The following is a 44259-nucleotide window of genomic DNA, read 5'->3' on the forward strand; positions in this document are numbered from 1 at the left end:
CGCGGCTCACTGGGACCGCCGGCTTTCCAGCCGGCTCGGCGCTGGCGCTGACCGGGATCGCCGGCTTTCCAGCCGGCTCGGCGCCGACGCGGCTCGATGCCGCGTCGGCGGCGTCTGGGCCGATCAGAGAGCACATGCGCAGTCGTCCGCCCGGCGGCGCGGCATGGACAACCGCCCGGGGCCCGCGCCGCAGATCGCGCGCCGGGGGCATCGAGCCCCCGGCACGCGAAGCCGGCTGAAAGCCGGCGGTCCCAGTCCGAGCCGGCTCGGCGCTGGCGCTGGCCGGGACCGCCGGCTTTCCAGCCGGCTCGGCGCCGACGCTGACCGGGATCGCCGGCTTTCCAGCCGGCTCGCCGCCGACGCGGCTCGATGCCGCGTCGGCGGCGTCTGAGCCGATCAGAGGGCACATGCGCAGTCGTCCGCCCGGCGGCGCGGCATGGACAACCGCCCGGGGCCCGCGCCGCACATCGCGCGCCGGGGGCATCGAGCCCCCGGCACGCGAAGCCGGCTGAAAGCCGGCGGTCCCAGTCCGCGGCGTCGGCGCCGATCAGAGAGCACATGCGCAGTCGTCCGCCCGGCGGCGCGGCATGGACAACCGCCCAGCGCCCGCGCCGGCTCAATCCCGCCAGCGCCGCAGCAGATCGCCGTAGGCGTCGATGCGCCGGTCGCGGAAGAAGGGCCAGATGCGGCGCACGGTCTCGGCACGGGCGAGGTCGATGTCCACGATGAGCGTCTCGGGCGCTGTCTCTGATGCGCTGGCCAGGATCTCGCCCTGCGGCCCGCAGACGAAGCTGCTGCCCCAAAAGGCGATGCCGTCCGCGGGGCCGGTGGCGTCCGGCGCCGGCTCGAAGCCGACGCGGTTGCAGGCGAGTACGGGCAGGCCGTTGGCGACCGCGTGGCCGCGCTGCACGGTGCGCCAGGCGTCGAGCTGGCGGCGGCGCTCGTCGTCCGGATCATTCGGGTCCCAGCCGATGGCGGTGGGATAGAGCAGCAGCTCCGCGCCCGCCAGCGCCATGAGCCTGGCGGCCTCCGGAAACCACTGGTCCCAGCACACGAGCACGCCGAGGCGGCCGACGGCGGTGTCCACGGGTGTGAAGCCGAGGTCGCCCGGCGTGAAGTAGAACTTCTCGTAGTAGCCCGGATCATCCGGGATGTGCATCTTGCGATAGACGCCGGCGAGGCGCCCGTCGCTGTCGAGCACGACGGCGGTGTTGTGATACACGCCGGCGGCGCGCCGCTCGAACAGCGAGCCGACGATGACGAGCCCCGTCTCGCGCGCGAGCCTGCTCAGCCAAGCCGTGCCGGGCCCCGGCACGGGCTCGGCAAGATCGAAGGCGCCGGTCTGCTCGCGCTGACAGAAGTAGGGCCCGCCGTGCAGCTCCGGCAGCAGCGCGAGGCGGCAGCCGGCGGCGGCGGCGGCCTGGAGCCGTGCCTCGAGATCGGCGCGGATCGGCTCGCTACCGCCGCCGAAATCGGTTTGGATACACGCGGCGAGCAGGGTTTGGTGCCCCTCAATCGCCGATTTGTGACCGATCATCTCCGCTCCCCATGGTTCTGTGATTGCAATCACTGCCCCCCCGGCGGCCCGGGACTAGAGTCGAGACAGTGATTTCAATACACGGCGATCCAACACCACAATGCCCGCTTACCGCACCCGTCCGCTGCCCGGCCGAGCCGAGGGACGCCCGCCGCACCACCGGTGCGGCGGCGTCACCCTCGTCGAGCTAATGATCACGCTGAGCGTGCTCGTCATCATGACGACCATCGGCGTGCCGAGCATGACGTCGGTGATCCACAACAACCGCGTCGCCATCACCGCGAATGATCTCACGCTTGCGCTCACGCTGGCGCGCTCGGAGGCCATCCGCCGCGGGGCGACCATGCGGGTCTGTGCCAGCAGCGACGGCGTCGACTGCGACATCGTGAACCCCAACGACTGCCACGCGGACTGGAGCGTCGGCTGGCTCGTGCTGCCGGCGGCGACGGGCGATGTCGTGCGTGTGCAGAACGCCGTGGCCGGCGGCATCGGGCCCGCGGAGCAGAGTGGGGCGCCATGGGTGAGCTTCGATGCGCTCGGCGCCGCCGGGTTCCCGGCCTGCGTGTCGGCCACGAGCGTGGCCTTCAACATCGGCGACGCCGCCAACGCGGCGCTCCGGCAGCGCCGCCTGGAGCTGATGCCATCCGGGCGCGTATCGCTGGAGTCGCTGTAGCGAGGGCGGATGATGAACCCTGTCCAGCCGGTGCCCCACGGACCGCAGCGCGCACGACAGGGAGCCGTCCAGCCAGCAGCCGAACTGGGCGTGATGCGCCAGCGCGGCGCGACGCTCGTGGAGGTGCTGGTGGCCCTGGTGCTGCTGACCTTGGGCATCACGGCGATGACCGACCTGCAACTGACGGCACTGAAGCTCAACCACAGCGCCTATCTGCGCTCGCAGTCGGTGGCGCTGAGCTATCGGGTACTGGACGCGATGCGGGCCAACCGCGGCCAGGCGCTGGCCGGGGCCTACGATCGCTCGCTGGCGGACCCGATCCCGAGCGCAGCGCACGCCGCTAGCTCCGTTGCGGCGGCGGACCTGCGGGCTTGGCTCATCAGCACGGAGAACGCTATGCGCCCCTACGACGGGCAGGCGGGCATCCAACGCAGCGGCACACGCGTGACCGTGACGCTGCGCTGGCGCGACCGGCTGCGCGAGGAGCGCGAGGGCGCCCGCAGCAACCTCTATGAGACCTTCACCGTGGTCACGGAGCTATGACATGACCCGGCACCCCGAAACCCAGCCGCCCGCCCGCCGCCAGCGCGGCGTGACGCTGGTGGAGCTGCTCATTGCCATGGTCTTGGGGCTGTTGCTGATCTCGGCGACGCTCGCGATGGTGCAGGCGACCTCGCGCACCAGCGGCACCTTCGACGCCCTGTCGCGGGTGCAGGAGTCCGGTCGGCTCGCGCTGTTGATGCTGGAGCGCGACCTGCGCATGGCGGGCTACCGCGGCTGCGCCTTCGGCGCGATCAACAGCTTGCTCGATCGCAGCGGCAGCGGCTACAGCGATGCCGTCTACGACTTCAACCTGCCGTTCTTCGGCTGGAACGAGGCGGACGTGGCGAGCATCCCGCCCGGCACGCTGCCCGCCAGCTTTGCCACCCGCTACGCACGGGGCGATGTGCTGGTGGTGAAGAACGCGGCGACGCCGTTCGGGGCCCGGCTGGCCGCGAACGTGGAGGCCAACGAGACCTTCGCGCAGCTCACCACTGCCATGCACGTGCCGGTGGGCAGTCTGGTGCTGCTCAGCGACTGCACCGGCGGCGGCGACCTGTTCCAGGTGACCACGGACGACCTGCCGCCGACGGACCGCCTGGAGCGCAATGCCACCTTTGCCGGCGGCGGCCCGGGCAACCTCGACCCGGCGCTGCACTTTTTGAGCCGGCTCTATCCAGCCGCCGCCAGCGAGCTGATGCTGGCGCAGAGCAACGTGTATTACATCGGCTTCCGCGAGGACGCGGCCGGGAACGCCACCAACACCAGCAGCCTGCGGCGCATTCGCATGGGCGAGCGCGTGGCCGGGGCGCCGCCGGACGAGGAGCTGCTGGAGGGCGTCTACGACCTGCGCGTGCAGTACGGCCTGGACCGCAGCGGCAACGGCGGCGCCGATGAGTATCGCCGCGCGGCGGCGCTCGGCGCCGACGATTGGACCCAAATCGTGTCGGTTCGGCTCAGCGTCCTCGCCTACAGCGGCGAGGGCACCGCGGAGGCGCGCAATGACGAGGTCTACGCGGTGCCCTTCGACGAGACCATCTGGGACTTCACCGGCGCCGAGGTCGAGGCGGACCCGGACGGGGAGGCCGGCGAGCTGCGCTTCGTGCCGCCGGACCGGCGCGTGTATCGGTTCTTTTCCACCACCGTTGCCGCGCGCAATCGGGTGGGGTGATGAGCGCGCGCACCGACATCCTGGGCAAGGGACGTTGCTGCGTCCGCCGGCAGCGCGGTGCCGTGCTGGTCATCGGGCTGGTGCTGCTCATGGTCATCACGCTGCTCAGCGTCGGCGGGCTGCGCGGCACCGGCATGCAGGAGCGCATGGCCAGCAACCTGCGCGATCGCAACCTTGCGTTTCAGAGCGCGGAGTCGGCGCTCCGGGCGGCGGAGGCGATCCTCGTCGCCGGCACCAGCGCCGGTTCTTTGGCGGTGGCCGACCCCGGCGACCTCGGCTTTTGGGAGGACTGCTGGGCAGCCGACCCCACCGCCGGCACCGCGACGGGCTGCCCGCCGGCCGTCGAGCATGCGGTAGACACCGCCGCCTGGGGCATTGATGCGGTTCCCGAATACCGCATGGAGCGGCTGCGCGCCGGCAACTACGGCAGCCTCGCCGCCGACGAAGCCATGGCGAGCGCGCCGCTGTACCGCATCACCGTGCGCGCCGTGGGCGGCACGCAGGACTCGGTGGTGGTGCTGCAATCAACCTTTCGGCCATGAGCACGCAGCCGCAAGTCACGCGGCGCGGGCTCGGTGGTGCAGACTAGTGCAGACAGCAGGCAGGCGAGCATGAACGGACCGGCGTTCTCCAAGACCCTCAATGCAAGCGGGGCGTGCGCCCTGGTGTTCCTGCTGGCAGGTGGCGCCGATGCTGCCGTCAACATCGCTAGCGAGCCGCTCTATCTCGGCGGCTCGGCGGCGCCGCTCAACATGCTGGTGCTGGGCCGCGACCATCGGCTCTACTACGAGGCCTACAACGACGCCTCGGACCTCAACGGCGACGGCGTGCTGGATACCACGTACAAGCCGGACGAGATCGACTATTTTGGCTATTTCGACTCGCGCAAGTGCTACACGTACCGAGACGGCTTGGGCCGCTTCGAGCCCGTCGCCCGGACCTCGAACAAGAAATGCTCGGGCCAGTGGAGCGGCGATTTTCTGAATTACCTCACCACCTCGCGCATCGATGCGCTGCGCAAGGTGCTCTACGGCGGCACCCGTGTGGTGGACACCAACGACCTGGTCGTGCTGGAGCGCAGCTACATCCCGCAGGATGCCCATAGCTGGGGCAAGGAGTATCACGGCTTCGTCGAGGACGGCTACGACATCCGCGACTATGCGCCGCTGAATCTGCCCGTGGAGGGCACCCGGCACCTGTTCGCCAACACCACGCTGCTCAAGACCGGCAACATGGAGCCCAGGCTCCGGGTGCTGAGCCACTCCAGCTATCGGATCTGGGAGTGGGTTGCCATCGAGCGTCCGGTGGCCGGCAGCGAGTGCAAGGACAGCGGCGACAGGCGCAACTGCGAGGACGCCGGCAGCAGCACCTGCGAGATCGTCCCGGGCATGCAGCTCACGCAGGAGACCTACCGCATCACCCAAACTGGCTCCAAGTCCGGTGGCAACTATCCGCGCAACAAGACCGATTTCGACGTGCTGGAGGCGTGGAACGCCATTTCGTCGAACTTCTGCGGCTCCAAGCAGGTGACCGAGGTGGACGGGGGCGGCAATCCCTTCGCCGGCATCAACAACTGCAAGAACGATAAATACATTAACCTCTTCACGGGCACGCTGACGGTTGCCAACGCCGGTTACTACACCTTCGCAGTGGATGGCGACGATGCCGTCGAATTCAGCATCGGCGGCAACGTCGTGGCCGCTTGGTACGGCGGCCACGGCCCGTGCAGCAGCGACACTTGCCGCTGCAATTCCTACACCGGAGAGGTCTTTCTACTCCCGGGCACGCATCAGGTGCGGTTCCGCCATCAAGAGTGGGAAGGTGGAGATGTGTACTACCTGCGCTGGTGGAAGAACCGCCCGGCGTCGACGATGACGGACTACTTCGTCCGCGCCAAGGTCTGCGACCCGGCCGTCGGTCTGGAGTCCAACTGCCGCGTCTACCCCGCCGGCGGCTACAAGCCCACGGGGCTACTGCAGAAGCATGGCGAGGACGACCAGATGCTGTTCGGGCTCCTCTCCGGCTCCTACACGCACCCCTACAACATGCAGGGCGGCGTGGTGCGCAAGAACATGGGCAGCATCACGGACGAGGTCGACCTGCACAGCGGCGCCTGGACCGACGCCGTCGGCATCATCCGCAGCATCGACCGCATGCGCGTGGTGGACTTCGACCAGGGCCGCAACTTCGAGTACGCGGGCGGCTGGCTCACCACGGCGCCCATGTCCGCCAGCGCCGACAAGAAGTTTCCCGACTGGGGCAACCCCATCGGCGAGATGCTCTACGAGGGCGTGCGCTATTTCGCCGGCAAGCAGTCGCCGACGCCGGAGTTCATGCCCAGCCGAAGCAACGAAATGGAGTCCATCACACTGCGCGATTACATCGGCAGCAGCACGATGCAGCTGCCGCTGCCCGACTGGAAAGACCCGCTCGATGAGGCCGACTCGACCACGGCCTGGTGCTCCGCGGGTGCGCTCTTGGTCATCAGCGACCTCTACCCCTCGTACGACACGGACTCGGTCCCGGGCTCCGCATTCAGCGACTTCGCCGGCGATGTGACGGGTCTCAACTGCGCCGCCGAGGCAGACGCCATCTGGGTGGCCGAGCACGGCAGCGTGTCGCGCCAGCACTTCATCGGCCAAGTGGGCAGCGACTACGACGGTGCGCCAACCGAGAAGACGGTCTCGGGGCTCGGCGACGTGCGCGGCCTGGCCCCGGAGGAGCCCACGAAGGAGGGCGGCTATTACTCCGCCGCGGTGTCCAAGTTCGCGTTCGAGACCGATCTGCGCCCGGACCTGCGGGGCACGCAGAATCTCAATACCGTGGTGGTGGCGCTGGCTTCGCCGCTGCCGAAGATCGAGATCCCGGTGGGCGGCACCACCGTTACGGTCGTGCCTTTTGCGAAGTCGGTCGGCGGCAAAGATCGGAACATCGTCCTCGACCGCGGCGCCTTCCAGCCCACCAATACCATTGTCGACTTCTTTGTCGACACCTTCGCCAACATCGCCTCGAACGGCTTGGATGCGGACCCGAGCATCAACGACGGGCGTCCGTACGTGAAGTTCCGCATCAACTTCGAGGATGTGGAGCAGGGCGCAGATCACGACATGGACGCCATCATTGTCTACGAGCTGCGCGCCAACGCCGATGACACGCTCACCGTGAGCCTGCTGTCGGAGTACGCCTGGGGCGACATCGTCCATCACCTAGGCTACGTGATCTCCGGCACCACGGCCGATGGCGTGTATCTGGAAGTGATCGATAAAGACACGCCGAGTAAATACTCCATTTACGATGTTGCCTATTTTCTGGACACGCCACCAAATCTGCTACCCGGCGCCTGCTCGTCGAACTCGCCGCCCAGCGAGTGCGACCCGCACTTGCCCCTGCAAACTACGCGCGTCTTCACGCCGAGCGGCGCCGCCACCGGCGCAACGCTGCTGAACAGCCCGCTCTGGTACGCGGCGAAATACGGCACCGCCGACAGCGATCGGCTGGCGGAGGGGGAGGCATCCAACAACTACTTCCTGGTCACCAACGCCACCCACCTGGAGAAGCAGCTCGACAGCGCGTTCTACGAGATTCTGGGGCTTATCTCGTCCGCCTCGGCGGCGGCCACCAACTCGACGCTGTTGCGCGACGACACGCTGGTGTATCAGGCGCGCTTCGACCCGGACGACTGGAGTGGCGAGATCCGCGCCATGGAGGTCAACGGCGACGGCTCCCTTGGCGGCATGAAATGGAATACGAACGCGCCTGGCCAGTTCGCGAGCGCCGATGCGCGGCGCATCTACACCTATAACGGCGAAGCCGGCGTGGAGCTGCTGACGGCGAATTGGGACGAGCTGTCGCTGACCCAATGCGGCGGGCTCCTCGGCATGGACCTGCCCGCCGTGCTGACCGCGCTCGGCGCCAATGCGGCAAATGGCACCTGCGCCGACCTGGATGCCGTGGCGACCCTGAATACGGACCTTGCCCGCAAGCGGCTCGAGTGGCTGCGCGGCGACGATGCCGAGGAGATCACCGGCGTGCTGCGCGACCGCCACCGGCTGCTCGGCGACATCGTGCATTCGAACCCGTTCCTCGTGGACATGAAGGACTATGCGTTCGAGTCCCTGGCGTTAGCCGGCCCCGAGGCCAGCTACGACGCCTTCCGTGCGACGCTCGTGGCGGCGAACGATGGCGCCGGCCGCCGTCCGGTGCTCTATGTCGGCGCCAACGACGGCCTGCTGCACGCGTTCGACGGCAATACCGGCCTTGAGCTGTTTGCCTACATGCCGCACGAGGCCTTCCATCACATCGCCGAGCTCACCGCCCTCGACTACGAGCATCGCTACTACGTGGACGGCTCGCCCTGGGCCGTGGATGCGTTCATCGAGGTGAACGATCAAAGCGTCTGGCGTACGGTGCTGGTGGGCACCACCGGCGCCGGCGGGCGGGCCGTTTTCGCGCTCGACGTGACCGACCCGGAAACCTTCGGGCCGGAGCAGGTGCTGTGGGAGGTCACCGACGACGAGCTCGGCGTGACCATTGGCCAGGCCACCATCGCCAGAATCGCCGCCGACGACCGTTGGGTCGCGCTGGTGGGCAACGGCTACAACAGCGCCTCGGCAAGGGCGCAGCTCTTCGTCATCGACCTCGCCAGCGGCGCGATCCTCAAGCGCCTGGACACCGGGGTCGGCGATGGCGCGCATCCTAATGGCTTGGCGAGCCCGACACCGGTGGACATCGACTTCGACCGTATTACCGACTACGTCTATGCAGGGGATCTGCAAGGCAATCTGTGGAAGTTCGACCTCACCGGCGCGAGCCCAGACGATTGGAGCGTTGCCTATGAGAATAAGCCGCTGTTCACGGCCACGGACAAGTCCCTGACCGGGCAGCCCATCACGCACCGCCCGGCGGTGGCGCGGCACCCGAACGGCGGTGTACTGGTGCTGTTCGGCACCGGTAAGTTCTTCTCGGCGGAGGATAACGTCGTGGACGCGAGCACCCAGGTGCAGAGCTTCTACGGCATCTGGGACCATGGCGCGCCCGTGGGTCCGCGGGCAACGGCGCTACGGGAGCAGTCGATCATGTATCAGGGCGCCTCCGGCAACCCGGACATCCGCAACGACGTGCGCATCACGACCAACGAGCCGGTGGACTGGTCGCAGCAGGACGGCTGGTTCCTGGATTTCAGCTATGTAGGCGCCGTAGACGGGGAACGGGTCATCGACGCGCCCATCATGCGAACGGATCGCATCGTGTTCACGACGCTGATTCCGAACGACGATGAATGCTCCTCCGGCGGCAATAGCTGGCTGATGGAGCTTGATTTCACCACCGGCCAGCGGCTCGCGTACTCCGCCTTCGATCTCAATGACGACGAGTACTTTGGCCTCGACGACTTTATCAACATCAAGGTGACGCCGCCGACGAGCTCCGGCACCACCACCGATATGGCCGTCGCCGTCTCCGGCATCTTTATTCCGGCCATTGCGAAGGCGCCCGCGTTCATCACCGTCGGCTACAAGGACGTCAAGTACTCGAGCTTGTCGAGCGGTCTGCTGCTGGATGTGGACAACCGCGCGGATCTCGGCTCCGGCCGGCAGTCCTGGCGGCAACTGCGATGAGCATCCGCACGCCCCGGCGCCAGGGCGGCGTGACGCTGATCGAGCTGTTGGTGGTCGTCGCGATCGTGGGCATCCTCGCCAGCATCGCCTATCCGTCTTACCAGGTGCAGGTGGCGCGCAGTTGGCGGACCCAGGCGATCGCCTGTCTGGAGGAAATGGCCCAGGGCATGGAGCGGCGCTTCACGGGCGCCATGAGCTATGCCGGCACCGAGCCGCCAGGCAATAGCTGCGCCATCGACGCCAGCCCGAGCTGGGCCGTGCTGGATGCGGATCTTGCCGAGCGCTATGAGTTCGGATTCGTCGCCGATCCCGAGCAGACGACTTACACGCTGGAGGCGGTCCCCCTCGGTCAGCAGGCAGCAGCCGACGCTCGCTGCGGGACTTTGTCGCTGGACCAGGCGGGCCGGCGCGGCGCCAGCGGTGACGCCTCGGCGGAGGACTGCTGGTAGCCGGAGCTCCAGCCGCAACCCCCGTGGGAGCGGCTCCAGCCGCGAAGCCCGTGGGAGCGGCTTTAGCCGCGACGCCCGTGGGAGCGGCTTTAGCCGCGACGACCGCCGCATGGGCTTTCAGGGTGCAAGCACGCGAGCAAGTGAAGATGAAGAAGCTCGCGGAAAGACGCAGAGACGCAAAGGGAAGAAAGCGAACGATCGATTCACCAGCACTATGCCCATTGCACTGCTTGTACTCGCGTCGCTTCGCTCTTCGCTCGTCTTCTCTTTCTCTGCGTCTTTGCGTCTTTGCGTCTCTGCGCGAGATCTATTTTTCTTGTGTCGTCTGCGCGACATAGCACCATTGGATGGACATTATGCGGAGGCCGCACCCTCCAACTCGGGACATCAGTGCATCCCGGTCTGTTGCTGTATTGACCTGGAGGTCAACACTCCAGTCAACCGGCCAAAAAAAAGCGGCACCCGGGCCGGTAGGCCGCGGATGCCGCGAGAAACAGGGTCGCCGCGCAGCGGCGGCGACGTCCATGGGCTCGCTAGTCGGTCATCATCTGCTCGGACTCGGCCATCAGCACCGGCTCCTTCACATCGTCCGGCAGATGGCTGAACTTCTCCACCAGGCCCGGCCACAGCAGGTTGTAGAACAGCTCGCCGCGCACCAGGACCACGCCCTCGGCCGGGATCTCGTACTCCAGCACCCGCTCCTCATGGGGCTTGAGGCGCGTGTCGTTGCCCGCCTGCGTTGCCGTCGGCGGCGGGGCCGGCATGCCCTCGTCGTCTGCCAGCGCATAGGACATGTACGCCTGCGGGTCATCCTTCGACGGGTGGCCCTCGGCGTTCTGCCAGACCGGCTCGCCCGACTCGTCGTAGGCGGTGAGCTTGAGGTAGATATTGCGGAAGGGCGCGCCGGTGGGCAACGAGTGCGGCTGCTGGTTCCGGATCAGGACTTTGGCCTTTAGCACGTCCCCGTCCTTGACCGTGTCGACGTGGAACAGCACGGAGCGCTTGAGCATCGACTGGTCGTGGCCGCCGCCCATGCTGTGGTCCGCGAGACCGCCCGCCACCGGCATGTGGCAGGACAGGCAGTTCACTTTGGACTGGCTGTCGACGTATTCGTTGCCGGTCTGGCACAGCGGCACGCCGTGGGGGTTGTCGCGCTGGTCATGGCAGCCCATGCAGGCATCGGAGCTCTTCATCAGGAGCGGGTTGCCCTCCATCGGCAGGGCCGGGATCTCCTTGCCGTCGATCTCCACCGGCTCGCCCAAGTGCGGGTTCGGCTTCTGTGAGTCCGCGCCGCCGACACCGGCGCCGCCGAACAGGTCATCGCTGGCGGAGGCAAGCTGCGCCAGCGCGTTGTTGATGCCCTGCGGCGCCTGCAGCGTGTCTGCGACCTCGTAGGACATCAGGCCGAGCCGGAGCTTGCCGTCCTCGCCCTTGATGCCCTTGTACGTCTTGAGCGTGTGACAGGCGACGCAGTTGACGCCCTCGCTGTAGGCGGCCATGGCGTCGAGCTTGGTGGTCTTGTCCTTGGCCGCGTTGGGCGCGTGGCACTGCAGACAGATCGGATATTTGCCGGACTTCTTGTGGATCTGCCCTTCCTCCGTGGGCGGGCCGACCTCCATCTCGTAGAAGGTGCCGTGGATCGGGTCCTTCAGCGCCGTGCTGTTGGCGTGCATCGAGCCCTGCCACTGCTTGAAGATCTCTTCGTGGCAACTGGCGCAGACCTCCGAGGACACGTGGTGGATGGACTCTTCCGCCTGCGCTGTGGCGCCGAGCGCGGTCAGACCGACTAGGCCGACCAGGCCGAAGGTCGCGATGGCAGCCGAGGCGAGGCCGTGACGTGGTAAACGGGGCAATTTCACCTACTCCTCCTTTGGTTATTCGGTTGTGCAGGATGCAGCGACGCCATTGTTGATTCACAGCCGGCTGCTTCACATGCGCGCGGTCAATATCCTTACATTGCCGCCGGCCATCCTTCTTGCTGTAATTCCACCGATCCGGGCGCGGGACGGTGCAGGGACAGGCGCCCGGACCATAATCATTAAATAAGCAATAGCTGATATTCGCGCTTGCTGATCTATTCCAGCAGTGAAGCGCTCGGATGTTGCCTCGGCAGGCCATGACTGCACCTTTGTGGTCGGCGAGAGACTCACGACAAGCGGTATCGATCGCTTATTCGGACGGATGGGTGCAGTGCTTTGCACGGCCCTCGGCGATCATTCCACCAACCGCAGGCAGTAGGCAAAGACCCCATGACTTCATCGAGATACCCCTCGCCCGCGCGTGCGCGGCGCCGCGCGCCGATGCGCGCGCTGCTCGTCGGCGCAGCACTCACGCTGGCGCTGCCCGCCGCGGCAGACAAGGTCAAGCTGGACCCGAGCGAGTGGGGCCACGCGGCCGGCGAGAAGTGCGCGAGCTGTCACGAGAAGGCGTCCCCCGGCATCGCCGAGCAATGGCACCAAAGCGCACACAAGATCGCCGGGGTCAACTGCATGGACTGCCACCAGGCGGACGCGGCCGACGCCGATGCCATCGAGCACGAGGGCCAGGTCATCGCGACCATCGTCTCGCCGAAGGACTGCGGACGCTGTCATGAGAAGGAGTATCAGGAGCAGGCGGGCTCCGTGCACGCGGAGGCCTACGCCATCATCAAGGACCGGGTGCCGGCGCTCGCACACAATATGACGGGCGCCGAGATGCAGGCAGCGGGCTGCGATCAGTGCCACGGCTCCCAGGTCAAGGTGCGCGGCGACGGCACGCTGGACCCGGCCACCTGGCCCAACTCCGGCATCGGCCGCATCAACCCGGACGGCTCCAAGGGCAGTTGCTCCTCCTGCCACGGCCGCCATGCGTTCTCAAAGGCGCAGGCGCGCGAGCCCGAGGCCTGCGTGCGCTGCCATTCGGGGCCGGATTCGCCGGACAAGGAGGTCTTCGAGGCCTCCAAGCACGGCATGCTCTACGCTGCTCAGCGCGAGGCGATGAACCTCGACGCCGACACCTGGGTCGCCGGCAAGGACTACACCGCCGCCCCCACCTGCGTCACCTGCCACATGGGCGCCGCCGGCAAGGTGCCGGCGACCCACGACGTCGGCTTGCGCAACGCCTGGAATCTCAACACGCCGGTGTCGAAACAGCAGTACCTGGTGGTGCTGGAGGACGGCTCGAAGCTGGAGCTGCCCGCCGATGCGAAACCCCCGAAGCGCGGTGCCGAGCTCACCAAGGCCGATGGCACCGTCGGCAAGGTGAAGGTCGTCGCCGCACCGGAGCGGCGCCGGCAGGTGATGTCCACGGTCTGCCTGGAATGCCACGCCAAAAGCATGACCGATGGCTTTATGACCCAGTTCGACAACGTCGTGAAGCTCTACAACGAGAAGTTCGGCGAGCCCGCGGCGGCCATCATGGCCAGCCTCTACGACGCGGGTCTGCTGACGCCGCTGCCCTTCGATGAGCCCATCGAGTTCACCTACTGGGAGCTGTGGCACGACGAGGGCGCCCGTGCCCGTCACGGCGCCTCGATGATGAGCCCGAACCACGCCTGGTGGGAGGGCATGTACTTGGTGGGCCGCAACTTCTACAGCCGCTTCCTGCCGGAGGCCCGGGCCGCGGCTGGCGAGCGCGCGGCGGAGCTGGTGGACGTGCACATCGAGGGCGCCGCCGGGCATGCCTGGCTGGCCCGCACGGGTGAGGCCAGCTCGATTCTCGGCTGGATGCCGCCGGCGCCGCCGCCAGCGCCCGTCGCGGAGCCGGCGGCGGACGCGCCCCCGGAGATGGATGCAGCGCCGCCCACCGAGGCACCGGCCGCTGGTGAGGCCGCTGCACCGCCCGCTGCCGACGCGAGCGTCGCCGCGGCGAAGGAGGGCGGGCAATGATCAAGCTCGACCCGCCGGCCTTCATCACGCGTCATGTGCTGTTCGCGCTGGTGGTGGGCGGCCTCGGTGGCATCGCGTTCATGTTCTTCCTGCTGGAGTTCGACCACTACACCAGCTCCAACGAGTTCTGCACCACTTGCCACTCCATGACCTACGCGGAGGTGGAGTATCGCCAGTCCGCGCACTACAACTCCGCCTCCGGCGTGCGCGCGAGCTGCGGCGACTGCCACGTGTCCGAGGGGGTCATCATGGCCACCTACGACCACGCCATCGGCACCAAGGACCTGATCAAGCAGATGTTCGGTGCCGACTACGACGACCCGGTGGTGAACCTGCTGCACCTGCCGGAAGCCGCCTTCGCCGCGCGGGACTGGTTCCGCAAGCGCGATTCCGCCACCTGCCTGCGCTGCCACACCCTGGAGGCCATCCAGGGCACCCGTGCCCACACCGCCGCCATCCACCAGGAAGAGACCGAGGGCAAGAGCTGTATTGACTGCCACATGAACCTGGTGCACCGCAAGGTGCCGAGCGAGCAGACCTTCAAGCGCGAGGCCTGGAACGCGATGGTGGAGGAGGAGTTCGACCTTGCGCCGGGCACCGCGGCGCAACTGCTGGCCGGAGACAAGCCCGGCGGCGTCGCGGCGGCACCGGTCCCTGCCACGGCCGGTGATTGAGCGAGGGGGCCGCGCTGTCGGCCCACCTGCCACCTGGCGCTATGAAGCAAGGGCCGAGGGCCGAGGAGGTCTTCCTTGGCCCTTGGCCCTCGGCCCTCCGCGCTTGGCGCCTCAACCAGGCTAGGTCCAACCCCGCTGGGGAATTACCACAAGCGACGCGCGAAAAGCACCTTGCGCGGGCCCTCCATCACGCGCGTCGAAGGCGCGTCGCAGGTCCGGCGCCCGCGCGGGGCGGGGCGGAGCGCGTTGGCACATAGGCTGCAATCAACAGGCGACCGAGGCGCAATTCGCCCCGGCGTGTGATCAAGCAACCACATCGAGGAGATCTTCTATGAAGCATCCCATCGCCGCCGCCAGCGTCGTCGCTCTCGCCCTGGGTGTCGCCGGCCCCGCAGCCTTCGCCGAGCAGCAGGGCATGCAGCAGGGCACGCAGCAGGGCAGCCAGCAGCAGACCGGCCTGCGGGCCGGGCAGCAGGGCGAGAAGAAGGAGGTGAAAGTCTCCGACCTCACCGGCACGGATGTCGTCAACCGCCAGGGTGAGCAGATCGGCGATATCGACGAGATCGTCCGCAAGTCCGACGACGACGAGGCGAAGGCGCATGCCGTGATCTCGGTCGGCGGCTTCCTGGGCATGGGCGACAAGGACGTGCTGGTGCCGTTGGACCGTCTCAGCATGCAGGAGGACAAGATCGTGCTGCCACAGGACATGGCATCGAAGGACGCACTGGAGCGTCAGCCCGCGTGGAAGGACAAGGAGGACGACTACGAGAAGCTGTCGGACTCCGACAAGGTGGAGATCGAGCGCTCCGAGTTCGCCGCGTTCGAGCGCGGCCAGCAGGGCATGACCCCAGGCCAGCAGGGCACGACGGGTCGGCAGGGCACGATGCCCGGCCAGGATTATCAGCAGCGCAACCAGCAGGGCAGCGGCGCTGGCATGTAAGCCGGTGATGGCGCGGGACCCGTGAGGGTTACGCGCATTGTCAGGCTCGGCACCGGGAGGTGCTGGGCCTGTTTGGGGATCGGCACAATGATGGTCTCCAGGAAGGACGCAACGCCGATAAGCCACAGGCCGATGCGCGAGCCGGCCAGGTCCAGCGCCCACTGCTGCGGACGCCGCCAGGCGTCGCGGAGCTGTCGCTGATTGGGCTCGCGGGTGGCGGCCTCCTGCGGAGCGGCGCTGTGGTGGTCGCGGGCCACGGATTGCTTCTCCTGTCGTGCGGGTTGGCTGGGCGGTGCCGGCCGGTTGGCGCGGTAGTGCCGGATGGATCAAGGTGTCGTTGTCGTTGTCGTTGTCGTTGTGGACTCGATCGACAGTCCGACAACGACGACCGGCGCAGGGCTGCACTGCCGTCGCGCATCAGTCGGCGAGGGAGCCCTGAGCCTCCCGGCCGCGGCCGGGGGCAGGCGCCTCGCCGGGCAGGCGGTCGGCCACCTCCGCACCGCGCTGCCCACGCGGCCGTGCGGTGCCGATGGTGCTGTCGCGCGCCGTCTGGCGCTCCGTCTCGGCGTTGATGCCGGCGCCGATGATCACGGACGCCGCCGACAGGTAGAGCCAGAGCAGCAGCACGATCACGGCACCGAGGGAACCGTAGGTCGCGTTGTAGGCGCCGAAGTTGGCCACGTAGAACGAGAACAGCGCGGAGGCGACGAGCCACAGTACGCCCGCCACGACGGAGCCGAGCGGCAGCCAGCGCCAGCGCGCCTCGCGCCGCGACGGGCCATAGCGGTAAAAGATGGCGAGCGCGAGCAGGGCCACCAGCGCGAGCACCGGCCAGCGCAGCCAGTTGGCGAGCGTCGCCGACGGGCCGCCCAGGTTGAGCACGTTCAGCACGATGGGCACGGCGACGGTGGCGACGATGCCCGCCATTAGCACCAGCACCAGGAACAGCGTGAGACCGAAGGCGACCAGATTGAGCGTGAAGAAGCCGCGCTTCTCGCGCTCGTCGTAGGCGATGTTGAGCGCGATGATGAGCGCCCGGGTGCCGCGGGTCGCGCCCCATAGGGCCAGGATCACGGCGCCGGCAAGGCCTAGGCCCAGCGCGGGGTCCGCGCCGGCGCCGGCGCTTTCGAGCTGGTTCGAGATCAGCTCATGCACCTGCGCCGGCATGATGCCGCGCAGCTCGTTGAACTGCTGCTGGATCTGGGCCGGGTCGAACAACAGACCGTAGGTCGTCACCAGCGCGGCGATGGCCGGAAACAGGCCGAGCAGGGCGTAGAAGCCGACGCCCGCGGCGACCAGGCTCAGGTTCTCGCCCATGAAGCGCTGCGTGACCCGCTGCAGGATGTTCCACCAGCCGCGCCGTGGGATCTGCAGCGGCGACTGGGCGTCGCGCCCGAGATCGGCGGGGGTGAGGCGACTGCTGCGGCGGCTTTTGCGTCTAGTCATGGTTCGGGTCTCCATGGGATGAGTGGGGCAGCCGGCCGCGCGCCCGGGCGAGGTGTCCAATCACGTCGCTACGCGAGATTTGTCGGCGCTGGTTCAGTTCCACAGCAGGGGATCGGTCGCTGCGGCTGCCGGGCCGCGCGTCGGGCTTGCGGCGCCGGCGACGCCGCGCCTGGCTGCGCGCGTTCCTGCCGGTGCTCAGCAAAAAATGGTCCGCAACCCAGCACGGGCAGTGCGGCGCGTCGATCGGCGTGAGCGCACGCTCGGCCGGTGCAGATCCGCCGCTGGCAGGGGGCTTTGCCCCACGGGGCGGTGGGCTTGGATCGGTGCGCGCGCCCTGATGCGAGGTCAGCGCTCGGTTTCGGCAGGCTGCCCGGTGCCCGGCGCTCGCGCTTGGCGACGCGGTCGTGCTCGGCCTTGGCCTGGCGGTGGCTGGTTTCATCGCCGGCGCGGCGCTGGGTCAGCTCGCGGAAACGGCGGCGATGCGGGTGACCAGGATCGAAAGGCTCACCACCAGCAGCAGGGACAGGATTGCGGTCATCGGGCGGCGGTGGGCGTGGCTCGGTCCCGACCGACGGCAGCCGTCGGAAGGATGGTCGTCGTAAGGATGGTCGTCGGAAGGATGGTCGTCGCAAGGATGGTCGTCGTAAGGATGGTCGTCGTAAGGATGGTCAAAGCATCAAAGGGGGTCGGCATCCTTGCCGAGACGATGGCGCGGAGCCCGCGCATGCACGCCGGCCGTTACTGCGACGCCTGGTCTACTTGGACGCCTGGTCCTCCCGGCGCTACTGCGACTCCTGCTCCTGCGACTCCTGCTCCTGCGACTCCTGCTCCTGCGACTCCTGCTCCTGCGACTCCTGCTCCTGCGACTCCTGCTCTCGGCGCGGGTTGCGCTCGCCCTGTTGGCCGGTCATGCCGCTGTCGTCCTGGATCTCGAAGGCGGCAAACTCGGAGCGCGTGATGCGCTCGTTGCCGTAGCTGTCCACCTCCTCGAAGCGTTGCTCCAGCTCATCGTGCTGCTGGGCCTCCTCGCGGCTGATGACGCCGTCGTTGTTCCGGTCCAGACGCTCGAACAGCCGGGTCTTCTCGGGCGGCAGGTAGACCATATCGCGGTTCGGGTCGAACATGCCCGTGCCTGCCTGCTGCCCTTGCGGCCCGGCCTGCTGCTGCGCCTGCTGGGCGCCCTGCTGCTGGGCTTGCGGGTCCTGCTGCTGACCCTGTTCATCGGCCTGTGCCTGCTGCCGGACATCCTCGGGCAACCAGTAGGCGATGATGATGCGGCTCACCTGCGGTTGGCCCATGTTCGGCGCGCCGCCGGTGGCACCGAAGGCCGGGGCCTTTTGCACCTGATCGGGCGACACATCGAACACCAGGTGCTCCTCGCGCGCTAGCGGGTAGACGAAATGACCCACCGGCACGGCCACCTGGTCCCCCGCCTTGTTGTCGGCGAGCAGTTGGCTCTGCAGGATCACGAAGCGCAGCCGGCCCATATCGTCCATCACCAGCTCCTTGACGGAACCGAGCTCCTTGCCGTCGCGGTTTTGTACCGACTTGTCCAGCCAGTTGCTGACCTGATAGCGGCCCGGGAGCTGCTTGGTCAGCGGCTGGTCCGTTCCGCCGCCCTGCTGGCCTTGCTGAGCCGCCATCGGCTGCCTCTGCTGCTGGCCGGTCGGGGCGCCGGCCCCGGTCTGCGCGACCGTGACGCCGGTCCACAGGCAGGCGGCACCAAGCGCGGCGGCGGCCGCAACGGCGGACATCCGGGACAGGGCGGCGGCATGCTTCGATTGCTCGTTGATCATGATTGTGCTCCTCGTGGTTGTTGCGTGGCAGGGAGGCCGCAGCACGCGGCCACAACTCGCCCAACTGGTTTGCAAGCACGGGGCCAGGGCGCGGCGGTTGCTGCCGACGCCGCCTGGCTCAGGACCGGGATGGGCGAATGCGCCCGGAGCCGGTGCCGCCGCCGGGTAGCGGCCAACTGAGCGCGAGATTGTCTTGTTTGGCAGCGAAACCCGACCTTAAGGGCATCGAATTCGATCCCGACGAACGGCGGGCCGGTCCATGGCCGATTTGGATGATCCGCCCACCCCGGCGAGCGCGAGGCGTTCTGCTACCTGCTTGCATGTGCGCGGTTCGGGCGCGGAGCGCCCGCAGACGCACGGGCTCTGCAAGCAACCCGGGCTTGCGCCTCGCTACTAACGTTTGGCAGCTATGCCTTCGGCGCCGGGAGCGTGCGGCGGAGCCGCGGAGACGGCGTGCCGAGGCGGACGCCTGGGCACGCGCACACATGAAAACGCCCCCGGTCGGGGGCGTTCTTGCGGTTGGGCCAGGGGCCGGCGGTGCCGGCCCCTGAGGCGGGCAGGGGGCTAGGCCTGCTCGGCGACGGCGGCCTTCTCCTTCGGCCTGCCGATGGCGGAGATGGGCACGGCGACCTCGCCCGGGCCGTTGTACTGGGCGATCTGTTCGTCGGTCATCTGCTGGTTGCCGCCGCCGCAGGCCATGGCGGCATGGGCCGGCTCGGCACCGCCGCAGGCCTTGATGGAGGCCATGACGCCGCTGGGCTGGATCATTGCAGCCGGCCGTCTCACGACCTCGGGCTTGACCGTGCCTTCCAGTGGGCGTTTGGCCGCCGGTGCCTGCTTCCAGGCGTTGTGATCTGGTTCCTCGATCTTGGACGCGGACTTGTCGTAGTCGAAGCGGATCAGCTTCTTGAACATCGGCCCCCAGTAGTTCTGCTGGCCGAGCTGGTAGAACTTGCGCTGGAGGGCGCTCTGGAAGAAGGCCTTGATGCAGCCGATGAGATAGCGGCGGCGGAAGGGATCCTTCACCCAGGGGTACTGGAACAGCATGCGCTTCATGTAGAAGCGCCGATAATTGGCCATAACGCCATCGAGCAGCTCGGCGCGGTCGATGTTGTCCGGCTTCATGATGGGCGAGACGAAGTTGTACTTGGAGTAGTCGAACACCTCGACCTTCTCGCCCAGCTCCGTGAACATGTCGGAGAAGGGCCAGGGGGTGAACATGGACCAGTTGGCCATGTCGGCGCCCCAGTCCATGACCAACTGGTAGGTCTCTTCCAGGGTCTCGCGCGTCTCGTTCTCGAGGCCGACGATGAACTGCGCCTCGGTGACGATGCCGTTTTGCTGCAGGAGCTCGATGGCGCGCTTGTTCTGCGCAACGGTGGTTTCCTTGACGAAGCGGTCGAGGTTGAGCTGCGCCGCCGCCTCGGTGCCGAGCGAGATGTGCACGAGCCCGGCCTTGCGATAGAAGGGCAGCAGCTCCTCGTCGCGCATGACGTCCGTCACGCGGGTGTTGATGCCCCAATGGATGCCCAGGTCGCGGTCGATGAGCTCCTGGCAGAACTCGATGAACTTGGCGCGGTTGATGGTGGGCTCCTCGTCGGCGAGGATGAAGAAGCCGACGCCGTGCACCTTCACCAGCTCCTCGATCTCGTCCACCATGGCCTTGGGGCTGCGCACGCGGTAGTCGCGCCAAAACTTCCATTGCGAGCAGAAGCTGCAGGTGAAGGGGCAGCCGCGGGCCATGTTCGGGGTGGCCACCGGCACGCCGAGCGGGATGTAGGTGTACTTTTTCCAGTCCAGCAGACCCCAGTCCGCCCGGATGCTGTCGATGTCCTTGATGGAAGGCTCGGCCGGGGTCGCGACCACGGCGCCGTCGTTGCCCAGGAAGGCGATGCCGTTGATCTGGTCGCGCTCGTTCGGCCAACGCCCCTCGTCGATGGCGCGCACCAGGTTCAGCGTGACCGCCTCGCCTTCGCCGCGGACGATGACGTCGATCCAGGGCGCCTCGCCGAGCACCTGCTTGAACATGAAGGTCGGGTGGATGCCGCCGAGGACGGTGACGGCGTTCGGGCACTCCTCCTTGGCGATCTTGAGCACCCGCTGCGCGACGTAGATCATCGGCGTCATGGCCGTGGTGGCGACCACGTCGGCCCCGGCCTCGCGGATGGCGATGCGCAACTGCTCGTCATTCAGGCCGTCCACCAGGGCATCGACGAACACATAGTCGTTGTAGCCGCCGGCCTTGAGGTAGCCGGCGATGTAGGTGACCCAGGCCGGCGACCAGTTGCCGGCGATATCGGCGGCGCCGGCGCTGTAGTTGGGATGGACGAAGAGAATGCGCATGAATCGGCTCCGTGTCGGTGAGCGGCGGTCGCGGACAGGCACCGGCGACTGCGGGTGATCGGCAGCGGCGGGGCGGTTTCGCCCGGCAGTGCCAGCTTGGGTCTCTGTTGCGGAGTGTCGGCAACCTGGCCGGCCGCGTCATTGAGCCCGGTCTATCGATGTGTCGGTCGGTGCGTCGGTTGGCCCGGCCGGCACGCGCCGTGCCGGCCGATGGCCACTGTCCGACTCGTCTGCTCGGGATGGTACTGCGCCGGGCGCCCATCGCCAGCAACAGAAGTGTCATTCCGCGATTCCTTTGACCGGTGTCAAGCTGGCTGGACACTTGGCTTTGCAAGATGGCCTCGATGAAGCACTGCTACCTGATCGGCATCGGCCCCGGGCATCCGGATTTCCTGACCCTCGAAGGGCTTAACGCGCTACGTTGTGTGGACTTGTTCCTGATCCTCGAGAAGGAGGGCCGTGGCAAGGACGAACTGACGGCGCTCCGCCACGACATCCTCCAGCGTGTGCGCCCGGATGGCGGCTACCGGGAGCTCAGCGTGCCGAGCCCGGCGCGCCCGCGCGCGGTGGACCAGGACGCCGCCGCCTACCATGCCGTTGTCGACGCCTGGCACGCGGAGAAGCGGCGCCTGTTCCGGGGCGTGCTGGAGCGGGAGCTGGCCGACGGCGAGGCGGCGGGGCTCATGCTCTGGGGCGACCCGACGCTCTATGACCAGACCATCAGCATGTTGACCCGGGTGGTGCAGGAACTGCCGGAGCCCCTGGGGCTCAGCGTGATCCCCGGCATCAGCGCGGTGCAGGTGCTCTGTGCACGGCACCGCATCCCGCTGAATCGCGTCGGGGAGTCGGTCAGTATCATCACCGGCCGGGAGGCGGAGCAGGTGGACCCGGCGAGCGTGCACAACACCGTCGTCATGCTCGATTACAACGCGTCTTTCCGGCGCTTCGTCGGGCAGGACATGGATATCTACTGGGGCGGGTATCTCGGCGCGCCGGACGAGGTGCTGGTCGCCGGGCGGCTCGATGACGTGCACGACGAGCTGCTGCGCCTCAAGGCGGCGCTGCGCGAGCAGAAGGGCTGGCTCATGGACACCTATCTGCTGCGCCGACGCGGCACCGACGAGGGCTGAGAGAAGACTCGTACAATCGTCGCAGCGGAGGCCAACGTCGGGCGATCCCCATCAAGGCAGAGCCGCTTCCTCGGCCCTCGGCCCTCGGCCCCTTCCCCCCAAGCTGTCGCAGATCCGCCCGAGCGTCGCATCCCCGACAGGCCTGCCGGGGCATGCGCATGGCCGCGCCTCGGGATGTGGGCCTGGGTTTGATACGGCCGGGGAGGGCGTTACGCGCAAGGCCAAGGGCCGAGGAGGCTCCCTTGGCCTAAGGTCCTTGGCTCTCGGCTAGCTGGCCCGTTACTTGCTTTTGCTTGCTCCAGATCAGGTTTCACATCCACCGCGGCCCCCACGGGTGACCGCAGCCATTCGATGACGCGCCCATGACGCTGACCAAGCCAGACCTGCAGGACTACCTGCAACTCTTCAGCCAGTACGGTGGTGACCTAGGCGAGCTCTACCGGGCGCCCGACGATGAGCGCTATGCGCTGTTGTTCGAGCAGGTGATGCGCCTCCTGGTGCGGCCCTCGCTGTTCAACCTGCGGCTGCCGGACACGTTCCGCACCGCGGCCCGCCGCTATCAGGACGGCCACCAGTCCACGGTGGCAAGTTTGCGCCAGCCCGCCAATCGGCACTTTCTGCTCTGCGAGCTGCATGACTGGATCATGCTCAAGGGTGGGCTCTCGGCGCGCCGCGACGCCGCCCAGTCCGACGCGAGCTGACGCGCGCCGGGCGCTCAGCGGGTGCTGCGCTCGCTCGGCAGCGAGCCGCCACCGCGTGCGCGGGACTCCCCGGCAAAGCCGCCTGCGCCCTGCGAGACGCGGTCCGGGGAGCGGGCACGGCGCACCGCCTCGTCCTCCTGCCAATTGATCGGCGGTCGCTTGGTCGCGCCCGCGGCCTGCTGCTCTGCCGCCTGGGGTGGCTCGGGGGCGGTGCCGGCGGCCGGCGGTGGTCGCTGGCCGCCGCCGCCGCGCGGCTGCATGCTCTGCACGCGCTGGTCGGCGGCGTTCACGTCCGCGTCGTTCGGCGGCGGATCGATGCGGATGCTCTGGACGCGCTCGGGGTCCGCGCCCACCAGCGGCGAGGACGAGTAGACGACGTTGCCGTCCTCGTCCACCCCCTTGTAGACCTCTGCGCAGACGAGGCTTGTTGCAGCCAGCAACAGCGTGCCGGCCAGGGCCTGGATGCGGGATTGGTTCATTCGCCGATGCGCCTCCTGAAACGGGGTTGCGGGACATCGGGCCGAAGTGTACTGCGCGGTCGCGTCCGGGGCGCCCCCGCCGGCCACCCGCGCCGGCCTCCTGGCCGGCGGCGCGGGCTCAGAAGACGCCGGTGGCACCGGCGGTGATGATGGACAGCATCTCGCCGTTGATGCTGATGGCGATGGCCTGGAGCTCCGCCGGCAGCTCATAGGCGTTGATGATCATGTCCAGGTTCAGCATTTCGAGCCAGTAGCGGCCGTCGTTGTCCTGCACCAGTGCGATGCTGCAGGGCATGTAGGCCGCGTAGATGGTGTTGAAGCGCACCATCTTGATGGCGTCCTCGGGGCGGCAGAACTGGAAGATCTCCAGCCGCGGCGACTCCAGCCCGCGCGCCTCGAGCTCGGCGCTGACGTTCTGGTGGCCGACCAGCTTCATGTTGAGCTCGACGGCCTTGGAGTTCATCGCGTCGATGGCGTCCTCCGGTGTCACGCCCTCGGCGAGGCCGATCTTGAGCACCGTCTGGCCGATCTCGTACATGTTCACTTCCGGCGCCGGGGCCGGGTCGGCGGCGATGGCGACCGCCGACAAGGTGCCGAGCAGCAGGCAAGCCGCGAGGCGGGAAAGCGCTGCTGAGGTCATCGTGGCTGAGGTCATCGTGGCTGAGGTCATCGTGGTTGACTCCTTCGGTGGAGCGCCGGGTTGGCGGCGGGGACGCGCTGAGGCTTGCCCGGCGGTCATTTCTTGTCGTCTTCTTCTTTCTTATCGTCGAGGGTCGCGATGAACGCGAGGATGTCGAGCAGATCGTCGTCCTCGTAGTCCACGAAGGTCTCGTCCTCGGGGTCGTCGGCGTGGATGCGCTCCTTGTTCTTGAACATGTCGATCTGGCGCAGCAGGTACTCGTGATATTGGCCGCGCAGCGGCGGCGACTCCTTGCGTCGCTTGCCCTCGCCGGCACGGCCGTGACAGGTCCTGCAATCGAACCTGTACATGCGCCCACCCTTGCGCGCGTTGCCGTCCTCGGGCCCCGGCACGTCGAGGTCGATCTCGAGGTCCGACACGTAGGCCGAGAGGTTCACGAGGTCCTGGTCCTCGGCGGTCTTGAGCGAGCCGACCACGAGCATGGCGTCGTAGCCGCGCGCGCCGGATTGATAGTCCTGCAGCGCGTTGATCAGGTAATACTCGGGCAGCCCGGCGATGCGCGGGTACTTGCCCCCGAGGATGCCCTGGCCGGACTTGCCGTGGCAGAGCGCACATTGGCGGTACATGACCTCGCCGGCTTGCCGGTCGGGCTGCATGTCCAGCAGGTCGACGGCGTCGTCCTCGTCGTCGGCGGCGAAGGCGAGTGGTGCCGCGAGCAGGAGGCAAAGCAGACAGGTCAGCGCGCTTATGCGCGCAGAAAACGGGCGTATCGAGACCATGGGCAGACGCTCCAGCAGTCCTGACGGGTCATCGGACGGCCCAGGCTCGGGCCAGCCCGCTTGGGCCGCGGTGCTGCGGTGCGCACCGTGACGCCGCCACGTCGTAGTTGTCGAAGGGTTTGTGGCCGCGTCGGCAAGGCCCCAAGCGGGGCCCGGCTGCACGGGTCGGGCGCACCCGGTTCTCCGTCGGGCATCGTCCCGGCCGGAGACCTCAGCGGCCCTCCGGCGGCCGGTAACATAGAAGATCGGTTGGTCTGCTGCAACCGCGCGGCGTATTGGGGGTTTGTGGCCGGCTCTATTCCAGCAGGCCGCGGGTTCAGATGTGTACGTACAGGAGCGCCATCGGCAGCCCCAAGGCGTCGTGCTCCGGCACCGTCGGCAGCCGTCGGCGGCAGGCGTCCGCGCCCAGCGCCGCGGCGGCCGTGACGGCCAGCACCGCGGCATCGACGATGTCGTCCGTCGCCAGCGCGGCGCGCGGATGCTCGCCGCGGAGCGCCGCGATCTGCGCCACGCAAGCGGGCGCCAGCGCTTGCAGCACCTGCACGCGCTCGGCCTGGCCCTGGGGCGTGCGCTTGTTCTGGGCCATCGGCCGTCCGCCCGCGAGTCCCCAGAAGCACAGCTCCGGGTGCGCCTCCAGCAACCGCTCGCACAAACCGGGTGCGGCGGCGAGGGCGTGGTCCAGCTCGCGGATCTTTGCGGCGATGTTCCAGGTCTGCTGCGACAGCGCCACGCCGGTGCAGCGGCGGTTGATGGCGCAGGCGCCTACATAGTCGCCCGCCGCGAGGGCCGCGCGGCAGGGCGGTCTGAACACGCTGCTCGCCCGCGGGCGGCCGAGCAGCGCCCGCGCGGCGCGGTCGCAGGCGCGCTCGTCCGGACCCTGGCTGACGAGGCCGATGGGCATGTCGATGAGCGCGAGCGCGGCGGTGTCGAGCACGGGCGTGAGCGCATCGATGCTCGCCGCGACGCCGCCGTCCCAGCCGGACGCGGCGCGCCGGCACCAGACCCAGCCGGCGCGACAGCCGTCGATGCCGACCGTCGGCGCGCCGGACGGCGGCAGCGGGGCAGCGACTGTCATGCGCTCAGGCGCGGCTGGGGTCCGTGGCTGCCGGAGTGGAGCAGGCGGCTAATGGCGGCGCCGGTGTCCTCGCCGCTCGCGAGCGCCCAGTGGATGGACGGCGGCGCCGCCGTCTCGCCGCAGGCCCAGAGCCGCTCCGAGAGCCGCAGCGGTGCCGTGGGCGCCGCCACGCCGGCCGCCTGCACCGGTAGCGCCTGCGGCAGCCGGTAGACGGCGAGCCGCTCCCAGCCGTCTACCTGGCGTCCGTACCAGGCGCCGAGCTGCCGGCGCACCGCCGTTTCCAGCGCATCCGGGTTGTGCTGCGCGCCGAAGACGTTGACGCTAACCAGCGCCCGCCGGTCCGGCGCGTAGTGCGGCGACAGGTTGCTCGGGCAGAGCAGGCTGTTGATGGGGCCGCTGCCGGTGCCGTTCAGCACCAGATAGGGGCCGGCGAAGGGCGCCTCGGGCGCGGCGAAATAGAAGCACGTGGTGCCGCGGGTGGCGGGCGCCGCGCGGCCGAGCAGCCGCGCGGCGGCGGGTCCGTCGGTGGCGATGACCGTGGCCTTGGCGGTGAGCCTGGTGCCGTCCGCGAGCCGCACGCCGTCGTCCTCGATCCGCTCGACCGGCGCCTCGAGTCGCAGCGTTCCGGGCGCGAGCCGGCCGGCGAGCTGCAACGGGATCTCCTCCATGCCGCGCGCCGGCAGCGCCGTGTCGCCGCAGGCGAAGGCGCGAAAGACAAACTCGAAGGCTCGGCTCGATACCGCCAGCTCGGGCTCGAAGAAGACACCGGAGAAGAAGGGCCGGAAGAAGCGCTCGCGGATGCGCTCGGAAAACCCGAGGTCCGCCAGCAGCGCCGGCGCCGGCTGCTCCGGGCGGGCATACAGCGAGGCGATATCGCCGCTCAGCGCACGGTGGCGGAGCTTGAGCAGCCGGAGCTTGTCGCCGAGTGTGCCGATCGGGGAGACCAGCATCTCCGGCAGCCGCCAGGGCCGGCGCCAGACGTCGCTGACGCGGTGGCAGCCGTCGTCGAGCCGCACGAGCGCGCCGGGGTAGAAGGGTTTCAGCTCCAGCGCGTCGTAGTCGAGCAGGCGCCGTGCCGCCGGGTACCAGGTTTGGAGCACCTGAAAGCCGCGGTCCAGGCGGAAGCCGTCGCGCACATCGGTGGCGATGCGCCCGCCGACGCGGTCCGCCGCCTCCAGCAGCAGCGGGCGCAGGCCGTCGCGCTGCAACCGCAGCGCGCAGGCGAGGCCGGACAGGCCGGCGCCGATGATCAGCACGTCAACTTGTGCTTGCATCGCATCCTCCAGGTGTGTGCGGTGGAGTCGAGTTTCACAGAGAGACCTTGGGGGAAGGGCCGAGGGCCGAGGGCCGAGGGCGCCCGTGCGCGCCTCAGCCGGCCAGCGCCGCGCGCAGCGTGCTGGCCTGTGCCTGGATGGCCACGACGCGCTCCGGCGGCAGCCGCTCCAGGCTCCGCCACATCAGCGGCATGCGCGGATGCCGCGCGAAGCGCTCGCGGTGGCGGGCCAGGAAGTCCCAGAACAGCGTTGTGAACGGGCAGGCAGCGGCGCCCACGGCCTGCTTCGGATCATAGCGGCAGCCGTCGCAATAGTTGCTCATGCGCCGGATGTAGGCCCCGCTCGCGGCATAGGGCTTGCTCGCGAGCAGGCCGCCGTCCGCATACTGGCTCATGCCCAGGGTGTTCGGCGCCTCCACCCATTCCACGGCGTCGACGAACATCGCGAGATACCAGGCGTGCACCTGCCGCGGCTCGACCCCGAGCAGCAGCGCGAACAGCCCCGTGACCATCAGCCGCTGGATGTGATGGCCGTAACCCAGCGCCAACACCTGCCCGATGCTGGCGCGCAGGCAGGCGCAGTCCGTCTCGCCGGTCCAGTAGAAGGCGGGTAGCGGCGCATGGGCGGCGAGCGCGTTGCGCGCCAGATAGCCCGGCCCCTCGCGCCAGTAGATGCCGCGCACGTACTCGCGCCAGCCCAGCACCTGCCGCACGAAGCCCTCCGCCGAGGCGATGGGCGCGCTGCCGCTGCGGTAGGCGCTGATCGCCGCGTCGATGGCCCGGCGCGGGTCGAGCAGCTTGAGGTTCAGCGCCGCCGACAGGCGGGCGTGATAGAGATAGGGCTCGCCGCTCCAGAGCGCGTCCTGATAGGGCCCGAAGGCCGCGAGCCGATGCGCGACGAAGTCCTTCAGCGCGGCGGCGGCCTGCGCCGGCGTCACCGGCCAGTCGAAGTCGTCGAGCCTGCCCGGGGCGTCCGGAAAGCGCCGCTCCACCAGGGCCATCACCGCGCGCGTCGTCGCGTCCGGCGGGAAGCCCGCGGGCCGCGGCACCAGGCCCGGACCCCGCTTGCCGAAGGACCGGCGGTTGTCCTTGTCGAAGTTCCAGGCGCCGCCGACGGGCCCGCCGTCGTCCATCAGCAGATCGTGGCGCTTGCGCAGAAAACGATAGAAATACTCCAGCCGCAGCTCCCGGCGGCCCTTCGCCCAGCGGTCGAAATCGCCGATCGAGCAGAGAAAGTGCCGGTCTTCGAGCACCGCGAGCGGCACGCCGGCGGCGGCAGCGGCGCGCTCGATGCCGGCCAGCACGCGGTGCTCGCCGGGCTGGACGACCTCGACGCGCGCCGGCGCGAGCAACCGCAGGTCCGCTTCCAGCGCCGCGTCGAGCTCTGCGTGCTCGTGGTCGTCCAGCGCCAGATAGCGCACGCGCCAGCCGTCCGCGCGCAGCGCATCCCGGCAGTGGCGCATCGCGGCCAGAAACAGCACCGTGCGCGCCTTGTGCGAGGGCACATGGGTCGCCTCGCCGGGCGCCTCGCACATCCAGACCAGGTCCTGCGCCGGGTCGGCGCCGTCGAACAGCGCGCTGTCGCGGTTCAACTGGTCGCCCAGCACCAGCAGCAGGCGGCGGACCTGGCCGGCGTCGGTGCTCATGGGTTGGCCGTGGGGGGGGGGCGCTCGCGCCGGTCGCTGCCGGCTGGTAGGCGAGCTGGCGCGCGAACAGCTCGCGCACGCGCTGGATGTCGTCGGCCTCGGCGGCGGTCTTGTCCGCGCGATAGCCCTTGACTCGCGCGAAGCGCAGCGCGAGCCCCGCGGGGTACTGGCGGCTCTGTTGCAGCTCGTTGAAGGCGACCTCCACCACCAGCTCCGGGCGGACGTGCACGACGTGGCTATCATGGGCGAGCGCGCGGGCGCCGAGCTGCTCGGTCTGCCAGGCGAGCAGCCGGTCCGTGAGGCCCTTGAAGGTCTTGCCGAGCATCACAAAGCCGCCGACGCCGTCGCGGCAGCCCAGGTGCAGGTTGCTGAGCAGGCCCGAGCGCCGCCCGCTGCCCCATTCCGCCGCGAGCACCACCAAGTCCAGCGTGTGCGCCTGCTTCACCTTGAGCCAGTGGCTGCCGCGCCCGCCGGCGGCGTAGGGCGCGTCCGGGTGCTTGGCCATCAGCCCCTCGTGGCCAGCGGCGAAGGCCTGCTGCAAGAAGGCCTCGGCGCGGTTGGCGTCCGCGTCCGGGAGCCGCGGGATGATGAGCCCGGGCGGCAGGCGGTCGGCGAGCGCGCGATGGCGCTCGCGGGTCGGTGCGTCGAGGAGCGTCTCGCCGTCGAGCGCCAGACAGTCGAAGCAGAACACCGCGAGCGGCAGCGCCGCGCGCAGCTCGGCATCGTCGCTGTGGCGGCCGAAGCGGCGCATCGTCACCTGAAAGGGCAGCGGGCGGCCGTCCGCCGCGAGCGCCAGCGTCTCGCCGTCCAGCACCAGCTCGCGGGCGGGCAGCGCCGCGGCGGCGGCGACGACCTCCGGCACCGCGGCGGTTACCTCGTTGCCCTGGCGGCTGTAGACGCGCACCGTCTCGCCCTGCTTGTGGATCTGCACGCGGGCGCCGTCGAGCTTGTACTCCAGGATGGGTTGGGGCATCTGCGCGAGGGCGTCGTCCAGGTCCGCCGCCGGCTGCGCCAGCATCGGCATGAGCGGGCGAAAGAGCTGGAGCTTGAGCGCGTCGAGCCCGGCGCGGCCCTCGGCGCGGGCGATGGTTGCGATCTCGGCGATGTCGCCGCGCAGCATGTGCGCGCGGCGCACGCTCGCGATGGGGATGTCGAAGGCCACGGCGAGGGCGTCCAGCACCAGCGACTCCAGCGCGCCCTGGCGCAGCTCGCCGAGCAGGAGCCGCGCGAGCCAGCGCTGCTCGTCCGCCGATGCTTGTGCGAATAGATCGGCCAGCGCTGCGGCGCGCCGCGCCTTGGCACCGCTGCCGGCGATGGCGGCGAGCGCCGATAGCTGCTGCATCGTGCGCGTCGGCGTTAGCGTCGAGTCGGCCGCGGGCGGGGTCGCGAGCGCCGCTTCAACCTGCGCCGGGCCGATGCCCAGCGGCTCCGGTGCCGCCTGGCCGGTGCACCAGCGCGCCGCGATGCCGATCTCCGCCGCCCCCGCGGCCCGCAGCAGCGCCGCGAGCCGGCCGACCTTGGCCGTGCGGCTGCGGGTCGCCGCCAGGGTCGCGGACGCCACGGCCAGGTCGCGGACGGTCAGCATCGCGGGCGCGGGGGCGCGGGCTCAGTGGTACTGCTCGGTGGTGTAGTGGCCGGGCTCGTGGCGTTTGTGGCGGCGCATGCCGTGGGCCTCCAGCCAGGCGCGCACGTCCGTAATCATCGCCGAGTTGCCGCACAGCATCAGGTGGCTGTCCTCCGGCGTGATGTCCGCGCCGGCAGCGGCCTGGAGCGCGCCGTTCTCAAGCAGGCTCGTGATGCGCCCTTGCAGTGCGGTCTCGCTGCTGTCGCGGGTCAGCGCCGTGATGAAGGTGAAGCTGTCCTCGTGCGCGGCCTGGAGCTCGGCGATGGTCTCGCCGTAGCTCAGCTCACCGGTGTTGCGGGCGCCGTGTACCAGGATGACGCGCTCGAAGCGCTCCCAGGCGTCCGGCGTTTTCAGCATGGACAGATAGACGCCGAGCGCGGTGCCGGTGGCCAGCATCCACAGGTGCCGGCGCGAGACGACGTTGTCCAGCGTGAACACGCCGGACGCCTTGTCTGCGACCCAGACGCGGTCGCCGACCTGCAGGTCCGAGAGCTTCGGCGTCAGCGGGCCTTCCGGGATCTCGTTGAAGTAGATCTCCAGCGGGCGCTCGGCCGGGGCGTTGACCAGGGAGTAGGGGCGGCCCACGCGCTCGCCGTCCAGGTCGAGCGCGACCTTGATGTATTGCCCGGCGATGAACGCCGGCAGCGGTGCGTCGATTTGCAGGCTGTACAGGGCCTGCGACCAGTGTCGTTTGCCGGCAATCGTGCCTTCGAGCCATTCGGCCATCGGTGCTGTTCCTCGGGTTGCAATCAGTCTCGCAAGCTTGGTTCACAGACCCGGCATTTCAAAGGTTGGACAATGGCGGCGCTCCGTCGCAGGGCTCCTTGGGCGCCGGGTGCCGGGCGTTGTGATCGGCGGCGTCCGCTCCATATCGGCGCTGTCCAGGTTTTGTTTAACCTAAGCGAACGGAGCACCGAGATGATCCGCCCCCGCCATCTGATCCTGCTTTTGCCACTCATCGGAGGTCTCTTCATGACCAACACCGCCACCGCCAACTGTCCGCCCGCGCTCGACTTCGAAAAGCGCCGCCTCGCGGGCGACGAGACCGTGCGCCTCTGCGACGCCTACCAGGGCAAGGTCGTGCTGGTCGTCAACACCGCGAGCAAGTGCGGCTTTACCGGCCAGTACGAGGGCCTGGAGGCCCTGTACGACAAGTACCGCGAGCAGGGGCTCGTCGTCATCGGCTTCCCGTCCAACGACTTCGGCAACCAGGAGCCGGGCAGCGAGACGCAGATCGCCGACTTCTGCCGCCTCACCTACTCGGTGCAGTTCCCGATGTTCGAGAAGGTCAGCGTCAAGCGCGGCAAGGCCGACCCCTTCTACCAGTATCTGGCGCAGCAGACCGGCGTCTATCCCAAGTGGAACTTCTACAAGTACCTCATCGACCGCAACGGCAAGGTCGTGGACGTCTACAGCAGCATGACCTCGCCGAGCAGCAAGAAGCTGGTGCAGAGCATCGAGAAGCTGCTGGCGGAGCCGGCGGCGTCCTGACGCCGGACGCTCGCGATGGCCGGCGCACCGCCGCCGGCGCCCGCCTGACGCGGACCGGCGTCACGCTTTCACCGAGCCTTTACGTGGTTTTGTGATCCCGGCCCGCCGCTGCTCCGTGCCGGGCGACGGCGGTCACGCTTTCTTGGCCGCCCACGGCCGACCCTTGCTGCCGACGGAAGCCCGGCTTCCGTGCGGGCCTCGGCCCGAGCAAGCAGAACAACAGACCGTGGGAGCCAGCCATGTGGAACGCATCTCTGATCGCGGCCGTCGCGATGGCCGCCGCCGCCGCTCTTCCGACCACCGCCAACGCCGCGCCGCCGGCTGTCGCCGACGGGCTGTTCCAGGCCGTGCCGGGCGCCGCGGCCCGGCCGGGGCCGACCGCGCTGCGCGGCAAGAGCCGTGCGGTGCGGGTTGACCCGGCGGCGCTCGGGCGCGGCCGGCTGCGGCTCAACCTGGGCGTTGGGCCGGACCTGGAAGCGGTGCGCGAGCGCGTCGAGCAGCAGGCCACGGGCGGCCGGGCCTGGATCGGCCGCATCGACGGCGACGCCGACAGCGAGGTGCTGCTGGTGAGCCGCGGCGAGGCCGTGGCAGGCACGATCCGGCATCGCGGGCGGCTGTACAAGCTGACGCCTGGTGCGGGCGGTGCCGCGCGGCTGGAGGAGGTGTCTCCGCACGACCCGCTGCCGCATCCGCCCTTCGAGATGATCCCGGACATCGCGCCCGAGTCCCTGGCGGACACGGCCGGCGACGGCAGCGGGGACACCGCGACGCAGTCCGCGGGCGACGGCGCGAGCATCGTCGACGTGCTGGTGGCCTACACGCCCGAGGCGCGCGCGGCCTACGGCAGTGTGGACGGCATCGAGGCGCTCATCGCGCTCGCGGTGGTGGAGACCAATCAGGCCTACCTGAACAGCCAGGCGCCGGCGCAGCTACGCCTCGTCGGGGCGGTGGAGACCGGTTATCACGACACCGGCGACATGAACGCGGACCTGATGGCGCTGACCATCCCCGGCGACGGCGCCCTGGACGACGTGCTGGCGCTGCGCGAGCAGCTCGGCGCCGACGTGGTGAGCCTGATCGTGGATGCCGGCGGCTACTGCGGCCTCGCCTGGCAGATGGGCGTGCTGGACCCGGCCTATGCCGAGTACGCGTTCAACGTCGTCAAGACCGACTGCGCCACCGGCTACTACTCCTTCGGGCACGAGGTCGGCCACAACCTGGGCCTGAGCCACGACCACGCCAACGCCACGTCCGGGCTCTACGCCTACAGCTACGGCTGGCAGGACCCGGCCGGCGCCTTCCGCACCGTGATGGCCTACACCTGTCCGCTCGGCTGCACGCGGGTGCAGCACTTCTCGAACCCCGAGGTCAGCTACGCCGGTGCGCCGACGGGCCAGGTCAATTACGCGGACAACGCGCTGGCGCTGGCGGATACCGTCCCGGTGGTCGCGACCTGGCGCGCGAGCGTCGTGCCCGACGCGCCGGTGGCGCCGGCGGACCTCGCCGCGACGGCGGTCTCGCACGAGCGCATCGAGCTCGGCTGGACCGACCTGGCGACGGGCGAGGACGGCTATCAGCTCGAGCGCTCCCTTGATGCCGCGACCTGGGATCTGGTCGCGACGCTGCCGGCGGATAGCACGAGCTTCGCCGACGAGCCCTTGGCGCCGGAGACCACCTATTACTATCGCGCCCGCGCCTTCAACGGCGGCGGTGTCTCGGCCGCGTCCAACGACGCCTGGGCGACCACCGACGCGGCGCCGGTGCTGCCGCCGGCGGCACCGACGGGGCTCGCGGCGACGGTGCTGTCGCACACCGAGATCGTGCTGGGCTGGACCGACAACGCCGTCGACGAGTCCGGCTTCGAGCTTGCGCGCAGCAGCGACGGCGGCGCGAGCTGGAGCCTGCTCGCGAGCTTAGGCGCCGACGTGACCGCCTACAGCGACCAAGGCCTCGCGGCGAGCAGCGGCTACGGCTACCGGGTGCGCGCGCTGAACGCGGGCGGGCCGTCCGACTGGAGCAGCATCGTCACGGCCGTGACCGACGCCGAGCCCGCGCTGCCGCCGGCCGCCCCGACCGGCCTCGTCGCCACCGCGCTGTCCGCGACCGAGATCGCGCTCGGCTGGACCGACAACGCGGCGGACGAGACCGGCTTCGAGGTGGAGCGCAGCAGCGACGGCGGCAATAGCTGGAGCCTGATCGCCACGCCGCCCGCCGACAGCACCGATCTCACCGACACCGGCCTTGCCGCGGCAACCTTCTACCTGTACCGGGTGCGCGCGCTCGGCACCGGCGGTGCGTCGCCCTGGGCCGATGCGGCGGGTGCGACGACGGCCGCGCCACCGGCGAGCTGCATCGTCAGCGGCGCCGGCAGTCTGACGCTCGAGGCCAAGACCACGGACTGGCAGCTCAGCAATGACGGTACGGCGCCGGTGACCATCACGCGTGTCGAGCTGATCTGGCCGAGCCCGCAGGGCAAGCTGACCAAGCTTCGGCTCAACGGCGTGGACATCTGGCGCGGCAGCCTGAGTCCGACGAGCGTGGATGTCAGCGGCGGTTGGTATGGGGCCGAGTCACGACGGGTCATTGCCGCGGGGGCGTCGGCCACGCTGCGTTTCGCCTTTGGCAGCCGGTACACCCGCGACGGTCAGAACGACTATGGCATCGTCGTGCACTTTGCGGAAGGCTGCACGCTGACCTACTGAACGTGGACTGCTCCCACGGGGCCGCAACGGCCCAACTTGGCGGCACCGGATGGTGCCGCCTTTTTCAGGCTTGACGATATCGCTAGACTGCGCCGCCAGGTTTCACCGCCAGAGGCAGTGCCATGCTCTACGTGCTCGTGTTTCCGATCGTCGTCATCGCCGTGGTGCTCATCTACTTGGCGCTGCAGTCCGGCGACATCGCCGTGCGCCGCTCCACCGTCATCCGCTGTGCGCCGGAGGTGGCCTTCGATCTGGTCCGCGACCTGCGCAGTTGGCCGGACTGGAGCCCCTGGCTCCTGCACGAGCCGGACGCGGTGCTGACCTTCAGCGACGCCGCCGCCGCCGAGCGCGGCTGGTACGCCTGGGATGGCAAGCTCATCGGTGCCGGGCGCATCACGCAGGTGGCGCTGCACCCCTTGGAGCGCATCGAGCAGCGTATCGAATTCAAGCGCCCGTTCAAGCTGACGGCGGCGGTGAGCTGGGAGTTCGCGGCCATCGAAGAGGACGGTGCGCCCGCCACGCGCGTGTATTGGCTCATGCGCGGGCGCATGCCGTTTTTGATGCGCTTCATTGCGCCGACCATGAGCGGGCTCATTGGCAAGGACTTCGAGCTGGGCTTGGTGCGGCTGCGCGCGCGGCTGGAGCCGGGGGCGCCGCGGCTGGATCTGCGCTTTCCTGGCGTCGCGGAGCTGCCGGCGCAGAACGCCTGGACCATCCCGTTCGACGGCGGCAAGGCCGACATCAAGCCGGCGATGCAGGAGGGGTTCGACCGGCTCTTGCGCGCCGCCGCCGAGCGCGGCATCGAGCCGGTCGGGGCGCCGTTCGCCGCCTACCACATGGGCGACCCCAAGTCCGGGCGCTTGCGCTGCGACATGGCGCTACCGGTGCCGGCGGGCGCGGACCCCGGCGAATTCGCCGGCAAGTTCTTCGTCGGCGGCCCTTGCCAAGTGACCGAAGTGCATGGCAGCTACGATTTCATGGAGCTCGCCTGGCATGCGGCCATGGGGCATCTGCGCCTGTCCAAGCGGCAATGGGATCGCTTCCGGCCGGCGCTGGAGGTCTATGAACGCGGGCCGGATCAGGCGGCAAGCGACGACCAACTCGTGACGCGGATCTGCATGCCGACGAAGGGGTAAACCCCGTGCTGAGGGCCGAGGAGCGCTCCCTTGTCCCTTAGCCCTTTGGAACGCTACAAAAACAAGCAAAATCGGTATCGAAATCGAAATCGGTATCGCGATCGAAATCGGTGCGTCTTGTCCAGGGCTTTGCCGACAACCAGCACTTCTTGAATGGCGGCACATTGCAGCGCCGAACTTGGGCGACGTAACCGATCACGAGACGGTAGACGTCGAGCTTCTCGTGGCCCAGTGGCAGGTCGTGTCGATCCCGATTCGATTGCGATTGCGATTGCGATCCCGATTTCGATTTCGACGCCCTAACGTTGGGTTTCGCTGGTGCGGCCTCTGCATGATGTCCATCAGATGGCGCCATGTCGCGCAGACGACACAAGAAAACGCGAAGCTGGAGCTTCCCGGGCTGGGGTTACCAAGCTGGAGCTTGGTAACCAGGGTCAAGAAACCAGGGTCAAGAAAAAGAGATCTCGCGCAGAGACGCAAAGGCGCAGAGAAGAAGAGCAGGAGAAAAGCAGCGCAGTGGGAACATCAACCAATGCGCTTTCTTCCTTTGCGTCTCTGCGTCTCTGCGCCAGCTTCTTCTTATCGTCCTTCTGCGCGAGCCTTTACTCGCCGCATCGCAGCGGGTTTCGACATCATGTCGAGGCCGCACGCTGCTTAGCCCTTAGCCCTTAGCCCTTAGCCCTTAGCCCTTAGCCCTTAGCCCTTGGCCACTTGGTCGAGTACGCTCCGCCCGACGCCGCTGCTCAGGTTGCGCCGTCGTCGGTCCGCAGCATGTCGCCGCAGCGCACGACACCGGTGCCGAGCTCGCCTTTGGGCTTGGCGAGGCTGGCGCGCAGGCCGTCGCAGACGGTGCGCAGCACCTTGATGCGCGCAAACTGTTTGTCGTCGCCCTCCACCAAGGTCCAGGGAGCGTACTCGGTGCTGGTGCGGGCGACCATCTCGTTCACGGCGGCCTTGTATTGCGGCCACTTCTCGCGGTTGCGCCAGTCCTCGTCGGTGATCTTGTAGCGCTTGTAGGGGGTGTTCTCGCGGTCCTTGAAGCGCTCAAGCTGCTCGGCGTCGCTGACCTGGAGCCAGAACTTCATCAGGATGGCGCCGTTCTCGACCAGTTGCTCTTCAAAATCGTTGATCTCGCTGTAGGCGCGGCGCCAGGCGGAGTCGCTGGCGTAGCCCTCCACGCGCTCCACCAGCACGCGCCCGTACCAGGAGCGGTCGTACATGATCATGTGCCCGGCGCGCGGGACGTGCCGCCAGAAGCGCCATAGGTAGTGATGGGCCTTTTCTTCGTCGGTTGGTGCGGCGACGGACATGGTGCGATAGAGCCGAGCGTCCACGGCGCTGGTGATGCGGCGGATGGCACCGCCCTTGCCCCCCGCGTCGACGCCCTCGAACACCAGCACCGTGGAGCGGCGCGCCTTGTAGGCGGTCCACGCGAGCTCGTTCACGTCCTGCTGGAGCTGCCTCAGCGCTTCCTTGTAGTCGTCCTTGGGCAGGGTCTGGGTGAGGTCCAGTTGGTCCAGGATCGTAATCTGCGCACTCGCCGACTCCGGCAACTGCAGCGGGTCCGCCGCCGTGGGTGGCTCGGTGACTACCTGCTGGCTCAGCCTGGCGTTAATGGCTTGGAGCAGCGTCTTGCCGACGGTGAGATCGCGATAGCGGGTGTCTTCCGCCTCCACGAGGTACCAGGGCGCGATGCCGCGGTCGGTCTGGCGGATGACGCGCTCGGCGACGTGCTCAAACAGCGCGTACTGCTCGGAGAACTTGGACTTCTGCGGCAGCATCTTCCAGCGGCTGCGGTCGTCGCGGGAGAGCTCCTTTAAGCGCCGCTTCTGGTCCGGTTCGCTCAGATGAAACCAGAACTTGATGATAAGCGCGTTGTCCTGCGTGAGCATGCGCTCGAAGTCTACGATGCGCGAGAGCTCGGCGTCGAGCGCCGCATCGTCGCAGTGGCCCTGGAAGCGATGCTCGATGGGGTCCAGGTACCAGCCGCCGAACAGGATGCCGATTTCGCCGCGCGGCGGCAGCGTGCGCCAGAAGCGCCACCAGCGCGGGCGCTCGCGCTCCTCGTCGCTCTGCTCCCAGAACGCGAAGGTCTGCACGCCGCGGGTGTCGAGCCATTCGTTGAGGCGGTTCACCACCTCGCCCTTGCCGGCGGCCTCGACCCCCGAGACGATGACGATGACCGGGATGTTGCTCTCCCGCAGCCGCCGCTGGGCCTCCAGGAGCTGCGTGCGGAGCTCGTCGCGCTGGTCCTTGAACTCGTCTTTGCCGACGCTGCGGCCGACCTTGGTGGCTTCGAACATGCTGGCTCCTCGCGAGTGCGCCGGGCGCCCTGGGGCGCCCCGGCGGTTGTGGTTGGTGCTTGCCGGGTCGGCTGTCTGCGACCTAAGCAGACTGAGATGAGCCATTCGTTATCGAAATCGGGGTCGGGATCGAAATCGACATCCAAATCGAAATTCTACCCCTAACCGCATTCGGCTCAATCCGCGTCGAAGTTGTAAACACTTGTGGCGTCCAAATGTCGTTCACCGTCGATGGCGATGGCGATGGCGATGGCGATGGCGATGGCGATGGCGATAGCCATAGCCCAACGTTGGGTTCCGCTGCGACGAGTGTACCGGCTATTGTTGACTCTTCACTAAGCCGGCCGCCCATTACGCCGCGCCGCTGCCAGCGTCAGCTCGATGGCCCGCTCCAACTGCTCCGGCGGCGTCCAGGCATGCGGCGAGAAGCGTATCCCGCCGCCGCGGCTCGCACACATGACGCCCGCCGCCATCAGCGCCTGGTAGAGCGCCTGGCTGTCGGTGCCCGGTACGCGGAAGGTCATGATGCCGGCGCGCCGCACCGGCTCGCGCGGCGAAAGCAGCTCCAGGCCGTGTCGGTCGATGAGCTCGATGAGCCGGTCCGCGCGCTCGGCCACGGCCGCGGCGACGGCCTCGAGCCCCACCTCCAGCAGCAGCGACAGGCTCGCCTCCAGGGCATGGATGCCGAGCATGTTGGGGCTGCCGGCCTCGAAGCGCCGGGCGCTGTCCGCGGGCCGCCAGTCCTTGCGGTCGAAGTCCCCCGCGTCCTCGACCATGTGCCAGCCGTGCTGCGTCAGGCGCAGCTTTTCGCGCAGCGCCGGGCGCACCCAGAACAGCGCGAGCCCCTCCGGCCCCAGCATCCACTTGTGCCCGTCGGCGGCGATGAAGTCCGCCGGGACCTCCGCCAGCGAAAAGGGTAGGGCGCCGAGGCCCTGGATGCCGTCCACGCAGAACAGCACACCGCGCTCGCGCAGCCCGGCGCCGAGCCGAACCAAGTCGAGCCGCAAACCGCGTGCGTACTGAATCCAGCTCACGGCGCAGAGCCGGGTGCGGGCGTCGCAGAGCGCGAGCAGGTCCGCCTCCAGGTCGCTGCTGGTGTCCAGATCGAGTGTGCGGTAAGCGACGCCGCGCTCCGCGAGCGCCTCCCAGACGATGCGGTTGGACGGGAATTCCTGGCGAATGCCGACGATGTTGTCCCCCGGCTGCCAGTCCAGCCCCTGGGCCACGAACGACAGCGCCTCCGACGTGCTCTTGGCCAGCGCGATGTCCGCAGGCGCCTCGGCACCGATCAGCGCGGCTAGGTGCGCGCGCAGGCGCTGCTCGGTCGCGACCCACTCTGGATAGGCGCGAGAGCCCGAGCTGCCGAGCGCCGCCGCAAAGCCCTGCACCGCCGCCACCGTGCGCCGGGGCCAGGGCGCGATGGCCGCGTGGTTGAGATAAATCAGCCCCTCGTCGAGCCCAAGCTCGTCGGCCAAAGCCTTGCTCAAGGATGTTCTCCCGGTGGTGGGGCGGTCCGGGCATCAGGGCGCCGGCCGGTGCGGGCGATGATGCCAGCCGCGGGCCTGCTTGCACCAGCGTTCGGAGCGAGTCAGGACATGCGCCGGGGCAAAAAGCCCGCGGGCCGAGGGCCGAGGAAGCCCGCCTTGGCCCTCAGCCCTCGGCCCTTCCCATCGCGGTGAACCGCACGTGGCTTGACCGCGGTAAGCTGTGCCGATCGCCGATACTCGAGAAACAAAGCCAAGATGCCCGAATCGCTTTGCAATGCCCGGAGCGGCAGCCGCGTGACCGGTCTGCCGGCGGTGCGCATGGGCAGCACGGGGTCGGCTGCGGCGGCGTGTTCAAGACGCCCTTTGCCTACAGCCGCTGCCGGCCGGATGAGAAGCTGAATGTGCCCGACTCCTGACGCTGGCGCACGCCGTCGGCTGCGCTGGCTGGCTTTGGCCTGGCTCGCACTGTGGGCAACCGGCCTCGCCGCTGGAAACGGCTACGTCGGTGCCGAGCGCTGCGGCGCCTGCCATGCCGATGAGCTTGCGGCCTGGCGTGGCTCCCATCACGACCTCGCCATGGCCGCGGCGACGCCGGAGACGGTGCTGGGCGACTTCGACGATGCGAGCTTCACCGCCCACGGTGTCACGAGTCGCTTCTATCGCAAAGACGGCGACTACCGGGTACGCACCGACGGCCCGGACGGGGCGCCGGCCGACTTCCGCATCCACTACACCTTCGGCTGGACGCCACTGCAGCAATACCTGGTCCGCTTTCCGGACGGGCGGGTGCAGGCACTTGGGATTGCCTGGGATACGCGCCCGGCGGAGCAGGGCGGGCAGCGCTGGTTCCATCTCTATCCGGACGAGGACGCGTACGACCACCGCCACCCGCTGCACTGGACCGGCCGCGACCAGACCTGGAACTACCAGTGCGCCGAGTGCCATTCCACGGGCCTAGCCAAGGGCTACGACGCCGAGGCCGACCGCTATGACACCACGTGGGCCGAGATCGACGTCGCCTGCGAGGCCTGTCATGGACCCGGCGCCGACCATGTCGCCCAAGCCGAGGCCGCCACCGCCGACGACGCCGACGACGCCGACGCGTGGAGCGCGGGCAAGGGGCTGGCCGTTGACCTCGCGGCCGGCAGCGCGAGCTGGCTGCAGGATCCAACCACCGGCCTGCCGCGTCGGCAGCCGCCGCGCACCAGCCATGCCGAGCTCAACACCTGTTCCCGCTGCCACGCCCGCCGCGGGCAGATTCACGCCGATTACGGGCCGGATGCGCCGCTCGCGGACACGCACCGGCTCGCGCTGCTGTCGCAAGGGCTTTACCACGCCGACGGGCAGATCCTGGACGAGGTTTTCGTGCACGGCTCCTTCATCCAGAGCCGCATGCACCAGGCCGGCGTTAGCTGCGGCGACTGCCACGACCCGCACTCGCTGCAGCTTCGCGCGCCGGGCAACGCCGTCTGCGCCCGCTGCCATGCGCCGGCGCGCTACGCAACCGTTGAGCACCATCACCATCCTGTCGGCGACGGCGACGGCGACGGCGACGATGCCGGGCGCAAGGGCAGCGGCACGGCGTGCGTGGACTGTCACATGCCGGAGCAGATGTACATGGTAGTCGACCCCCGCGCCGACCACAGCCTGCGCATCCCGCGACCGGACCTGAGCGTGCAGCTCGGCACGCCCAACGCGTGCAACGGCTGCCATACCGAGCAGAGCGCCGACTGGGCGGCTGATCAGGTGACCGCCTGGTACGGCCAGCCGCTGCGGCCCCCGCATTACGCGACGGCGCTGCAGGCCGGACGCGAGCGCGCACCGGCGGCCCCGGGGCTGCTCGCGGCCTTGGCCGCAGACGCCGCCGCGCCGGCCATCGCCCGCGCCACCGCCGTGGAGCTGCTGGCCGAGCAGCCCATGCCGCTGGACCCGGAACTGCTGACCCGCCTTGCCAACAGCGACGAACCGCTGCTGCGCGCCGCCGCGGCCCGCGCGCTGGAGCGGCTGCGCCCCGACGCCGCCGTGCGCATCGGGCTCGGGCTGCTGGACGACCCAGTGCGGCTCGTGCGCATCGACGCGGCGCAGGCGCTCGCGACCTTCGCGCGGCTGGAGGCGAGCATCCCCGGGCGCGAATCACCGCTGCGTCGCGCACTGGCGCCGGCGCTGGCCGAGTACCGCGCCGCGCAGCAGGCCAACGCCGAGCGCGCCGAGGCCTGGCTCAACCTGGGCCTACTCGCGGTCAGGCTCGGCGACAATGAGGCGGCGGAGCAGGACTATCGCCAAGCGCTGAAACTGGAGCCCGACTTCACCCCGGCGGCGGTGAACCTTGCGGACCTCCATCGCGCCCGCGGCGATGACGGATCGGCCCGGCAGGTGCTGGAAGCAGCCCTCGCCGGCAGCCCGGACGATGCGGACCTCCTGCACGCGCTGGGGCTCCTGGAGGTCCGCGCGAAGCGGCTGCCGGCGGCCGTCGCCGCGTTGGGCAGGGCCGCGGCGCTGGCCCCGGAGCAGCCGCGCTATGCCTATGTGCACGCACTGGCGCAGCAAGGTGCGGGCGCGATGGATGCGGCGCTCGCGTCCCTGGCGGAGGCCGCCCTGCGGCATCCGAACGACCGCGACATCGCGCTCGCGCTGGTGACCCTGAACGCCGAGCGCGGCGACACCGCCGCCGCCATCCGCTGGGCCGAGACCTACATCGCCCGCTTCCCCGACCCCGAGGGCCAGGCGGCGGCGCTACTCGATCGCCTGCGATCCGAGTCTGCGCTGAAACACCGGTGATCCAGGAGCAAGCAACCGTAGCCTCTGGGGTTCGCCCGGACTTACCCGCGGCGCGTTGACGTTGCGACAACCGTGCGGCCGATGACGGCGGCGAGCCCGCGCGCCACCGGGGCGGGAAGTCGCCCACCAATCGGCGTTATCCTGCGGCGCTGATCACAATCATTCGTGTCGGAACTGTCCAGATGAAGACAAGAGTCTATATAACCGTTGATGTCGAAGCCTCGGTGGCGCGCTCGATCCATCGCTACGCCGACGGCTTTAGGCCGCTGCTCGATTCTTTTGTTGCCTGCGACGTCGGCGGGCGCAGTGAGGGCCTCGGGTTCCTGCTGCGTACACTGTCCCGCTATGGTCAGACGGCAACCTTTTTCGTCGAGGCGGCGCAGACGCAGTATTTCGGCGCAGAGCCGATGGGTCGCTATGTCGAGGAGCTGCTCAGCGCCGGCCAAGACGTGCAACTGCATGTGCATCCCGCCTGGTTCAATTTCCGCGACGGTCCGCCGAGTCCGGACCCTGCCGAGCGCATGTCCGATGACTGCGCCGACTACACGGAAGCAGAACTGACGGATCTGTTCGGGCAGTGCGTCGAGATCTTTCGCGGCTGGACGGGCAGAGCCCCCTTCGCACTGCGCACGGGGACCTTTTCCTGTGGTCGCAGCGTGTTTCGCGCCATGGCGAATTGCGGGATTCCGTTGTCCTCGAATATCTGCGTCGGCATCAGCGAGCCAAAAGAGCCCGAATACCGCCGCCCGTGCGGCTGGATTCGGGCGGAGGGGGTGTGGGAGTCGCCGGCTACCTGTTTCCTCGACCGGCATCCGGGGCGATCGCCCAGATTTCGTCCCTTGCAGATCACCGCCTGCTCCGCGTCGGAGTTGACGGCGATGTTGGATCAGGCACAGGCGCTGGGCATGACGGACGTGGTACTGCTCACGCATCCGTTCGAGTTTGTGCGCGCATCGTCGCGCGACAATCCTACGCCTGAGAGGACCAAGCGGATGCTAATCAACCGCTTGATCCAGCAGCGGTTTGAACACGTCTGCGCCTATTTGGCCGACCATACGGATCGTTTCGAGGTGAAGACATTCGGGGACTGGTCCGCGCACGGCGATATCGGCGCTGCCGACTTCGCCGTTCGGGATTATCCGGCGCTCCAAGGGTCGGCGGTGCAGGCGGTCCTGCGCAGTGCGTCGAACACGATAAGCGACAGATTGCCCTGGTAGGGCTGCGCAGCGGTAACCGTTTAGCCCCCCTAGAGCCTTGCTTATCAATAGGTTACAGGAGTGAAGAACGTGCGGTCTCCTGCTCCCGCATTCGTAACTCGTTGTTTCTTGGTTGGCGATCAGCATCTGTGGGGTACCGGCCCCGGCTTTGTTGCAGACATACGCCAATGCGATTCAATCGGTTACGGATGTTGAGTGGGGGCTAAACGGTTACGCGCAGCGAGCCAGGACGGGGCAGCAACTGTGGTACAGAACCCTATCCGACGTCGTGCGATCTCGTGCTCAATGCTACTTCGGCGGCTCATAAATCGTCTCGCCGCGTTGCGCAGCGGCAATGAGCCCATTGGTGACATCCGCGGCGCGTATCGCAAATATCTCGGTGCCATGGAATCTCCATTCCAGCAGATGCTCCGCAGGCAGCAGCCTGCGCAATCGCGACATATTGCGTCGCCAGAGCGGCGTGCCGCCGGGCAGCCGATAGGGCACGACAACCTCGCCGTCACGGATGCGTACCTCCAACGCATGCCTGTTCGCGCCGCGAGGCACCGGGAATTCATCTCCGAGAACGTCCTCCGCGTGGTGCACCTGGGTGAGTGCTTCGATCGATGTGCCGATTCCCGTGATCCAGGTACGGTGACGTGTCATCACGCCGAAAGGCGTACCCGGGCCGCAATTGCTCATTGCGCACTCATGTCCCGTGGTGAGCGCTTCGGCGAGCGGGCCGAGCGCGCAGACGCGATAGATGGTG

32 protein-coding genes and 1 pseudogene are annotated in these 44259 nt (G+C 68.7%); 16 read left to right on the plus strand and 17 right to left on the minus strand.

All coding sequences use genetic code 11. The annotated features are described in order from the left end of the window. Positions 1 to 616 precede the first annotated feature (616 nt). Entirely contained in the window at positions 617 to 1537 is a 921-nt protein-coding gene (locus tag ML01_RS21890; RefSeq protein ID WP_082674536.1) for a carbon-nitrogen hydrolase, read from the minus strand. A 100-nt stretch (positions 1538 to 1637) separates the two neighbouring features. Here ML01_RS21890 and ML01_RS21895 point away from each other — a divergent pair, with 100 nt between their 5' ends. From ML01_RS21895 to ML01_RS21920, 6 genes are all read left to right on the plus strand, one after another. Beyond that, positions 1638 to 2210: a GspH/FimT family pseudopilin gene (locus ML01_RS21895; protein WP_082674537.1), complete on the plus strand. Its 573-nt coding sequence runs from the start codon at positions 1638 to 1640 to the stop codon at positions 2208 to 2210. 93 nt (positions 2211 to 2303) lie between these two features. Then, entirely contained in the window at positions 2304 to 2753 is a 450-nt protein-coding gene (gene pilV, locus ML01_RS21900) for a type IV pilus modification protein PilV (RefSeq protein WP_058557525.1), read from the plus strand. 1 nt (position 2754) lies between these two features. Beyond that, a complete protein-coding gene (locus tag ML01_RS21905) occupies positions 2755 to 3921 on the plus strand; it encodes a PilW family protein (RefSeq protein WP_058557526.1) in 1167 nt (388 codons plus the stop codon). Beyond that, entirely contained in the window at positions 3921 to 4463 is a 543-nt protein-coding gene (locus ML01_RS21910) for a PilX N-terminal domain-containing pilus assembly protein (RefSeq protein ID WP_058557527.1), read from the plus strand. The genes ML01_RS21905 and ML01_RS21910 overlap by 1 nt, the downstream gene beginning before the upstream one ends. Positions 4464 to 4532: 69 nt before the next feature. After that, on the plus strand, positions 4533 to 9536 hold the full coding sequence (locus ML01_RS21915; protein WP_058557528.1) for a pilus assembly protein: 5004 nt from the start codon (positions 4533 to 4535) through the stop codon (positions 9534 to 9536). Then, positions 9533 to 9985, plus strand: a complete 453-nt coding sequence (locus tag ML01_RS21920) for a type IV pilin protein (protein ID WP_058557529.1) — start codon at positions 9533 to 9535, stop codon at positions 9983 to 9985. Before ML01_RS21915 ends, ML01_RS21920 begins: the two co-directional genes overlap by 4 nt. Positions 9986 to 10518: 533 nt before the next feature. On the opposite strand, the gene ML01_RS21925 is transcribed toward ML01_RS21920, so the two are convergent. Then, positions 10519 to 11838, minus strand: coding sequence for a cytochrome c family protein (locus ML01_RS21925; protein WP_082674540.1), 1320 nt, complete (start codon positions 11836 to 11838; stop codon positions 10519 to 10521). Between the two features lie 396 nt (positions 11839 to 12234). Here ML01_RS21925 and ML01_RS21930 point away from each other — a divergent pair, with 396 nt between their 5' ends. From ML01_RS21930 to ML01_RS21940, 3 genes are all read left to right on the plus strand, one after another. Continuing rightward, positions 12235 to 13851 carry a multiheme c-type cytochrome gene (locus tag ML01_RS21930; RefSeq protein ID WP_254045355.1) on the plus strand — a complete coding sequence of 539 codons (1617 nt, stop codon included), beginning with the start codon at positions 12235 to 12237 and terminating at the stop codon, positions 13849 to 13851. After that, positions 13848 to 14525 (plus strand): NapC/NirT family cytochrome c, encoded by a 678-nt coding sequence (locus ML01_RS21935; RefSeq protein WP_058557531.1) that lies wholly within the window; start codon positions 13848 to 13850, stop codon positions 14523 to 14525. Before ML01_RS21930 ends, ML01_RS21935 begins: the two co-directional genes overlap by 4 nt. A gap of 331 nt (positions 14526 to 14856) precedes the next feature. After that, entirely contained in the window at positions 14857 to 15465 is a 609-nt protein-coding gene (locus ML01_RS21940) for a PRC-barrel domain-containing protein (protein ID WP_058557532.1), read from the plus strand. Here ML01_RS21940 and ML01_RS21945 read toward each other — a convergent pair. The 4 genes from ML01_RS21945 to bchE all read right to left on the minus strand — a co-directional run bounded on the left by ML01_RS21945 (position 15426) and on the right by bchE (position 21050). Then, positions 15426 to 15722, minus strand: a complete 297-nt coding sequence (locus tag ML01_RS21945) for a hypothetical protein (protein WP_058557533.1) — start codon at positions 15720 to 15722, stop codon at positions 15426 to 15428. The two genes, ML01_RS21940 and ML01_RS21945, sit on opposite strands and share 40 nt — an antisense overlap. Positions 15723 to 15882: 160 nt before the next feature. Continuing rightward, on the minus strand, positions 15883 to 16911 hold the full coding sequence (locus ML01_RS21950; RefSeq protein WP_058557534.1) for a YihY/virulence factor BrkB family protein: 1029 nt from the start codon (positions 16909 to 16911) through the stop codon (positions 15883 to 15885). A gap of 782 nt (positions 16912 to 17693) precedes the next feature. Further along, complete coding sequence (locus ML01_RS30015; protein WP_058557536.1) at positions 17694 to 18707, minus strand: PRC-barrel domain-containing protein; 1014 nt, start codon at positions 18705 to 18707, stop codon at positions 17694 to 17696. Positions 18708 to 19271: 564 nt separating this feature from the next. After that, entirely contained in the window at positions 19272 to 21050 is a 1779-nt protein-coding gene (bchE, locus tag ML01_RS21965; protein WP_058557537.1) for a magnesium-protoporphyrin IX monomethyl ester anaerobic oxidative cyclase, read from the minus strand. Between the two features lie 344 nt (positions 21051 to 21394). Between bchE and cobF the strand changes: the two genes are divergently transcribed. Together cobF and ML01_RS21975 are read left to right on the plus strand one after the other, a co-directional pair. Beyond that, a complete protein-coding gene (cobF, locus tag ML01_RS21970) occupies positions 21395 to 22180 on the plus strand; it encodes a precorrin-6A synthase (deacetylating) (RefSeq protein ID WP_058557538.1) in 786 nt (261 codons plus the stop codon). 362 nt (positions 22181 to 22542) lie between these two features. Continuing rightward, positions 22543 to 22881 (plus strand): hypothetical protein, encoded by a 339-nt coding sequence (locus ML01_RS21975; RefSeq protein WP_058557539.1) that lies wholly within the window; start codon positions 22543 to 22545, stop codon positions 22879 to 22881. Positions 22882 to 22895: 14 nt separating this feature from the next. Here the strand turns inward: ML01_RS21975 and ML01_RS21980 are convergent, their stop codons facing one another. The 8 genes and pseudogenes from ML01_RS21980 to ML01_RS22020 all read right to left on the minus strand — a co-directional run bounded on the left by ML01_RS21980 (position 22896) and on the right by ML01_RS22020 (position 31123). Then, complete coding sequence (locus ML01_RS21980) at positions 22896 to 23360, minus strand: DUF4124 domain-containing protein (RefSeq protein WP_058557540.1); 465 nt, start codon at positions 23358 to 23360, stop codon at positions 22896 to 22898. Positions 23361 to 23478: 118 nt separating this feature from the next. Beyond that, the gene (locus tag ML01_RS21985; protein WP_162268079.1) at positions 23479 to 24030 is read right to left on the minus strand and encodes a DUF302 domain-containing protein; all 552 of its coding nucleotides are present in this window, start codon (positions 24028 to 24030) and stop codon (positions 23479 to 23481) included. 65 nt (positions 24031 to 24095) lie between these two features. After that, positions 24096 to 24779, minus strand: a complete 684-nt coding sequence (locus ML01_RS21990; protein WP_058557542.1) for a c-type cytochrome — start codon at positions 24777 to 24779, stop codon at positions 24096 to 24098. Between the two features lie 316 nt (positions 24780 to 25095). Further along, positions 25096 to 25854: a DUF429 domain-containing protein gene (locus ML01_RS21995; RefSeq protein WP_058557543.1), complete on the minus strand. Its 759-nt coding sequence runs from the start codon at positions 25852 to 25854 to the stop codon at positions 25096 to 25098. Next, the gene (locus ML01_RS22000; RefSeq protein WP_082674542.1) at positions 25851 to 27128 is read right to left on the minus strand and encodes an NAD(P)/FAD-dependent oxidoreductase; all 1278 of its coding nucleotides are present in this window, start codon (positions 27126 to 27128) and stop codon (positions 25851 to 25853) included. The genes ML01_RS21995 and ML01_RS22000 overlap by 4 nt, the downstream gene beginning before the upstream one ends. 94 nt (positions 27129 to 27222) lie before the next feature. After that, positions 27223 to 28773, minus strand: coding sequence for a cryptochrome/photolyase family protein (locus ML01_RS22005; RefSeq protein ID WP_058557544.1), 1551 nt, complete (start codon positions 28771 to 28773; stop codon positions 27223 to 27225). A gap of 121 nt (positions 28774 to 28894) precedes the next feature. Next, positions 28895 to 30358 (minus strand): annotated as a pseudogene (locus ML01_RS27800) (ATP-dependent DNA ligase); the annotation flags it as partial. Positions 30359 to 30379: 21 nt separating this feature from the next. Continuing rightward, positions 30380 to 31123, minus strand: coding sequence for a ferredoxin--NADP reductase (locus ML01_RS22020; protein ID WP_058557547.1), 744 nt, complete (start codon positions 31121 to 31123; stop codon positions 30380 to 30382). Between the two features lie 192 nt (positions 31124 to 31315). On the opposite strand from ML01_RS22020, the gene ML01_RS22025 reads away from it, so the two are divergent. The 3 genes from ML01_RS22025 (at position 31316) to ML01_RS22035 (ending at position 35726) form a co-directional block, all read left to right on the plus strand. Next, positions 31316 to 31888: a glutathione peroxidase gene (locus tag ML01_RS22025; RefSeq protein WP_371258234.1), complete on the plus strand. Its 573-nt coding sequence runs from the start codon at positions 31316 to 31318 to the stop codon at positions 31886 to 31888. 239 nt (positions 31889 to 32127) lie between these two features. Then, a complete protein-coding gene (locus ML01_RS22030; RefSeq protein WP_058557548.1) occupies positions 32128 to 34590 on the plus strand; it encodes a fibronectin type III domain-containing protein in 2463 nt (820 codons plus the stop codon). A 122-nt stretch (positions 34591 to 34712) separates the two neighbouring features. Continuing rightward, on the plus strand, positions 34713 to 35726 hold the full coding sequence (locus tag ML01_RS22035; protein ID WP_058557549.1) for an SRPBCC family protein: 1014 nt from the start codon (positions 34713 to 34715) through the stop codon (positions 35724 to 35726). 743 nt (positions 35727 to 36469) lie between these two features. Here ML01_RS22035 and pap read toward each other — a convergent pair. Beyond that, complete coding sequence (gene pap, locus ML01_RS22040) at positions 36470 to 38029, minus strand: polyphosphate:AMP phosphotransferase (protein ID WP_058557550.1); 1560 nt, start codon at positions 38027 to 38029, stop codon at positions 36470 to 36472. 335 nt (positions 38030 to 38364) lie between these two features. Beyond that, entirely contained in the window at positions 38365 to 39516 is a 1152-nt protein-coding gene (locus ML01_RS22045) for an aminotransferase class V-fold PLP-dependent enzyme (protein WP_254045356.1), read from the minus strand. 399 nt (positions 39517 to 39915) lie between these two features. Between ML01_RS22045 and ML01_RS22050 the strand changes: the two genes are divergently transcribed. Continuing rightward, positions 39916 to 42294 carry a tetratricopeptide repeat protein gene (locus ML01_RS22050; RefSeq protein WP_082674543.1) on the plus strand — a complete coding sequence of 793 codons (2379 nt, stop codon included), beginning with the start codon at positions 39916 to 39918 and terminating at the stop codon, positions 42292 to 42294. 182 nt (positions 42295 to 42476) lie between these two features. Next, complete coding sequence (locus ML01_RS22055) at positions 42477 to 43511, plus strand: hypothetical protein (protein ID WP_058557552.1); 1035 nt, start codon at positions 42477 to 42479, stop codon at positions 43509 to 43511. Between the two features lie 288 nt (positions 43512 to 43799). Here the strand turns inward: ML01_RS22055 and ML01_RS27805 are convergent. Continuing rightward, positions 43800 to 44259, minus strand: a 460-nt coding sequence (locus ML01_RS27805) for an AAC(3) family N-acetyltransferase (protein WP_156427909.1), incomplete at its 5' end; no start/stop codon positions are given.

The sequence above is a fragment of the Thiohalocapsa sp. ML1 genome, assembly GCF_001469165.1.
GTDB lineage: Bacteria > Pseudomonadota > Gammaproteobacteria > Chromatiales > Chromatiaceae > Thiohalocapsa.

What these genes read in the sequence shown, in the direction of transcription:
- ML01_RS21950 (WP_058557534.1), bottom strand. Translation starts at nt 16,911, where the DNA reads ATGACTAGACGCAAAAGCCGCCGCAGCAGTCGCCTCACCCCCGCCGAT.
- ML01_RS21895 (WP_082674537.1), top strand. Translation starts at nt 1,638, where the DNA reads ATGCCCGCTTACCGCACCCGTCCGCTGCCCGGCCGAGCCGAGGGACGC.
- ML01_RS30015 (WP_058557536.1), bottom strand. Translation starts at nt 18,707, where the DNA reads ATGATCAACGAGCAATCGAAGCATGCCGCCGCCCTGTCCCGGATGTCC.
- ML01_RS21980 (WP_058557540.1), bottom strand. Translation starts at nt 23,360, where the DNA reads ATGAACCAATCCCGCATCCAGGCCCTGGCCGGCACGCTGTTGCTGGCT.
- ML01_RS21920 (WP_058557529.1), top strand. Translation starts at nt 9,533, where the DNA reads ATGAGCATCCGCACGCCCCGGCGCCAGGGCGGCGTGACGCTGATCGAG.
- pap (WP_058557550.1), bottom strand. Translation starts at nt 38,029, where the DNA reads ATGTTCGAAGCCACCAAGGTCGGCCGCAGCGTCGGCAAAGACGAGTTC.
- ML01_RS21905 (WP_058557526.1), top strand. Translation starts at nt 2,755, where the DNA reads ATGACCCGGCACCCCGAAACCCAGCCGCCCGCCCGCCGCCAGCGCGGC.
- ML01_RS22025 (WP_371258234.1), top strand. Translation starts at nt 31,316, where the DNA reads ATGATCCGCCCCCGCCATCTGATCCTGCTTTTGCCACTCATCGGAGGT.
- ML01_RS22000 (WP_082674542.1), bottom strand. Translation starts at nt 27,128, where the DNA reads ATGCAAGCACAAGTTGACGTGCTGATCATCGGCGCCGGCCTGTCCGGC.
- ML01_RS22050 (WP_082674543.1), top strand. Translation starts at nt 39,916, where the DNA reads ATGTGCCCGACTCCTGACGCTGGCGCACGCCGTCGGCTGCGCTGGCTG.
- ML01_RS21990 (WP_058557542.1), bottom strand. Translation starts at nt 24,779, where the DNA reads ATGGTCTCGATACGCCCGTTTTCTGCGCGCATAAGCGCGCTGACCTGT.
- cobF (WP_058557538.1), top strand. Translation starts at nt 21,395, where the DNA reads ATGAAGCACTGCTACCTGATCGGCATCGGCCCCGGGCATCCGGATTTC.
- ML01_RS21995 (WP_058557543.1), bottom strand. Translation starts at nt 25,854, where the DNA reads ATGACAGTCGCTGCCCCGCTGCCGCCGTCCGGCGCGCCGACGGTCGGC.
- pilV (WP_058557525.1), top strand. Translation starts at nt 2,304, where the DNA reads ATGCGCCAGCGCGGCGCGACGCTCGTGGAGGTGCTGGTGGCCCTGGTG.
- ML01_RS22005 (WP_058557544.1), bottom strand. Translation starts at nt 28,773, where the DNA reads ATGAGCACCGACGCCGGCCAGGTCCGCCGCCTGCTGCTGGTGCTGGGC.
- ML01_RS21975 (WP_058557539.1), top strand. Translation starts at nt 22,543, where the DNA reads ATGACGCTGACCAAGCCAGACCTGCAGGACTACCTGCAACTCTTCAGC.
- ML01_RS21915 (WP_058557528.1), top strand. Translation starts at nt 4,533, where the DNA reads ATGAACGGACCGGCGTTCTCCAAGACCCTCAATGCAAGCGGGGCGTGC.
- bchE (WP_058557537.1), bottom strand. Translation starts at nt 21,050, where the DNA reads ATGCGCATTCTCTTCGTCCATCCCAACTACAGCGCCGGCGCCGCCGAT.
- ML01_RS22035 (WP_058557549.1), top strand. Translation starts at nt 34,713, where the DNA reads ATGCTCTACGTGCTCGTGTTTCCGATCGTCGTCATCGCCGTGGTGCTC.
- ML01_RS21940 (WP_058557532.1), top strand. Translation starts at nt 14,857, where the DNA reads ATGAAGCATCCCATCGCCGCCGCCAGCGTCGTCGCTCTCGCCCTGGGT.
- ML01_RS22055 (WP_058557552.1), top strand. Translation starts at nt 42,477, where the DNA reads ATGAAGACAAGAGTCTATATAACCGTTGATGTCGAAGCCTCGGTGGCG.
- ML01_RS21890 (WP_082674536.1), bottom strand. Translation starts at nt 1,537, where the DNA reads ATGATCGGTCACAAATCGGCGATTGAGGGGCACCAAACCCTGCTCGCC.
- ML01_RS22020 (WP_058557547.1), bottom strand. Translation starts at nt 31,123, where the DNA reads ATGGCCGAATGGCTCGAAGGCACGATTGCCGGCAAACGACACTGGTCG.
- ML01_RS21935 (WP_058557531.1), top strand. Translation starts at nt 13,848, where the DNA reads ATGATCAAGCTCGACCCGCCGGCCTTCATCACGCGTCATGTGCTGTTC.
- ML01_RS22030 (WP_058557548.1), top strand. Translation starts at nt 32,128, where the DNA reads ATGTGGAACGCATCTCTGATCGCGGCCGTCGCGATGGCCGCCGCCGCC.
- ML01_RS21910 (WP_058557527.1), top strand. Translation starts at nt 3,921, where the DNA reads ATGAGCGCGCGCACCGACATCCTGGGCAAGGGACGTTGCTGCGTCCGC.
- ML01_RS21985 (WP_162268079.1), bottom strand. Translation starts at nt 24,030, where the DNA reads ATGACCTCAGCCACGATGACCTCAGCCACGATGACCTCAGCAGCGCTT.
- ML01_RS21930 (WP_254045355.1), top strand. Translation starts at nt 12,235, where the DNA reads ATGACTTCATCGAGATACCCCTCGCCCGCGCGTGCGCGGCGCCGCGCG.